The organism is Devosia equisanguinis (assembly GCF_900631955.1).
GTDB classification, from domain to species: Bacteria; Pseudomonadota; Alphaproteobacteria; order Rhizobiales; family Devosiaceae; genus Devosia; species Devosia equisanguinis.
Map to the genome: position 1 here is coordinate 1 of NZ_UZWD01000007.1, position 55023 is coordinate 55023.

A 55023-nucleotide genomic window follows, 5' to 3' on the forward strand; every position below is an offset into this window, starting at 1 on the left:
GGCGCGGGGCTGAGAGCCCGGTGCCAATGTGTCCATAGGCGATGGCCCCCAGAGACCCCCCTCACGAACGTGACCACGCCCCCAAACAAAAAGGCCCTCCCCTGGCGGAGAGAGCCTCTATCTGTCAGCGATGCGATCGCTTAGGCGGCGTGGCTTTCCAGCCATTTGGCCAGGCCCGCCTTGGGGGTGCCGGCGCCGATCTTCATGTCGGCGGCTTCGCCGCCCTTGAACAGGATCATGGTCGGAATCGAGCGCACGCCATACTGGGCGGCGATGCCCGGGTTTTCGTCGACATTGAGCTTGACGATCTTCACCTTGCCGGCGAGCTCGCTGGACAGCTCATCCAGCACCGGGGCGATCGCCCGGCAGGGCCCGCACCACTCGGCCCAGAAATCCACCAATACGGGTTCCTTGGCGTTGAGGACTTCCTCGCCGAACGTGGCGTCGGAAACGTGTGAGGTCATGGTTCGTGCCTTTTGGGTTTGAAAGCGGAGGGGTGTTTGCGCCTAAAGCTGGGAAGAGTCCAGTCAAAGAACAAGACCTATCACAGAAGGGTAAAGTCGGCGCGCGCCTCGGCCAACAGAGTGGCGGGCAGATTCATCAATGATTCCAACTCGGTCCACAAAATTGCCGCCGAAATGGGGCGCCCCGGGAAAAGCTGACCTGCAACCAATGCATATAGGCCCAGTTGCGTGAAATAGCGCGCCGGCACGTCCGCGACTCGATTTGGCGCATTGGCGTCGGACTTGTAGTCGACCACCAGCACCCCCTCTTCGTCAACCACCAGCCGGTCCATCCGACCCGATAGCCGCACCGCTTCGCCGCGGCGCCGCGCTTCGACCAGGAACGGCACCTCGGCGCGACTGCCGGGGCCGAAGAGCCGGCCCAGTTCCGGCCGCCGTAAAATGGTTAAGGCTTTGTTCAGAATGCGGTCATGTTCATGACCGTGGTCGGGCAAAAGCGTCTCCAGCGCCCGCGGCACCACCCGCTCCCAGTCGGCGGGATCGATACGGCCCAGATGCTGCAGCAGCGCATGCAGGGCCAGCCCGCTCTTGCGTGCCGCCTCGGCATCGCGCACCTGTTCGGCAAGGCTTTCAAGCACTTGCGGCCGCGCAATCCCCGCCCGTGACGGCGAGATCACCGGCTTTTCCTTTGGCGCCGGTACCGCTTCGGGTAAGGCGACAGGCGCATAAGCTATTGTTTTAACTTCATTTTTCTCGATAGCAAGCGGTTCCGGCCGCGCCTGCGGATAGACCAGCGTGCCATCATCAAGACGCTCGCCCGAAGGCGCAAGCGCCATGTCGATGGCCTCGTACCAGCTGCCGACCAGCTGGGTTTCCGGCTTGCCGCGCTCGCTAAAGGCGCCGGTGACATAGAGTTCGTCCTCGGCCCGGGTCATGGCCACATAGAGCCGGCGCCAGTATTCCTCGGCCTGATTACCGTCGATTTCGTTTTTGATGTCAGCGGTTTGCGGCACATGCTGTTCAGCGCGCTGGGCATGGATCAGCAAGGGGCCGGGATGGTCGGGCACCACATAGACCGGCTTTCCGGTCTGCTGCGTCGAAGGCTTTGCCACCGCATCGGCAAGAATGACGATCGGCGCCTCAAGCCCCTTGGCGCCATGCACCGTCATCACCCGCACGCCATTGCCCGCTTCTGTCAGCTCGCGCTTGATGGTCACCGAGCGGCGGCGCAGTTCGGCCGCAAACCCTTGCAGCGACGGCTGTTCCGTCTGCTCATGGGCCAGGGCCAGCGCCAGGATTTCCGAGAGCACCTCGTCCACCTCGGTGCCCAGCCGGGCATGAAAGCGCCTGAGCCCGCCCCCGGCATAGAGCACCGAAGCGAGGAATTCGAAGGGCCGTTCAAAATCGAGCTCCGCCCGCCAGGCGCGCAACCGTCCGGCCGCCTCCTGCGCCGATGAGAGGTCCGAGGCCATCAGCCGCTGCCACAGGGTCTCGCCGGGTGCGCGCCCTTCGGACAAGCGATAGAGATCGTCCTCGGACACATCGAACAGCGGCGAGCGCAGCAGCGCCGCCAATTGCAGGTTTTCTGCCGGATTGAGCAGCACATCCATCAGAGCCAAGAGGTCGAGCACCGCGATATGGCCGGTCACCGCCAGCCGGTCGGCGCCCGGCGTGGGCAGGTTTTCGAGCCGCAGCGCGCGGATGATTTCCTGGAAGAAGGGCCCGCGCTTCTGCACGAGAATGAGCACGTCATCGGCCCTGACCGCCCGTCCGCGCTGCGCCAGCGGGCGTTGCGTGTCCACCCAGGAGCGGATCTCCCTGGCAATGCGCTGGGCCACGAGGCGCTGGGCGCTGGGCTCGGCGTCGAGGGGTTTTCGCGGCCATTCGCCATCGCTTGCCGCCGCGTCGAGTGGCGCGATAGGCGGCCAGAGCGACACCAGCCCACCGGGCTGGATGCGGGCCGCCTCATGGCCAACCTTGTCCTCGGCCAGCAGTGCCTTCTGGATATCGGGGCGGGCGCAGACCAGGTCGACCGCCGCCAGAATGCCGCTCAGCGTCCGAAAACTGGTATGGAGCTTGACCTGTTCGAACAGCTGCATGGCCTGCCTGGCCCGCTGCGCGAAGTCGCGGCCGGCGGTGCCGAACAGGATCGGCTGCGCGCCCTGGAAGGAATAGATCGACTGCTTCTGGTCGCCCACGGCAAAGATCGATCGGGGCCGCGTGACCGCTCCGGCCCCGGTGAAGAATTCCTCGGCCAGCGCCTTAACCACGCGCCATTGCTGGGCATTGGTGTCCTGGCTTTCATCGACCAGGATATGGTCGATGCCGGCATCGAGCTTGTATTGTACCCAGGGCGCGATCGCGCGGTTGTCGAAGAGATCGCCCAGCTTTTCGATGAGATCGTCGAAATCGAGCAGCGCATGGCCGCGCTTTTCGGCTTCATAGCGGGCATGGACCGCCGCCACCACGTCGAGCACGGCAAAGCTGCGGTCGAGCAGATAGGCGCCGGCCAGTTCGGTCTGCAGCGCCAGAAGCCGTTCCTGTTCGGCCACCAGCAGCTCGTAGAGTTCCGGAAAAGCCTCGATTTCCTTCTTGGTCATCAGGCCGGCGCGCGGCTTGTCCTCGGCGGTGAAGAAGGCGGCGCGCAGGCCGGCTTGGGTAAGCGCCTGCGGATCGAGCCGGGCCAGGAGATCGACGCAACGGCGGCTGCCCTCCGGACTGCCCTTGAGACACTCGACCAGCCGCGCCAAAACACCTGGGCCGAGCAGGGTTTCGCTGGTAAAACGCGCCGTGATGGCCTCGAGCGTGCCGACAGGCCCCACCAAAGCCTGAAGGCGGCGCCTGGCGGCGGCGACATCGACCAGCACCGGCTTCAGCCTGGCGCCTTCGACCAACGCCGCATCGATGGCGTCCTTGATGGCCGTATCGGTCATGAGGGCGAAAAGGGTTTCCACCGCGACGGCATTGGCGCCACCGCGCAGCCCCTCGGCCAGCACCGTTTCCCGCGCTGCCAAGACCATGGCGTTGCGCTGGTCGTCCTCGATCACCTTGAAGTCGAACGGCACGCCCGCCTCGATGGGGAAGCGATGCAGCACCGCTTCGCAAAAGGCGTGGATGGTGAGAATGCGCAACCCGCCTGGCGTTTCCAGCGCCCGCGCAAACAGGGTCCGGGCTTTTTCCAGCACGACTTCATCGGGGGCAGCGCCCGTCAGTCCGGCGATTTCGCTGGCAAGCTCGTGGCGCTCGACCACTGCCCAGCGCGCCAGTTCACGCCCGACGCGCCCGCGCATTTCGGCGGCGGCCGCCTTGGTATAGGTGAGGCACAAAATCGATTGCGGCCTTACCCCGGCCAGCAGCAGGCGCAGCACCCGCCGCGTCAGCACATAGGTCTTGCCCGAGCCGGCATTGGCCTCCACCCAGATGGAACGTAGGGGATCGCTGGCCCGGGCCTGGCTGTCGCTGGTGTTATAGGGGACGGTCAGCTTGCCACGATCGCTCATGCCTCGTCCTCCCCATCCACGGCGGTCCATTCGGCAAGGCGCGACAGGTGATCATAGGCGCCGGCAAAGCTCTGCGTCTTGAGCGGCAGCAGCCGCGCCGGCATCGGCGTCTGGCGCAGCAGGAAGTGATCGATATGGCGTTGCATGCGCCGGCTGATCTCGTCGGCCACCGCCATAACGTCCATCTCAGGCGCGGTGGCGAAGGCGCTGGGCTTGAAGGCCTCCGGCCCCAGGCCGATCTTGACATAGGTGAGCGCGCTGGTGTCGGCGGCCGCGATCTTGTCCATGCCCCCCGCCCGCGCTATCGCCGCTTCGAGCGGCAATTGCGGCGCCTCGAAACCAGTCATGGCCCTCTTGGTCGGGGGCGAGCCGGTCTTGAAATCGAGGATTTCAAGGCTGCCATCGACCAGTTCATCGACCCGGTCAGCGCGGCCGATCACCTTGATCTCTTTGTCCAGTTTGAGCGTCAGCGCGCCATCGATCTCGGCATGGCGGCGGCGTACCTGGGGCGCGCGGTCCCGCTCGAAATCGAGGAACTGCCCCGCAGCCACTCCAAAGCGTTTGAGCCAGATGTCGCGGCGTTCCCCGATATGTTCGAGCCCGGAAAATTCCTCGCCGGCAATCGTCATCAGCCGCTCCAGCGCATCTGCAGCCAGCGGGTCATGTCCTTCATTGACGAAGCGGGCGAAGATGGTGTGGATGATGGTGCCGCGCTCGCGCATGTCCGGGTCTTCACCCAGGGGATCGAGCGGGCGCAGGCCCAAGACGTGGCGCGCATAGAGGTCATAAGGCGAGCGGATCAGCGTCTCGATCTCGGTCACCGACAATTGCCGTGGCCGTTTGTTCACCGGCGGATTGGGCTCGGGGCGCGAGGCGGGTTTGACAGAGTCCACCGCATCGAGCCGCCGCGCCGCCAGCAGCCAGTGCCGCCCGCGCCGACGCAGGATTTCGGCCACGGCGCTGCCGGCAAAGGCGTCGACGCGCTGTACGAGGCGAGACGGCAGTGCCGGACTGGTGCCGATGCGGCTGGAAAAGGCGATAATGGCTTCTGGCGCGCCCAGCGCCTCGACAAAATCGTGGGCAGCAAGACCCTGCTGGCGCTCCGGCGGTTCGAGCCCGGCGACAATGCGCATGCCGCGGCTGAGCCAGGGACCGGGATCGGCAGCGGCGGGCCACACATCCTCGTTGAGCCCGGCCAGGATCATCAACTCGGGGCGCATCAGTCGCGCCTCCAGCTGCCCCCAGATGGCAATGTCCTGGCGGCGCTGCTCGCGATTGCGCACCTCATAGCCGCTCATCAGCGTCGCGAGCACGCCGTCGAGCCCAATGGGTGCAAAATGGTGCCCCTGTCCCGGCAGGCGCGCCATTTCCTCGGCCCAGGCGGCCATCTCGTCGCGGCCGCGGAGCGCCAAGGACCCCGAAATCTGTTCAACCGCCGACCACAATGCCACAGCCAGCGCCGATGCATCGATGCGCGGTGTCGCCAAAAGCGTGGTGAGGGATGCGAGCGCCTGTGCAAGCTCGGCGAACAAGGCGGCGATATCGGCACGCTCGGTATCATTGAGCCGCCGGGCCCGGCGCGAAGACGTCTGCTCGGTGTGCGCGGCCAGCGCCATGAGCAGGCCGTCGACGCCCTGCCCCGGCCTTTGCCCGCGCAGCAGCGCCAGCTCGATGGCATCGGCCAGCTCGGCAATGGTCCTGCGCTCACGCCCCAGGCCAAAGGCCTGGTTGCGCAACAGCGCCATCAGATCGACCGGCGCCCAGCGATTGGCCACCAGCCGCAGCACCTGCCGCGCCAGCCGTCCGGCTGGGGCATGGAACAATGGCGCGCCTGCGGCATCGTCGATGATGATGTCGAAACGCGCCAGTTCGGCCGCGATCCGCCGGGCGAGGTTCCGGTCCGGGGTCACGATCCCCACGCTCTTGCCCTCGGCCAGCGCCGCCCGTGCCGCAAGGGCAATGGCGCGGCCTTCCTCGTCCTCGGTGCGGGCCTCGATCACGGCGAGCCCGGTAATGGCCTGCTGCAATGCCGCTTCATCAAGACGGTGCGCTGCCCAGAAGGCGGTCTGGTCGGTCGGCGCCAGCGCCAGATTGATCAGCCTGGTACGCGGATGCTCTCCCCCTGCCAGTTCAGTGACGCCATCGGGGGTGACGCCCAGAATGGGCAGGAGATGCACCAGCCCATAGTGCGGATGGCCATGGGGATTGCGGGTCGGGTCGCGCAGATCGGCAAGGGCCTCGGGCGTCAGCGCCATGTCGAGCCCCGGCAGCACCACGGCGCCGCGTGGCAGCCGGGCAATGGCGGCCAGAAGCCGCGCCGTGGCGGGAATGGAGCCGGTGGACCCCGCCGCGATCACCGGGCGCTCGCCGAAAAGATGCGGCGCTGCCGCCGCCTGGCGATCGAGCCTGATGCCCCGCAGCGCCGCCGGATCGGCAAGCCCGGCCTCGGCCAGATAGGCCGGCCAGGCCGTGAGCGCGATATCGAGAAAGGTCAGGGTCTGCTGCCAATAGGCGCCCAGCTCCTGCGAGAGCGCCTCGCCAATGGCGGCAATATTGGCGGGCGTGCGCTCTTCGATGCTGAGATCGTCGAGCACGGTGCCCAGCGAATCTGCCATGGAGAAGATTTCGGCAGCGCTGGGCGGGGTGGAAAAGGCCTGCCGCCCGGCATCGCTATGGGCCCAGGCGGCCACCAGCCGCGACAACACCAGGCGCCGCCGCAATGGGCTTGCCGCCTTGGGTAGGGCCGGCACGTCGAAGGGCGGCAGGAACGGTTCCTCCTCGCCTTCGTCGCCGCCAAAGGTGCGGATATCGGGCAGAAGGCCCCTATGCTGGGGATGGCGGGCAAAGGCCTCCGCAAGGCTCTGCCGGGCGCGCTGGGTGGGCACGATGATGGTGATGTCGCTGAGCCAGAACGGGTCGCTGCGCGGCCAGTCCCCGGTGAGCCGCCCATCCATGATCGCCGCGACCAGCGTCGGCAGGAATGGCGCATGCGGGGCGATGGAAAAAACGCTCATGCCGAAAGGATCCGCTCGGTTTCGGCCAATGCCCCCACATCTCCCACATGGAACCAGGGCGTATCGAGCACCATGCCCACAAGGTTTTCATCCTCGAGTGCCTTGTCGAGCAGCAGGTTCAGTGAAAACGGCCCGTCCGGCGTCTCTGCGAAGTGATCTTTGCCCAAAAGCGCCACCCCGGCATAGATCACCGGGGCGCCCCAGTCGCGGGTAACGCGGCCATGGGGATCGAGGCAGAAATCATGGCTGCGGGCAAAGCCGGTGGCGCGACCCGGCTGCACGCAGAGCAGCACGATCTGATCCTCGGTCTCGCGCCGCGCCAGCATGCGCGACAGTGGCCGATCCGCTCCCGGCAGCCAGAAGGCGTCGGTATTCATGACGAAAAACGGGTCCGACACCAGCATGGGCAGCGCCGCCTTGACGCCGCCGCCGGTCTCGAGCAGTTCGGGCTCGCGATTGACCTTGAGCAGGCCGCCGAAATGGGCGAGCAGCTGGTCGGCGCGATAATGGGCATTGGCCACGAAGCGCGTCGCGCCCTCATGGCGCGCCGCGGCCATGACGCGCTCGATCAGCGGCACGCCGAGGACGGGCACCAGCGGCTTGGGGATGGTCTCGGTCAGGGGCCGCAGCCGCATGCCGTGGCCGGCAGCGAGCAACATGACATCGGGGAATCGAACCGGCTTTTCCATGGGGCGATAGAACCGGTCCGGGCTGGACCTGTCCAGCCCGATCGCAGACCGCGGTGTCGCGCCCAGCCTATTCGGCGTGCGCGGCTCCGGCCGGCGGGGTCATGTCGTCATCGCCTTCGGCGGCAACAGCAGCTTCGCGCATGCTGGCCTGGGCGGTGATGGCCCTTGTCGTGCCGGCGGTCAGCGCGTCATTGGCCGGCGCCTTGGTCAGGATGCCCGCCAGCGAGCCGATCGTGGGGCGCAGGTTATGGCGGTGCACCACCATATCCACCATGCCGTGCTGGTAGAGATATTCGGAGCGTTGAAAGCCCTTGGGCAGCTTTTCACGAATGGTCTGCTCGATGACGCGCTGGCCGGCAAAGCCGATCAGGGCGCCGGGCTCGGCCAGATGCACATCGCCCAGCATGGCATAGGAGGCGGTGACGCCGCCGGTTGTGGGATTGGTCAGCACCACGAAGAAGGGCAGGCCCGCTTCGCGCAGGCGCGACACGGCGACGGTCGTGCGCGGCATCTGCATGAGGCCGAGAACGCCTTCCTGCATGCGCGCGCCGCCCGAGGCGACGAAGAGAATGAACGGGGTCTTGAGCCGCACCGCGGTTTCGAGCCCGGTAATGATGCCCTGGCCCGCAGCCATGCCGAGCGAGCCGGCGAGGAAGTCGAAATCCTGCACCGCCACGGTCACGGCGCGCTCATAAAGCTTGCCGGTCGCCACCAGCACGGCATCGTCATAGCCGGTCTTGGCGCGGTTTTCCTTGAGCTGGTCGACATAGCGCTTCTGGGCGCGGAATTTCAGCGGGTCCTGCGGCGCCGACGGCACCAGCACGACATCATACTTGCCATCATCGAGGAAGGTCGCCAGCCGATCGACCGGCTTGATCTTCATGTGATAGCCCGAATTGGGCACCACCCACTGATTGGCCTCGAGATCGCGATAGAACACCATCTCGCCGGACTCGGGGTCCTTGACCCAGAGATTTTCCGGGGTTTCCCGCTTGGGATTGAGGATCGAGCGGATTTTGGGGCGGACGAAATTGTCGATCCAGTTCATGGCGCGGCCTTTCGCGGTGATCTCGAGAGCATTTTCCTGAAACGCTTGGCGATCACGTAGTCGTCAATTGTGGCAATTCTTATCAGGGCAAGCCTATAGGGCAAAGACCCTTCGCGACAAAGCTGTTTGGTATGACCTGCACAGCCAACTTGCATGTTTGTAAACCATGGTTTACAGTTTGCCATGCTGACAATCCGTGAGACGGAGATATTCTCGGACTGGTTGCTCAATCTGCGTGACAATGTGGCCCGGGCCCGCATTGCGCGCCGGATAACCCGTTTGGCATCCGGAAATCCGGGCGATGTGAAACCGGTTGGCGGTGGTATCAGCGAGTTGCGGATCGATTACGGACCCGGATACCGGGTCTATTTCGTCCGCCACGGCGACATTGTGATTGTACTGCTATGCGGCGGTGACAAGAGCACGCAGAGCCGCGACATCGATCAGGCAAAGCGCCTTGCCAAAGCCCTTGGGGATTAGCACCGTGAGTATACGCACCCGTGAATTCGATCCTGCCCGTTACCTCGACAACGAGGATGCCATCGCTGCCTATGTGAGTGACGCGACTGAAAGCGGCAATGCGCAGGAATTGGCACATGCCTTGGGCGTGGTGGCTCGGGCCCGTGGCATTTCCGATCTCTCGCGACGGACGGGCTTTACGCGGCAAACGCTCTACAAGGCTCTGAGCGGCGAAGGAAATCCGGAGCTGGAGACTATCGCGAAGGTGGCCGATGCCCTCGGCTTTCGGCTCACCCTCGTTGCCAAATCTGGCGAGTCGGCTGCGTAGCCGCAGCCTATCCCCGCGCCCGTTTCACACCGCCCGCCAGGTCGGCGACGATGTCGCGAACGGCGGCGACGGTTTTGTCGGTGGCCTTGCCATTGTCCAGCGATTTTGCCACCGCATCGACCAGCACCGAGCCGACCACGATGCCGTCGGCATGCTTACCGATATCGGCGGCGTCCTCGGCGGTCTTGATGCCGAAGCCAACGGCCACGGGCAGGCTGGTATGGGCCTTGATGCGATCCACCGCCTCACCTACTGCGCCGCGTGACTTGATCACCGAGCCGGTGACCCCGTTCATCGAGACGTAATAGACAAAACCCGACGTATTTGCGAGCACCACCGGCAGGCGCTTGTCGTCGGTGGTGGGCGTGGTCAGGCGAATGAAATTGAGTCCGGCCTTGAGGGCTGGAATGCAGAGCTCGTCATCTTCCTCGGCCGGCAGGTCGACGACGATGAGGCCATCGACACCGGCTTCTTTCGCTGCAGCGATGAAGCGGTCGACACCGAAGGAATAGATGGGGTTGTAATAGCCCATGAGCACGATGGGCGTGGTCTCGTCCTTGCGACGGAACTCTTCCACCATGCCGAGCACACCCAGCATGGTCTGGCCGGCGGCCAGCGCCCGCTGAGCAGCAAGCTGGATGGCGACACCATCCGCCATAGGGTCGGAAAAGGGCATGCCCAGTTCAATCACATCGGCACCCGCCTGCGGCAGGGCGTTGAAAATGGCCTGGCCGGTGCCGAGATCGGGATCGCCGGCCATTACATAGGTGACGAGTGCGGGGCGGTTTTCGGCCTTGCAGGCGGCAAAGCGCGCGTCGATACGGGTGGTCATGCAAAGGCCCCTGATTGATTGCCCCGAAACTGGAAAGAGGCAGCAGGCCCCCTCACCCGGCGCGCTGCGCCGACCTCTCCTCCAGAGGGCGAGGTAAAGACGATACGGGTGGTCATGCCTTGAGAAGCCCCAGATATTTGCCGACGCTTTCCACGTCCTTGTCGCCGCGGCCGGAAAGGCAGAGGACGATGGACTGGTCCTTGCCCATGGTCGGCGCGATCTTCATCAGCTGCGCCAGGCCATGTGCCGATTCCAGCGCCGGGATGATGCCTTCGAGCTTGGTCAGCAGTTGGAAAGCCTCGAGCGCTTCAGTGTCGGTAATGGGCGCATAGGTGACGCGCTTGGTATCGTGCAGATAGGAGTGCTCGGGGCCGACACCGGGATAGTCGAGCCCGGCCGAGATCGAATGACCCTCCAAAATCTGCCCGTCGTCATCCTGGAGCAGATAGGTGCGGTTGCCGTGCAAGACGCCGGGGCGGCCGCCGGTCATCGAGGCGGCATGGCCGTTCTCGACCGCGATGCCAAGGCCACCGGCTTCGGCGCCATAGAGGGCGACATCGGCGTCATCGAGAAAAGCATGGAAGGTGCCGATGGCATTGGAGCCGCCGCCGACACAGGCAACGACAGCATCGGGCAGCTTGCCCTTGAGCGCGAGGAACTGTTCCTTGATTTCGGTGCCGATCACCGACTGGAAATCGCGGACCATTTCCGGATAGGGGTGCGGGCCTGCGGCGGTGCCGATGAGATAATAGGTGCTCTCAACATTGGTCACCCAGTCGCGCAGCGCCTCGTTCATGGCGTCCTTGAGCGTGCCGGCCCCGGCGGTGACCGGACGGACTTCGGCGCCCAGCATGCGCATGCGCAAGACATTGGGCATCTGCCGCTCGACATCGGTGGCGCCCATGAAAATGGTGCAGGGCAGGTCGAACTTGGCGCAGACCGTGGCGGTGGCGACACCATGCTGGCCGGCGCCGGTTTCGGCGATGACCCTTGTCTTGCCCATGCGCTTGGCGAGCAGGATCTGGCCCAGGCAATTATTGATCTTGTGGCTGCCGGTGTGGTTGAGCTCTTCGCGCTTGAGATAGACCTTGGCGCCGCCCAGATGCTCGGTGACGCGCTGGGCGAAATAGAGCGGGCTGGGCCGACCGACATAATGGGTGGCCAGGTCCTTGATCTGGGCCAGATAGGCCTCGTCGACCTTGGCGGCGCGATATTCCTTCTCGAGGTCGAGAATGAGCGGCATCAGCGTCTCGGCGACGAAGCGCCCGCCATAGATGCCGAAACGGCCATGTTCGTCCGGGCCATTGCGCAGGGAGTTGGTGCCGTCCATGTCGTCCTCTCGGCTTGGCCGAGATGATCCCGGCAAAAGCCCTCTATACGGCTGAGCGCGCGTTGCGGATGAACGCCTCGATCAACATCTTGTTCTTGACGCCCGGCGCGGTTTCCACCCCCGAGGAGACATCGATCCCCAAAGGTCGAACCTCCCGCACGGCCTGGGCCACATTATCCGGCGTCAGGCCTCCGGAAAGCATGAAGGGCACGGAGGGGTCAAGCGCTTTGAGCAATTGCCAGTCAAAGCTTTCCCCCAGCCCCCCCGGCCGGTCGGCGCCCTTGGGCGGCTTGGCGTCGAGCAGAATGCGATCGGCGACATCGAGGAAGCCGGCGACATGGGCTACGTCGTCGGCCGAGCCGATGGGCAGGGCCTTGATGATTTCTACCCCGGCCTCGGCGCGGATGGCCTCGACGCGGTGCGGACTTTCCGGCCCATGCAGTTGAATCCAGTCCGGCCCCAGCGCCGCCACTTCCGCGACGCAACTATTGTCGGGATTGACCAGAACCACGCAGCTTTCGATGCGGCCGCGCGCGGCTGAGATCAGCCCGGCAAGGTCTTCGATGGAAACGTGGCGTGGCGACCGCTGGAAATGCATGAAGCCAACCATGTCGGCGCCGGCCGCAATGGTGGTTTCGAGCAGGTCGAGGGTCTTGATGCCGCAGATCTTGACGATCAAGGGATCGCTCATGTGGGCGCCGGACTCGAGGGATCGGTGTGGGAGGTGGTGAAAGTTGCGGCGCCGTCCATCACCGCAACTCCAGAAGGTCGTCGAGATCGTTTGCCGGGCTGGCCGGGCGCTCGCCACTGCGGCGGCGCAGGGTCTCGACCTCGGTGGTCAGGATCTGGGTTTCCTTGCGCCAGTGCCGTTCGCGGCGGCGATGCTCGGACTGGGCGAACCAGGTGGCAATGCCGCCCATCAGCACGCCAATGAGCAGCACGATATAGAGCACGACGAAGAGCGGGATACCGTAGCCGGTGGCCGGGTCGAGCTGTGCCGGCGCGGCGAAGGGGTTGAGATTGACGGCAACGAGGTGTCGATTGGCCAAGGCAAAGGCGATCAGTGCCAGACAAAGCGGCACCAAGACCAACCAGCCGATGATTTTCTTGACCATTGGGTATTCCACTCGTGCCCGGGGACGTTTTCTGCCCCCAAGGGTATCAGGACTTGTTCAGCCGCTCGCGGATTTCCTTGCCCGCCTTGAACTGCGGCACATATTTTTCGCCCACATCGACCTGTTCGCCGGTGCGGGGATTGCGGCCGACACGGGCGGGGCGGTTCTTGACCGAAAACGCGCCGAAGCCGCGCAACTCCACCCGATCGCCGCGCGCCATGGCATCGCCGATCTCATCGAGGATGGCATTGACGATGTTTTCGATGTCGCGCTGAAACAGGTGCGGGTTCTCCGCGGCGAGCTTCTCGACAAGTTCCGACTTGATCATGAAAGGCTCCGGTCCTCACGCCGATCCCCTGTTCAGGGGTTAGGTCAACCTGCCAAAGCCGGGGCGACCCGTCAAGCGCGTGCGCTCATGCGAAGCGCTCAGTCCAGCGGCCGGATCATGTAGCGGGCCGTGTCCTCATATCCGGCGAGCTTGTCGGCCAGTTCCGGCCGGTCTTCGACCTCAAAGCCCTGCCGCTGCCAGAAGGGAATGGAATTGTTGACCGCCACGAGACTCATGGTCGCAAAGCCCTGGGCCTGGGCGTGCTTGGCCAGCGCCGCGACAATCTGACCCGCCGCCCCGACGCCGCGCGCCATCGGCAGCAGTGCCAGGTCGTGAATGTAGAAACTGTCGGCATGCTCGGGCAACTGCCCTATCAGCGTGTTGAGCGCCGGCAGCGACCCACGCCTCCACGGATGGCTCAGCACATAGCCCGCCGGCCGCTCGGAGATTTCAAAGAGATAACAGCCGTTGCGGTAGAGGGCGAATTTTTCGGCCAGCACCGCGTCGGCTTCAAAAAAGCCCGGATGCACCTTGCCCGCAATCTCGGAGACGCTGGCCAGATCATAGCCGGTCATGGAGCGCCAGGCGACGTCTCGATGCTGCATCGAACATGTCCTTCTCAACAAAACGACCCGCGCCAGAGCTGGCGCGGGTCGCAAAGGTAATCAGCGAAAACGCTTACTTGTCGTCGCGACCCTTGAGGGCAGCGCCCAGGATGTCGCCGAGCGAAGCGCCCGAATCGGACGAACCATAGGCAGCCACGGCTTCCTTCTCTTCGGCGATTTCGAGCGCCTTGATCGAGAGCTGGATGCGGCCGGTCTTGCGGTCGTACTGGGTGACGCGTGCGTCGACCTTCTCGCCCTTGGAGAAACGCTCCGGACGCTGGTCGTTGCGATCGCGGCTGAGGTCGGCGCGACGGATAAAGGCGGTGACTTCAGAGTCGGCGATACGGACTTCAATGCCCCCATCGTTGACTTCGATGACTTCGGTGGTCACCACGGCATTCTTGCGCAGACCGCCCTGCTCGTTGCTGGCGGAGTTGTCGGCCAGATCATCGGCAGCGAGCTGCTTGATCCCGAGGCTGATGCGTTCCTTGTCGACGTCGACATCGAGAACCTTGGCCTTGACCATGTCGCCACGGTTATAGTCGTCGAGAGCGACTTCACCGGACTTCTGCCAGTCGAGGTCGGACAGGTGAACCATGCCGTCCACATCGCCTTCGAGGCCGATGAACAGGCCGAATTCGGTCTTGTTCTTGACTTCGCCTTCGATGGTGGAGCCAACCGGATGCTTGTCGGCAAAGGCTTCCCACGGGTTCTGCAGGGTCTGCTTGAGGCCCAGCGAGATGCGGCGCTTGTCCGGATCGACTTCGAGCACGACCACGTCGACTTCCTGGGAGGTCGAGACGATCTTGCCCGGATGAACGTTCTTCTTGGTCCAGCTCATCTCCGAAACGTGGATCAGGCCTTCGATGCCCGGCTCCAGTTCGACGAAGGCACCATAGTCGGTGATGTTGGTCACGCGGCCGGTGAACTTGGCTTCGATCGGGTACTTGGCTTCGATGCCTTCCCACGGATCGGCCTGCAGCTGCTTCATGCCGAGGCTGATGCGGTGCGATTCGTGGTTGATGCGAACGATCTGGACCTTGATGGTCTCGCCGATCGTGAGCACTTCGGACGGGTGGTTGACGCGACGCCATGCGATGTCGGTGACGTGCAGCAAGCCGTCAATGCCGCCGAGGTCAACGAACGCACCGTAATCGGTAATGTTCTTGACCACGCCGTCGACAACCTGGCCCTCTTCGAGCTGCTGGACGATTTCCGAACGCTGTTCGGCGCGCGATTCCTCGAGAATGGCACGACGCGATACGACGATATTGCCGCGACGCTTGTCCATCTTCAGAATCTGGAACGGCTGCGGCACGTTCATGAGCGGCGCGATATCGCGGATCGGACGGATGTCGACCTGCGAACGCGGCAGGAAGGCCACGGCGCCTTCCAGATCGACGGTGAAACCACCCTTGACCTGGTTGAAGATGGTGCCTTCAACGCGCTCATTGGCGTTGTACTTCTCTTCGAGCTTGACCCAGCTCTCTTCACGGCGGGCCTTTTCGCGGGAGAGGACGGCCTCGCCAGCAGCGTTCTCGACGCGGTCGACATAGACTTCCACTTCCGAACCGACGGCGATGGTGCCGTCGCGGCCGGCCTGGCCGAATTCCTTCAGCGGCACGCGGCCTTCAGTCTTGAGACCGACGTCGATGATCGCCAGGTCCTTCTCGATCGCGACGACGCGGCCCTTGACGACAGTGCCCTCAGCGGCATCGTTGTCGACAAAGCTGTCGAGCAGCATCGATTCAAAATCGTCTTTCGTCACAGTTTGCTGTGCCAAATTTTTTCTCCGGTGCGCCGGTGGTTGGGGTGTTGGATCCTGCCGGAAGCCGGGTCCGCTTCAGCGAAATGCCAAAGCCGGCGCACGGAGCACCGGTTCACGAACAGGACGATCTGTGTGTTCTGATATCCGGGCCATCGGTTTGGCTGAGCGGCGTGGCACTGGCCCCAAGGAGGAAATTAGGAGGGGCTTTGCCCCCCTGCCTTGAGCGCCATGGTGCGATCGACGATCTCGATGGCAGCGCGGAGTGCGGCCTCTATACCCATAAGCGTGGTGTCGAGCAAGTGCGCGTCATCAGCTTTGTAAAAGCCGCCATGGGGATTGAGCATGTCGCGGGCATCCCGCTCTTCGATCTGGTGATAGAGCGCATAGCGATCCACCACCACGCCGCGCTTCTCCAATTGGCGCGCCCGGCGCTCCATGCGCGCCTTGCTGTCGGCCTGGATGAACAGTTTTACATCGGCATCGGGGCAGATCTTGGTGCCGATATCGCGCCCATCGAGCACTGCGCCGCCCTTCTGGGTGGCAAAGGCCCGCTGAAAATCGAACAGCGCCGCCCGAACCCCGGCAAAGACGGCGACCTTGGAGGCCAGCACCCCGGCTTCGGCCGAGGTCAGGGCCTCGCGGTCCACGAGGTGCGATGTATCAAGCGCCTTGGCGGCCGCGATGGCGGCCTGTTCGAACTCCGGACGATCGGCCGTGTCGGCCACGGCCAGTCCCACCGCACGATAGAGCAGGCCGGTATCGAGATGGGGCAGGCCATAGTGCCCGGCCAGCCCGCTGGCCAGGGTTCCCTTGCCCGATGCGGCCGGTCCGTCTACCGCAATGATCATTGCACCTGTTCTCCGCAGTCACTATTCGACGCCCAAGGCGATAGCTGCAGCAGCAGGGCGGGGCAAGGCCCAGGCGCATCGGCACGCATTTTGCGTTTGACAGGGCCCGGCTTTACTCCTAACCGGACTGACCGAAATAGGCGCACGCGGCACTTATGCGCGCCTCACCTTCTTACATTCCACGAGGCATGAGAAATGGCCAATAGCGAGCGCGGGACCAAGCGGACCGATCCCGATACCGGCAAGAAGTTCTATGACCTGAACATGGACCCGATCGTCTCGCCCTATACGGGCAAGAGCTATCCGCGGTCCTTCTTCGAACAGCTGACCGGCAAGGCCAGCCCCGTCACCGCCCGCAAGGTGGATGATGAGGACGAGCTGGAAGAAGAAGACGAGGTCGAGGAAACCGCAGGCCCCGAAATCGTCAGCCTCGAAGAGGCCGACGCTGAAGAAGGCGGCGAGGAAGACATCCCCGAAGTCGAGGACGTCGAGGTCGACGAAGACCTGGGCGACGACGAGGAAGACGTGTTCCTCGAAGACGAAGACGATGAAGACGACGATATCGGCTTCGACGTCGGCGACGACGAAGACCGCTGATTTCATTGCGCTTTTTCCGCCGGACGTGGAAAATGTCCGGCGGAGGAAAAAAGTGTCATTTAGGCACTTGCATCAGGCGAAATCATCCAATAGGTTCCGCCTCGCTTCGGACGGGAATGACCCGGACGAACCCAAACAAACTACCGCAAGGTGTTGTGCGCACGGTTGATTTCAACCCCGCCGGCCTTGTCCGGATGGGGCCATAGCTCAGCTGGGAGAGCGCTTGCATGGCATGCAAGAGGTCAGCGGTTCGATCCCGCTTGGCTCCACCAAATCTTTCCTCCTTCGATACTCTCTTGCGGCGAAACTCCGCAGCCTTTGGGCGTGACGCGCCGGACTTTCGGTTGTCCCCTTGGCACCGCTGGCTATAGTGGCCGGGTTCTTCCTCAGCGAGAGGCATTCCTCTCCCCGTGTTGCCGCGTCCAGTTCCCCTGCCGATCGTCATGCGCCGCTGGCTTGGCCGGCGGCTCGATAGTATTTCGACCGGTGGCTGGCTGGTGGGGCTGCTGTTTTTCGCGCTGTCGCTGACCCCCTCGCTGATTCCCCGCCATTTTGCCGTGCAGGGCGTGCTCTGCGGCTGCACCTTTGCGGCCGGCTATGGCATCGGCGTGTTTCTCGAATGGCTGTGGAATTTTCTTGAACTGCGCTGGCCCAATCGGCGGGTAGCGCGCTGGGTCGGGCGTGCCTGTGCCTGTGGCTGCCTGATTCTGGCGCTGGCCTTTCTGTGGTTTTCCCCGGGCTGGCAGAATTCCATTCGCGCCGGCATGGGGATAGCGCCGGTCGAAGCGCGCCAGCCCTGGTTCGTGGCGGCCATCGCCGTGGTCCCGGCGGCGTTGCTGATCGGGCTGGGCACCATCATCGTCAGCGGCGTCCGCTCCATCAGCGCCTGGTTTGCGCGCGCCATTCCCCCGCGTGTGGCGCTGTTGGGCGCCATGATCCTGGTTGGCATTGTGACCGCCAGCATCGGCAATGGAGTCGTCGCGCGCGGCCTGCTTTACGCCGCCGACCGATTCTACGGCAATTTCGATCGCCTGGTCGGCATTTCCGACCCGCCCCCATCAGAGTCCTGGAAATCGGGCAGTGCCGTCTCGCTGGTCGATTGGCAGACGATCGGCATCGATGCGCGGGTCTATGTCGAAGCCGGGCCCAGCAGCGACGAGATCGCGGACCTGACCGGCGCCCCGGCGGAGACACCATTGCGCGTCTATGTCGGATTGCGCTCCGCAGAAACGCCCGAAGAACGCGCCGCCCTGGCGCTGGCGGAAATGGACCGGGTCGGGGCCTTTGATCGCTCGATCCTGGTGCTGATCATGCCGGTCGGGACTGGCTGGGTGGAGCCGGCCGCCATCGACACGCTGGAAATGCTGCATCATGGCGATGTGGCGAGCGTCGCCGTGCAATATTCCTACCTCACCAGCTGGCTGTCGCTGGTGTCCGAGCCCGATGTCGGGGTGGAGACCGGGCGGGCGCTGTTCAACGCCGTCTACAAGCGCTGGCACGCCATGCCGGCAGCGACGCGTCCCAAACTCTATCTTCATGGGCTGAGTCTGGGCGCCTATAGCTCGGCGGCCTCGACGGCGCTTTACGACATTTTGGATGATCCTTTCGACGGCGCTTTGTGGGTGGGGCCGCCCTTCGCCTCGCAGACCTGGCAGTCGGCGACGCGCAGCCGCAACCAGAACACGCCGGTCTGGCGGCCGCATCTGGGCGACGGCTCGACCCTGCGCTTTGCCAATCGCGGCGCAGACCTCGATACCGGCGAAAGCTGGGGCCGGATGCGCATCGTCTTTTTGCAATATCCGTCCGACCCGATCGTCTTCTTCGAACCGGCCATGCTCTATCGTGAGCCGGAATGGCTGAGCGGGGTGCGCGCACCCTCGGTGTCACCGCTGCTCAACTGGTATCCCGTGGTTACCTTCCTGCAGGTGGCGCTCGACATGGCTTTGGCCCAGACGGCGCCGATCGGCTTTGGCCATGTCTATGCGCCGCAGGACTATTTCGATGGCTGGGTGGCCGTCACCGCGCCTCAGGGATGGACGGAGGAAAGCCTTGCCACCCTGCGGGCAAAAATCACCCGCCATGGCGATCGGCACGTCATCGAAGGCGGCTGGTTCCGCGAGAACCAGCCGTAAGAATCTCAGGCGCCAGCGATGGCGTCGACATCGGCCTTCATCGGAATGGCCGGCTGCGCGCCGGATTTGAGACAGGCGAGGCTCCCCGCCACGGCGGCACGGCGCAGCGCAGTTTCGAGGTCGTGCCCGGCTTCGAGCGCTGCCCCCAGATAGCCGCAAAAGGTGTCGCCGGCGCCAACCGTGTCGACCGGCGTCACCTTGTAGGCAGGCACGGCAATGGCCCCATCGGGCGTGCGGGCACGTGCGCCTTCAGGGCCCAGGGTCACCACGATGGTGGTGCCGGTGCGCTCCACCCACTCGCTCATCGCCGCATCGAGTTCTTCGATAGGGCGGCCCGAGAGCAAGGCAAACTCGGTTTCATTGGCGACGACGATATCAGCGAGCGCTGCCAGCTCCGGCGTGTCATCCAGGAACGGCGCAGTGTTGAAAAGGCTGGTCGCGCCTTTCTGGCGGGCGATTTCGAGCGCCCGGCGGGAGGCGGCTTGCGGCACTTCCTGCTGTACCAGCACCACGTCGCCGGCCTTGAGATCGCTCAGGCCGCGCTCGGCATCCGCGGCGCTGACCGTGCCATTGGCGCCCGGCAGGATGGCAATGACGTTTTCGCCTTCGGCATCGACGAAAATCATGGCAATGCCGGTGGCCGTATCGGCCTTGCGCAGATGGCTGAGATCGACACCGCCCTTTTCCAACAGGTCGAGTGCCAGCGGCGCGAAGGCATCCTCGCCCACTGCCGAGACATGGCGCACGTCGGCGCCGGCGCGGCGCGCGGCCAAAGCCTGGTTAGCGCCCTTTCCTCCGGCCGCCATGGAGAAAGTGCCGCCGGCAACGGTCTCGCCCGGCTTGGGCAGGCGCGGAACGGTGCCGATCTGATCGAGATTGGTGGAGCCGAATACGGTGATCATTTCAGCATCTTTTCCATGGTGTTCCAGTTGCGCATCGTGTCGAGCGCATTCTTGTCGAGCCGGTCATAGAGCGGCTTGAGGACGCCCTCAACCCCCTCGGTATAGCGCCCGTCGGGCTGACGGTAACCGGCGATATAGATCTCGCGCGCATCCATGCGCAGGATCTCGGTATGGCCCGGGCGGTCGGGCAGGGACAGCCCCTGCGGCAAGGGTCTGTCGAACATCAAAACATGCCGGGTGACATCGGCCGCGGAATCGAGCCGACCAAAGGGATGGCCAGCGAGCATGGCCTGCAGCTCTGCCTCCGAACGGAGGACAACGCCCACTGCAAAGCCGAACTGCTTCTCGATCAGGCTTTCGAGCTGGCTCCTGATAGCATCGGCGTCGCCTTCGGCCTCAAATCCCACATTGCCGCTGGCCAGCACCGTCTTGACGCTGCCAAGGCCCGCGCCCTCGAGGCAGGCCTTGAGCTCGTCCATCTTCATCTGCCGCTTGCCCAGATTGATGCCGCGCAGGAAGGCGAACCACAGCGCCATCAGCCCTTGTCCTTTTGCGGATAGATGGTTTCGCCCCGCGCCAGCATCTCGACGAAGCCGGCAATCTTCTTCTTGCGCCCCGCCTCGGTCTTGAGGCTGTTGGTGCGGAAAATCAGCGCGAAACGGTTTTGCGCCGACAGGCCCTCATAGGTCTTCTGCGCCATGGGATTTTCGGCGATGGCCGCGAGCAGGTCGGGCGGGGCGTCCTGGGTGGTCTTGTAGGCCGCATCCCAGCGGCCATCGGCCTTGGCCGTCTCGACATGGACCAGGCCATGTTCGGTCATCAGCCCCTGTTCGCCCAGCCGCGCGACATTGTCGCGATTGACCTGGCTCCACACCGATTTCGGCCGACGCGGACAATAGCGCTGCACATAGGACACCTCGTCCCAGCTCTTCTTGATGGCGTCGATCCAGCCCCAGCAGAGCACGGCGTCGATCGCCTCGACCGGGGTGATGGTCGCTCGCCCGGCGCTCTTCTTGAAAATGCGGATCCAGACCTCGTCGGCGCTGTCATGGTTGGCGGCCAGCCAGGCATAAAAGGCATCGAAATCGACGAATTCATGCAGCTTGTCTGTCGCGACGATGACGGGCGCCATGGATCAGGCCGGCAGCTCGTCGGGGAGGTCCGGCGGCAGCGGAAAAAGCCGCGCCAGAGCCGGCTCGAGGCGCTCATCGGCCGGCAGGACCAGCCCGAACGCCTCGGTCAAAACCGAGCGCAGGCTCTCCATGCTGGTGATCTCGCGCTGTTCCTTTTCCCCCTCGACCGGCTGGATGGTGAAGCTGGTATTGAGCAGCTTGACCCTGCGGCCGGACGGCGACAGCGCCACCCTGAGCCCGTTGACCATGGGCGAAGTCTCGGATGTCGCCATGGTCTGGTTGAGCGCTGAAATGGCAGCGTCATCGACGGCATCGAGCGTAAAGGCATAGACCGGAAGCCAATTCTCGCCGATCCGCACCTCGAGCGTCCATTCGGGCGCGCCACCCACCAGGCGGAAGGTTTCGTGCGGAGTGGTCTGCTCGACATCGGCGCGCAGCCGCAGCGGAGTGGTCAGCGTCAGCCCGCCATGGCCGACATCAGCCAGGTAATTCTGCCCATTGATTTCGACCAGGAGCACCAGATGGCTCAATTCCTGGTTATCGGGATTGGTCCACAGACCACGTGCCAAGAGCGGGCGCACGGTATAGTCGAGATCGCGCAGAATGCGCATGAACAATAGGTTATGCTCGAAACAATAGCCGCCGCGCTTGTCCGCCAAAAGCTTGCGCTCGAGGCTCGGCTGGTCGAGCAGCACCGGCTCGCCGATCAGCGGATTGATGTTTTCGAAGGGGATGACGGCGGGATGCAGCGCGTGCAGCAATTCCAACGTCGCCAGAGTGGGGGCAATGGAACCGGCAAAGCCGATTCGCTCGAAATAGGCGTTCAGATTGACCTTTTCGGACATCCACCACCTTTTTTGCTGTTTGAACCGGCGGCCACTATGGCCAAGCCCGGCACCTTTGTCACCACGCCCGCAAGCTCAGAAACCGGTCGGGGACGCTTGACAGCGCCGGCTCAGACCGGCGCCTTGCGCACCCGGATCACCACGTCGACATGGGCAACTTCCATGCCGGCCGGGGCTTTGGGCAGGGATTTGAACTCCACCGCATCGGCGGGAATATCGATCATCCGCTGTTCGTCTTCCACGTAGAAATGGTGGTGATCGGACGTATCGGTGTCGAAATAGGACCGCGAGGCGTCGATGGCGACTTCGCGCAACAGCCCAGCTTCGTGGAACTGGTGCAGCGTATTGTAGATGGTGGCCAGGGACACATTGACATTGGCCGTACCGGCTTCGCCGTGCAGCTGCTCGGCGCTGACATGGCGATGCGGCCCGCCGAACAAGAGTTCGGCCAGCGCCACGCGCTGACGGGTCGGGCGTAGGCCGGCCATGCGCAAGACGGCCGTCAGGCAGGGTTTGCGGGACGGATGGGGCCGGGCAGCGGCAAGGCGTTCAGTCATTGGGCCTGAGATACTCGTCATAAAGGTCCAGATTTCCAGCCTTTGTTATAGGGGCGATGGGCCCATGAAACAAGTCGGCACCGCCCTCCGGGCCCCGGCTCAGCCTTTCGCCCGGCTTGACCCTCCCCATAGGGGTCTATACGAGACGAGGCTTGAGGTGAAACGGGGTTTGTCCATGGCCGAGCGGCAGAACGCATTTGGATATGAAGAGCTGTTGGCGCATGGCCGCGGCGAGTTGCCGGGCCAGGGCGATGCCCGCCTGCCAGCCCCCCCGATGCTGATGTTCGACCGCATCACCGATATCCAGGAAACCGGCGGTGCCTTCGACAAGGGCTATGTGCGTGCCGAACTCGACGTCAATCCGGACCTGTGGTTCTTCAAATGCCACTTCATCGGCGACCCGGTCATGCCCGGCTGCCTGGGGCTGGACGCCATCTGGCAGATGACCGGCTTCTTCCTCTCCTGGATCGGCCAGCCCGGCAAGGGCCGCGCCTTGGGCGGGGAGATCAAGTTCACCGGCCAGGTGACCGACGACGTCAAGCTCGTGGAATATGGCATCGACCTCAAGCGCGTCATGCGCTCGCGTCTGACCTTGGGTCTGGCCGATGGCTGGGTAAAGGCCGATGGCAAGACTATATATGAGGCCAAGGACCTGCGGGTCGGGCTGTTCACCTAAAGCCCAATGAGGGTGAAGGCGCCCAAGCGCCCGGCCGTAACGGCCACCAGAAGAAAGGTAAGCGTCGGCCCCATGACGCCAAAGCACATCGATCAGGCGAGGACGAAATGAGACGAGTTGTCGTAACCGGCATGGGCATCATTTCATCGATCGGCAATTCGCTGGATGCGGTCACCGAAAGCCTGCGGCTGGCCAAGCCCGGCATCATCGCCGCGCCGGACTATGCCGAGCTGGGCTTCCGCAGCCAGGTCAAGGGCGATCCGCAGCTGGACCCTTTCGAAGTGCTGGATCGCCGCGTGACCCGCTTCATGGGCAAGGGCGCCGCCTGGAATTACCTGGCCATGCAGCAGGCGATTTCAGATGCCGGGCTCGACGAAAGCCTCATTTCCCATCCCATGACCGGCATCGTCATGGGCTCGGGCGGCGCTTCGACCCGCACCATTGTGGAAGCCGCCGACACCACCCGCAAGAATACCAGCCCCAAGCGTATCGGGCCGTTGGCCGTGCCCAAGGCGATGGGCTCGACCGCCTCGGCGACGCTGGCGACCTCGTTCGGCATCAAGGGCATCAACTATTCGATCACCGCTGCCTGTGCCACCTCCAAGCATTGCATCGGCAATGCCTATGAGCAGATCATGCTGGGCAAGCAGAACATCGTCTTTGCCGGTGGTCACGAGGACCTCGACTGGACGCTGTCGGACCTGTTCGACGCCATGGGCGCCATGAGCTCGGATTTCAACGCCACTCCTGAAAAGGCCAGCCGCTGCTACGACGCCAATCGCGACGGCTTCGTCATCGCCGGCGGCGCGGGCGTCCTGGTGCTCGAAGAGCTCGAGCATGCCAAGGCGCGCGGTGCCAAGATCTGGGCCGAGGTTGTGGGCTATGGCGCCACCTCCGACGGCGTCGACATGGTGGCTCCCTCGGGCGAAGGCGCGGAACGCTGCATGCGCATGGCGCTGGCCAATGTGAAGGGCCCGGTCGACTACATCAACCCGCACGCCACCTCGACCCCGGTCGGCGATCTCAAGGAGATCGAGGCCCTGCGCGCCGTCTTCGGCAATGAGGACAAGTGCCCGCCCATTTCGGCCACCAAGTCACTGACCGGCCACAGCCAGGGCGCCACCGGCGTGCATGAATCGATCTTCTCGATCCTGATGATGAAGCACCGCTTCATCGCCGAGAGCGCCAATATCGAGGTGCTCGATCCGGCCTTCGAGGACATGCCGATCCTCAGGCAGCGCCGCGACGACGTGGATTTGGCCTATGTGCTGTCCAACTCCTTCGGCTTCGGCGGCACAAATGCGGCCCTGGTGTTCAAGCACCCGGACGCGTGAGGCCGATCAGTATGCCAGTTCGGTGAAACTTGCGTCGCGGGCGTCATAGACCAGCAGCCGCCCAAGCAGCGGCCGGCCAATGCCGGTGATGAGCTTGATGGCCTCCATGGCCATCAAGGTGCCGATAATGCCGGTGACTGGCCCCAATATGCCATTGGCTTCGCAGGAGGGCAGGTTGTCATCGCTTGCCGCCTCGGCAAAGAGCGCGGCATGGTCCGGCCCGCCCAGATGGGGCGCGATCACTGTCACCTGACCTGAAAACATCGACACGGCTCCCGAAACCAGCGGTATCCGGCGCGCAGCGGCTTCGGTTGCCACCAGCCGCCGGGTCACGAGATTATCGGTGCCGTCGAGCACGACGTCGTAGTCGACGAGCACAGCTGCGGCGTTGTCTGATGTCAGAGCCGCATCGATGCGCACCAGGTCCACATGCGGATTAAGGGCCGCGACGAAGGTCTCGGCGCTTTCGGTCTTGAGCCGGCCGATGCTGTGCGTGGTGTGGACGATCTGGCGCTGCAGATTGGTCACCGATACCGTGTCGTGATCGACCACCCCCAGCCTGCCGACCCCGGCCCCCGCCAGATAGGCGATGGCGGGGCTGCCCAGGCCCCCGGCACCCACCACCAGCACGCGCGCCGCCTTGAGCTTTTGCTGGCCGGCCCCGCCCATGCCCTTGAGCACGAGATGGCGGGCATAGCGGCGGGTTTCCTCGGGTGAAAGCGTCGGTTCAATGGGCAAGAGGCACCGCCAGGAAGCGCCGGTCCGGCCCTTCGAATCCGTGGGGATAGTACGAAAGAATGGCGACGCCGCTCGAGATGTCCTGGCTCATGAATGGCAGCACGACGGCATAGAGGCGATAGTCGGTGGGGCAGGCGCGCGAGCGGGGCAGGGTGCCGTCGCGATAGATGACCGTGTCGGTCTCGGCGTCGGACAGCACCAGCTCGAAGCCGAGCGGGGCGCTGTCGAACCATTCGCTGCAGGGATTGGCGGCGCCGGTTTCAAAGCTGCGCAATTGCAGGTGATGCTTGTCCATCACCTGGCCAGGCGCATATCCCGGCACGCCGAAGCGCAGCGTCTTGCCATCGATTTCGGGCGTCCCATCGCCGAGCATGGTGGCGACATCGACCGGCACGGAAATGTCGAAATCGCGCAAATGCGCGGCGGCATTCCGACCAGCCTCGGCGCGGGTATCGGCGAGGCCCCGCTCCTCATCGGCCGCCTGGGCCCGAATCGGTGTACCGACCACCCAGCTGTCATTGGTGAGGTCGAGAAGGTAGATGCTCGAATAGGCAAAGCCCGAGCCATCCTGGACGCCGAATTCCTCGAAGGCAAAATAGCGCGCATCCGGAGAAAAGCCGATCAGGTCGATCAGCGCCCGGTCGCCGGCCAGGGCTGGCGCCGTCAGAGCCGCCAGCAGCGCCAGCGCCGCAAGCGCTGTTTCAGGCCTTTCCCGTCGAGCCGAAGCCACCTTCGCCTCTTTGCGTCTCTTCCAGTTCATCGCTCACCTCGAAAACCGGCCGCACCACCGGCGCCACCACCATTTGCGCAATGCGCTCGCCGCGTCTGATGACGAAGGGCTCTTCCCCCAGATTGACGAGGATCACCTTTACCTCGCCGCGATAGTCCGCATCGATGGTGCCGGGGGAATTGAGCACCGTGATGCCATGCTTGGCGGCAAGGCCCGAGCGCGGCCGCACCTGTGCCTCGAACCCCTCCGGCAGCGCCATGGCGAAGCCGCAGGGCACCAGCGCCCGCTTGCCGGGCAAGAGTTCGAGCGGTGCATCCGCCGCCAGGGCGGCGCAGAGATCGGCTCCCGCCGCCAGCGCCGACTGCAGTGCCGGAAGAGGCAGGCCCACGCCATGGGCCTGCCATTGCAGCTTTATGGAGACGCCAATGCTCACGGCGCGCGCACCACCGCGAACAGCTCGTCGGGCAGGTCGACCGTGCCATTGATCAGGTCGAGCATGGGAATGACCTGGCTGGCGCTCTTGCCGTCGGCGGCGCGGGTCATATTGGTATCGGTGACTTCGGCGCCCGAAATCGTCAGGGTGATCGAATGGCCCTCGAAGAAGGCCAGCACCATCTGCTTGGTCTCTTCGTCCATTTCCTCGTCGGCGCCCAATTCCTTCTTCATTGCAACGGTCGGCAGGGCAACGCGCACGAGGCCATTGCCGATATCGGTAAAGCTCATCCCGCCTTCGCCCGAGCCCATATCGAGGCTGGCAAAGGGGCCTTCCTCGACCATGGTGCAGGTGGCGGTGCCATCGGCATTCTCGGTCAGCGTGCCCTCGTCACAGAAGCCGGCCTCGCTGCTCTCGCCGCTCTCTTCGCCCATCTTGACCATGGCGTAGAGGTCGGCGGTCATCACCTGGGTCATGGTGGCGCGGGCCGTGGTGGTGCTGGTCACCGCCACGTCGATATTGACGTCGACGCAGGCGCTGACTCCAAGCGCAATGGCCGCCACAGAGGCGAGCTTACCGAAGAGATTGAGGCTCATGAACTGACTTTCTCGAAACGATTGCGGGCCGGCATCCGCGGCACTCTATGAAGCCGGGCGCCCCTTGGGCAAGCCGGGATTATGGGTCAGGCCTGGCCGGCGAAGCGCAGCGCCATGAATGCGACGGCGGCAAAGGCGACAAAGCCCATGCCCAGCGTGGCAAGGATGGCAAAGCGCATGAGCCTGTCCCGCGGCCGGCGCAAGGCCGCGCGGTGTTCAGCCAGGGCCAGCTCGGCCTGGGCGATCAGATTGGGAATGCGACCCGCTGCCTCGCCGGCGCGGCGCAGATGCTGCCCCAAATCCTCGATGCGACCAAGCGGGCCCTCTTCGCGCCGCAGCCAATCGCCCACCACCGGCTCCGCCACGGTCCAGATATCGAGCTCTGGATCGAGCGTGCGCGCCACCCCTTCCACCAGCACCATGGATTTCTGCAACAGCACCAGTTCGGGCCGCGTCTGCATGTCGAAAAGGTCGGTAATGGTGAAGAGCTGGCCCAGCACCTTGGCCATGGAGATATTGTCGGCGGTGCGGCCATGCAGCGGTTCGCCGATGGAGCGGATGGCCAGCGCAAAATCTTCGACCGACTGATGGGCGGGCACATAGCCGATATCGAAATGGCGCTGCGCCACCAGGCGATAGTCGCGGGTGATGAAGCCATAAAGAATATCGGCGAGGAAACGCCGTTCCGGCTTGGCGATACGGCCCATAATGCCGAAATCGACGGCCACCACGTGGCCGGTGCGAGGATCGGCGAAGAGATTGCCCGGATGCATGTCGGCATGGAAGAAGCCGTCGCGGATGGCATGGCGCAAAAAGCCCTGCAGCACCTTGGCGGCCAGCGCCTTGCGGTCGATCCCCGCCGCATCGATGGCGGCATGGTCGCGGATGGGAATGCCGTCCACCCAGGTGGTGGTGAGCACGTTCTGCGCCACCTGGTCCCACTGTACCGCCGGGATGACGAAGCCTTCATCATCCTTGATGTTTTCGGCCATTTCCGAGATCGCCGCCGCCTCAAGGCGCAGATCGAGCTCGAGCCGCATGGAATGATCCAGCGTCTTGACCACTTCGGTGGGGCGCAGCCGCCGGCTGGCCGAGGAGAACGTTTCGGCCAGCCGCGCCCCAGCATAAAGCGCCTGGGTATCGGCGTGGAAGCGCTCGGACACGCCGGGGCGCAGAATCTTGACGGCAACCACCTTGGGCGCCTCGCCGGGCTGGCGCAGCTTGGCCTTGTGCACCTGGGCGATGGAGGCGGCGGCGACGGGCGGGCTGATTTCGGTCAGCGCCGCGGCCTTCTCGCCCAGCGCTTCGCTCAGAATGGCTGGCACCAGTGCCGCGTCGAAGGGCGGCATGCGGTCCTGCAGGCCCGAAAGGTCCGCCGCCGCCTGGGCGCCGACAATATCGGGGCGGGTGGCCAGCGTCTGGCCGAACTTGACGAAACTCGGGCCCAGCCGGTGCAGGGCAGTATTGAGCCGCTCGACGCTACCGGTCTTGCGCACGGCGGGCCGTTCGACCAGCCGCGCCATGCGAACGCCCAGCTTCATCATCGGCGGCAGCGAGGCGACGGGAAGGATCGAAAAGGCGCCTTCGCGCGCCAGTACCCAACCAGCATGGATCAGGCGGAAAGTGGAACCCAGACCCATGGGCTAAATCTTCCAACCCGAAAACAGCGTGGCGATATTGCCGGTATAGCTGGTGTGCTTGACCCGCTTTAACCCGGCCTTGGCCAGCATGGAGCCGAACAGCGCCGGATCGGGGAACTTGCGGATGGATTCGATGAAATATTGATAGGGCTGGGCATCGCCCGTCACCACCCGCCCCAGAGGCGGAATGACCCGGTCGGAATAGAGCTTGTAGAAGGCCTCGAGGCCCGGCACGTCCACCTGCGAGAATTCAAGCACCAGGATGCGCCCCCCGCGCTTGAGCACGCGATGCGCCTCGTCCAGCGCCTTCTGGATGCGCGGCACATTGCGGATGCCGAAGGCGATCGTATAGGCGTCGAAGCTATTGCTCTCCAAGGGCAGCTCCTCGGCATTGGCCTCGAGAAAGCTGACCTGGCCGGGATAGCGCCAGCTCCGGGCGCGCTCGGCGCCGACGCGCAGCATGTCGGCATTGATGTCGGCAACAACCACTTCCGCATAGCCCATCGAGGCATTGACGATGCGCTCGCCGATATCGCCGGTGCCACCGGCCATGTCGAGCACCCGATAGGGCCGTGTGCCGGCGCGCGGCGGGGCCAGCTCGGACACCATGGCGTCCTTCCACAGCCGGTGCACGCCCCCGCTCATCAGGTCGTTCATCAGGTCGTAGCGGTCGGCCACGTCGTGGAACACCTTGTTGACCAGGCCCTGCTTGTCTTCGAGAGCGACGGTCTGCTCGCCGAAATGGGTGGTGTCTTGGGACTGGGTCATGGCAAGGACCTCGATGCGGTCTGTATGGAATGGTGTCGATACGGTGTATTGACCAATACATAAGCCCTCGCCCATTGCCTATGCGCAAAGGCGCGCAGGGTGAAGGAGTTTTGTCATGCCAGAATTGCCCGAGGTCGAAACTGTCCGGCGCGGCTTGGAACCCTGGCTGACCGGCGCCACCATTCAAAGCGTCACCCTCAACCGCAAGGATTTGCGCTTTCCCTTTCCGGACGGGCTCAAGACTGCGCTGGAAGGCCAGCGCGTCGAAAAGGTGGGGCGACGCGCCAAATATCTCCTGCTCGGCCTGTCGAATGGCAAGACCCTGCTCAGCCATCTGGGCATGACCGGCTCCTGGCGTTTTGCCGAGCACGGCATCGACAAGCCCCCGCGCTATTACGAGCCCGGCACCGAGCCCAAGCACGACCATATGATCTGGGCTCTGTCCCATCCCAGCCATGGGGCGAGCCACCTGATCTATGCCGATCCCCGCCGCTTCGGCTTCATCGACCTTTACGAGGATGTGAACGACAGTCCCTATCTCAAGGGGCTGGGGCCCGAGCCGCTGGGCAATGACTTCAGCGCCGAAGGCATGGCCGAGGCGTTCCGGGGCAAGAAGGCGCCGATCAAGGCAGCGCTGCTCGACCAGCGCGTGGTCGCCGGGCTGGGCAATATCTATGTGGCCGAGGCGCTGCACCGGGCCCATATCCGTCCCGATATCGAGGCGCGCACCCTGGTGCGGGCCGATGGCAAGCCCAAGGCGGCCCTCGAAGACCTGGCCTTTGCGGTGCGCGAAGTGCTTGTCGCCGCCATCGAGGTGGGCGGCTCGACCATTCGCGACTTCCGCAGCGTCGAGGGCGCCGGCTACTTCCAGCACAATTTCGCCGTCTATGACCGTGAGGGCGATCCCTGCCCCACCCCGCTCTGCACCGGCACCGTCAAGCGCATCGTGCAATCGGGCCGTTCCACCTTTTACTGCCCGGTCTGCCAGAAGGCACCCTGAGCCATCCTCCGCTTCGATCGTCACCCTCGGGCTTGACCCGAGGGCGTTACACTTGCGGCAACGGCGCTGAACAAAGGCCCCTCGGGTCAAGCCCGAGGGTGGCGCGCGATGGGGACGGCGGGTCGGAGCGCTAACCACAAGGCCGATCCCGAATCCAGTTGACGCCTCCCCGCCTATCCCCTATAGACCCCGCAACTTGGCGGCTGTCGTTTGCCGCCGATTTCATTTCATCCCGGACGCCTGTCTCCCAGATGGGGCAATCGTTCGGCTGGACGCTAAGAGGACCGAAATGGCCAATACGCCGTCAGCAAAGAAGGCGACCCGCAAGATCGCTGCCCGCACCGCGATCAACAAGTCGCGCCGTAGCCGCGTGCGCACCTTTATCCGCAAGGTCGAGGAAGCGATCACCTCCGGCGATCACGCCGCTGCTTTCGCTGCGCTCAAGGCTGCCGAGCCGGAGATCCACCGCGCAGCCGGCAAGGGCATTGTCCATACCAACCTTGCTTCCCGCAAGGTCAGCCGTCTCAATAGCCGCGTCAAGGCGCTGGCCTGATCGGCAGGGGTCGCGGCGCCCACAAGAGGCTGACGCGACGACACTAAAATGGGCTCCGAAAGGGGCCCATTTTTATTGCCCGTCTTCGGGCAAGGTTTTTCGCCATCATAACGTCACATGTCGGTTCGATGACGTAGGGTCCGGGCCTGATACATGGCGTCGCGCCAAGATTTTTTCTTTTTTAATCAAAGGATTAACCATTGGTGGGCCAGTTGTGCCCCCGCCATGTGGCGATAGAGAATCTGCGGGATCGAAATATTTTTTTCACCATGCCCGCAGCCGCTAAGTGTTGGAATCTGCGTTGAGTCACAGGCTCTTGTGGAAGGTGGGTTTAAAGGGGGTTGCACCTCAGAATTGGTGGTCCGGGAGTCAAGCCCCTATTTCATCGATTCACGTGTTGCGGGTCCAAAATCCACCCTCTAATGTACTTCTGCCGGCACGGAAAACGGCCCCGAAAAATGGGGTGGAACCGGGCGGTGAGTTTCTTAGGACGCTCATGGTTTGGGGCAAATTTTCGGCATTCAGTCGGATGGAGTTCTGCCAGTTATGATTGTTTTGGCTGCATTTTTTGCTGCCAGTCCAGTCGGGGCTGGCCACGTGCGGTAGACCGCCGACCAGGTCTGGTCGGGTTCATCGAACAGGTCATTTCTGAAAACGGCGGCCAACCGCCGAATGAATAGTCACGCCCGTTTTTTGCGGGCGCAATGGCGAAGCTATGCCTGGGGTCCAGTCCTGGGCGGACAACGATAATAGACAGCCGGCGGTTATGCGGACCGCGCGGCGCGATGCAGACAATGGGGCATGACATAATGACGCGACAGGCGATTGCGGGACGGGACGACTGGGCTTCGGCCGATCCTTCCTCCCTCCAACTCACCAGCAAAGGTGGCACTCCTGTCATGGCAAGTCCCGATAGTTCTCTCGAAGCGCAGCGCGAACTGTGGAAGCGTGTTCGTGCCCGCCTCAAGACCGCTGTCGGCGAGGACGTATTTGCCTCCTGGTTTGCGCGGCTGGAGCTTGAAGAGCTGGTCGATGACATGGTGCATCTGTCCGCCCCCACGCGCTTCCTCTGTTCCTGGGTCCAGTCCAATTATGCCGACCGCATCGTCGAGGCCTTCCGCCACGATGTGCCCGAGGCCGCCCGTCTGCAGGTGACCCTGCGCGTCAACGGCCAGGCCCGCCCGCGCCTTGCCCCCGCCGCGGAAGCGGCGAGCGAGACGTCCGCGCCCACCGAAATCGCTGCCACACCCGCTGCAGCCTCCCCCGCCAGCAGCGCGATGGTTCAGGCCGCGCCGCGCCTCGTGCGGGACAGCGCCAAGGCCGGCGATGCACTCTCGGGCAGCGCCATCGACCCGCGCATGACCTTTGACAGCTTCGTTGCCGGCTCCGCCAATGAAATGGCCTTCGGCGTCGCCAAGCAGATTGCCAGCGCCGCCATCAACAATGCGGTGACCTTCAATCCGGTCTACATGCATTCCACCGTCGGCCTGGGCAAATCGCACCTGCTCAACGCCATCGCCCATGCCGTCGCCGAAGCCGATCCGACCAAGAACATCGTCTATCTGACGGCCGACCACTTCATGTACCATTTCATCACCGCCGTGCAGCGCCAGTCCGCGCTCGGCTTCAAGGAATGGCTCCGTCGCGTCGACCTTTTGCTGATCGACGACATGCAATTCCTCCAGGGCAAGTCCGCCACCGAATTCGGCCATACGCTGGGCACCCTGCTGACCGGCGCCAAGCAGGTGGTGGTTGCCGCCGATGCGCCGCCCCGCGATCTCGAAATGCTCGATGAACGCGTGCGGTCGCGTCTTTCGGGTGGTCTGGTCGTGCCGATCTCGACCTTCGACATCGATCTGCGCCGCGCCATCGTGCAGCGCCGCTCCGAACAGGCCACTGCCCGCTTCGGCATGCATTTCCCGCCGGCTGTGCTCGACTATGTCGCCCGTGCGGTGGTCAGCCATGGCCGCGACCTCGATGGCGCCGTCAATCGGCTGGTGGCCGCCAATCAGCTGACCGGTGAACTCATCACCGTGCCGCTGGCCGAAAAGACCCTTGCCGACCTGATCCGGGCCCGCGACGCCAAGCGCGTGCGCATCGAGGACATCCTCAAGATCGTTTCGCGCCACTACAAGGTGCCGCGCAACGAGCTGCTCTCGGCCCGCCGCAGCCGCGACGTGGTGCGTCCCCGCCAGATCGCCATGTATCTGGCCAAGGCGCTGACCAGCCGCTCCCTGCCCGAAATCGGCCGGCGCTTCGGCGGCCGCGACCACACCACCGTGCTGCACTCGGTGCGCAAGGTCGAACAGATGATCAAGGACGATCTCGAACTCGGCCAGGAAATCGAACTCTTCACGCGCATGCGGTAAAAATCGGCCGCGGCGGCCCTAAAAGCGGCCCGCGGGACCTTTTTGCGCTGACTGCGCCCGGAGAGCTGCGCTCGAAGGGCTGACTGGCAGTGTCAGCTCCCTCCCATCCCCAAGCGCGACACAACTCCTCCCCCCTCCTTCAGGGGGAGGCCGGGTGGGGGTGTCGCCACGCCCGCCCCCGATGCGATAGCCCCAGCACCACCATGGGATAGTTTGGTGCAAAGCCTGGCGCCCCGGTTGGCATAGCCGGGGGAATTGCCTAAGGTCTGGGCTTTGGATGAGCCCCTGACCGACCCGACCATGGACCAGACCCCATTCGAGGCCGAGACTGGCCCGGCTGCTGCCGCCCTCACGCCGATGATGGCGCAATATTTCGAGATCAAGGCGGTCAATCCGGGCTATCTGCTGTTCTACCGCATGGGCGATTTCTACGAGCTGTTCTTCGAGGACGCCGAAATCGCCTCGGCGGCTTTGGGCATCGTGCTGACCAAGCGCGGCAAGCATCTGGGCGAAGATATCGGCATGTGCGGCGTGCCCATCCATGCCGCCAATGACTATCTCAACAAGCTGATCCGGCTGGGCCATCGCGTCGCCATCTGCGAGCAGATGGAAGACCCGGCCGAAGCCAAGAAGCGCGGGTCCAAGTCGGTGGTGCGGCGCGATGTGGTGCGGCTGGTCACCCCCGGCACGCTGACCGAGGACGACCATCTCGACGCCCGCTCGGCCAATTATCTCGCCGCCCTCGCCATGGTGCGCCATGGCGACACCGATTATGCCCTGGCCTGGGCCGATATCTCGACCGGCGAAACCTTTGTCGCGGACCTCGCGGCCGAGGCGCTGGCCGACGAAATGGCCCGCATCGCGCCGGCCGAATTGATCCTCACCGATGCGACCCGGCAGGCCCTAAGCGAGCGGCACCTGTTTGCCCCCGCCTGGGCCGGAATTGCCTCCACCATCGGCGCGGAACTGGCCGATAGCGAGCTGGCGCTGCCGCTGTTGCGGCGCAGTTTTCCGGCCGAGCGTTTCGATCCCACCATTTTGTCGCGTGCTGCTCGCGCCGCCCTTGGGGCCCTGGTGGGATATGTGGGGGAAAGCCAGAAGGGGCGCCACGCGCCGCTGCGACCGCCAGTTCTGGATGCCTCGGACAAGGTGATGGCCATCGACGCGGCCACCCGGCAGAGCCTTGAAATTCTCCAGACCCAGCGCGGCCAGGCCAAGGGCTCGCTGCGCCAGTCCATCGACCTCACCGTCACCGCGCCCGGCGCGCGACTCCTGGCCACGCGGCTCGCCGCGCCGCTGCGCGATGCCGATGCCATCAATAATAGGCTCGATGCAGTGAGCCGGCTGGTCGAGGATACGCTGTTGCGGGCGCGGCTGCGCCAGGACCTCAAAGCTGCCCCCGATCTCTCCCGCGCCCTGTCGCGCCTCGCGCTCGAACGCGGCGGCCCGCGTGACCTCGCCGCCATCGGGAAGGCCATCGGTGCGGCGCTCAATCTCGCCCAGCACCTTGCCGCGCAACCCGATCTCTCGCCCATCCTGTCGCGCCTTGCCACCACGCTGGGCGCCGCTCCGCGCGATCTTTCCGCAGAACTGGCCGCCGCCCTCGATGACGAGCTGCCCTTGTTGAGCCGCGACGGCGGTTTCGTGCGCGGGGGTTTCGACCACAAGCTCGATGAAGAGAGGGCGCTGGGCAGCCAGACACGGGCCGTCGTCGCCGCCCTCCAGGCCCGGCTAATGGACGAAACCGATGTCCGCTCGCTCAAGATCAAGCATAATGGGGTGCTGGGCTATTTCGTCGAGGTGCCGGCCAATCATGGCACCCGCCTGCTCGAGGCACCGCACCGGGAAACCTTCATCCACCGCCAGACCCTTGCCAATGTCATGCGGTTCACCACCACCGAACTGGCCGAGCTCGAAGGCCGCATCGCCAAGGCGCAGGGCGCCGCACTCGAGATCGAGCTCGCCATTTTCGCGCGGCTGCGCGAGGCGGTGCTGGCCGATACCGCGCACTTGCAGGGCCTGGCCGACGCCCTTGCCGAGCTCGACGTCACCGCTGCTCTCGCCGAAGTGTCCGCCCTGCGCGGCTATTGCCGGCCACAGGTCGATGCCAGCCTTGCTTTCGCCATTTCGGGCGGGCGTCATCCGGTGGTGGAATTGATGGTCAAGGCCGAAGGCCAGAGCTTTGTCGCCAATGACGCCGATCTTTCGGGCAGCGAGGAGATCGGCGGCGGCGGGCTGTGGCTGGTCACCGGTCCGAATATGGGTGGTAAATCCACCTTCCTGCGCCAGAACGCGCTGATCGCCATCCTGGCGCAGATGGGCTGCTATGTGCCCGCCGACAGCGCCCATATCGGCGTCGTTGATCGCCTGTTTTCGCGCGTCGGGGCCAGCGACGACATCGCCCATGGCCGCTCCACCTTCATGGTCGAAATGGTCGAGACCGCGGCCATCCTCAATCGCGCCACTCGGCAGTCGCTGGTAGTGCTGGACGAAATCGGCCGCGGCACCGCCACTTTTGACGGCCTCTCCATCGCCTGGGCCACCGTCGAGGCGCTGCATGAAAGCACCGGCTGCCGGGCGCTGTTCGCCACCCATTTCCATGAGCTGACCAGTCTGGCCAAGACGCTGGGCCGGGTCGCCAATGTCACCATGAAGGTGCGCGAATGGGAGGGCGAGGTGGTGTTCCTGCATGAAGTGGGGCCCGGCGCCGCCGACCGCTCCTATGGCATCCAGGTGGCGCGGCTCGCCGGCCTGCCCGATCCGGTGCTGGCCCGGGCCCGACAGGTGCTCGACATTCTCGAACAGCGCTCGGCCGGCACGGCGTCTTCCAAGCAGAAGGCCAGCGTGCTAGACGATTTGCCGCTCTTTGCACATCAGCCAGCCCCGGCTCCAAAGGGCAAGGATCCTGTTCACGAAGCGCTCGATACCGTCCGCCCCGACGAATTGACGCCGCGGCAAGCCATTGAAGCGCTCTACGAGTTGAAGAAAATCCGCGATGACGCTCGCCGAAACTGAGGCCCGGCCCAAAAAGCCGCAGTTCGCGCTCAAGACCGCAGAGACCATCCTGGTCGAGCTCGATGCGCTTGTCGGCGCCGAGCCGGCCAAGTCTCCTGTCGCCCGCGCCGCCGTGCTCGCCCATATTCGCCAGACCCTGGCCGATGCGCGCAAGAGCGCCGAGGCCGAACTCCTGGCCACCAATAAGGGCACGCGCTGCGCGCAGAACCTGTCCAATGCGCAGGACGAGATCATCACCGCGGTGCATCGCTTTGCCACCACCCGCGTCTATCCGGTCGACAATCCCTCCGGCGCCGAAGCCATCGCGCTCTCGGCGGTCGGCGGCTATGGCCGCGGCACGCTGGCGCCGGGCAGCGACATCGACCTCCTCTTCATCCTGCCCTACAAGCAGACCCCCTGGGGTGAGCAGGTCACCGAATATATCCTCTATATGCTCTGGGATCTGGGCCAGAAGGTCGGCCATGCCGTGCGCTCGGTGGACGAATGCATCCGCATGGCCCGCGCCGATATGACGGTCCGCACCGCCACGCTCGAGGCGCGATTTCTCACCGGCGACAAGGCGCTGTTCGACAATCTCGTTCATCGCTTCGAGACCGAAATCGTACCCAGGACCGGGCCCGAATTCATCGCCGCCAAAATGGCCGAGCGCGACGAGCGCCACAAGCAGATGGGCAATACACGCTATGTCGTGGAGCCCAATATCAAGGACGGCAAGGGCGGGCTGCGCGACCTCAACACGCTGTTCTGGATCGGCAAATACTTTTACCAGGTCAAGACCAGCCATGAGCTGGTCGGCAAGGGCGTGCTGACCTCGGCCGAATATAGGCTGTTCTCGCGCGCCGAGGACTTTCTCTGGGCGGTGCGCTGTCACCTGCATTACATTACCGGCCGTGCCGACGAAAAGCTGACCTTCGACGTGCAGCCCGATCTGGCGCGCCGCATGGGCTATGCCGAGCGCCTGGGCATGCTGGGGGTGGAGCGCTTCATGAAGCGCTATTTCCTCGTTGCCAAGGATGTGGGGGACCTGACCCGCATCATCTGCGCCAGCCTCGAATTCCACCACGCCAAGGATATGGATCTGGTGGGCCGCGTGCTCGCGCCCTTCCGCTCCGGCAAATCCAAGATCAAGGGCGAGCCCGATTTCATCGTCGACACCGGCCGGCTCAATATCGCCGCTCCCGATGTTTTCGAAAAAGAGCCGGTCAATCTCATCAAGATGTTCATGGTGGCGGGCCGCGAGGAGCTTTTGTTCCACCCCGACGCCATCAAGGTCATCCGCGACAGCCTGCGCCTCATCGACAATCGCCTGCGCACCGACCCCAAGGCCAATGCGCATTTCCTCACCATCCTGACCAGCCCGCTCTATGTCGAGCGCATCCTTCGGCAGATGAACGAGAGCGGCGTGCTGGGCAAGTTCGTGCCCGATTTCGGCAAGATCGTCGCCCTGATGCAGTTCAACATGTACCACCACTACACGGTGGACGAGCATCTGATCCGCGCCGTCGGCGTCATGGCCGAGATCGCCAATGGCGGGCTGCGCACCGAACTGCCCCTGACCCACGAGCTGCTGCCGCAGCTCAACGATACGCGCCTGCTCTATGTGGCGCTGTTCCTCCACGATATCGCCAAGGGCCGGCCCGAGGACCACTCCATTGCCGGCGCCCGCATCGCCAAGAAACTCTGCCCCCGCTTCGGCCTCAACCCCGCCGAAACCGACACCGTGGCCTGGCTGATCGAATATCACCTGTTGATGAGCGAGATCGCCCAGGCGCGCGATATCCAGGACCCCGAGACGGCCAAGGCCTTTGCCGATGTGGTGCAGTCGCCGCAGCGCCTGGCCCTGCTGATGATCCTCACCGCCTGCGATATCCGCGCCGTGGGCCCCGGCACCTGGACCGGCTGGAAGGGCTCGCTCCTGCGCGCGCTCTACTATGCCACCGAACCGCTGCTATCGGGCGGCCACAGCCAGGTCAGCCATACCGACCGCGTCAACCAGGCCCGGCACGCTTTGGCCAATGCGCTCTCGAGCTGGCCGCCCGAGGAAATCGAAGCCTATTCGACCCGCCATTACGACCATTACTGGCTGCGCGCCGAGCCCGAGCTGCAGATCGAGCACGCCCGCATGATCCGCCAGGCCGACATGGCCCAGCAGCCCTTTGCCGGCTCGATCCGCATCAAGGCCTTCGAGGGCATTACCGAGGTCAGCTTCTATGTCCCCGACCACCCTCGCCTGCTGTCGCTGATTGCCGGCGCCTGCACCATGCAGGACGCCTCCATCATCGGGGCGCAGATTTTTTCCACCCGCGATGGCCGCGCCATCGACACCTTCCGCCTGCGCCGCGCCTTCACCAGCGACGAAGACGAAAAGGTCCGCGCCACCCGCATCATCGACACGGTCAAGCAATTGCTGCAGGGCAAGCGTACCGTGTTGATCGATCTGGGCAAGGAAAGCCGCCACAACAAGCGTCTCAAACCCTTTGCCCTGCCGGCACAGGTCTCGGTCAGCAATGCCATCTCGGAGAAATTCACCGTCATCGAGGTCTCCGGCCTCGACCGCATCGGCCTGCTCTACGCCCTGACCCGCGAGATCGCCGATCTCAACCTCACCATCGGTTCCGCCCATATCGGCACCTATGGCGAAAAGGCCGTCGACGTCTTCTACGTCACCGACCTCACCGGTCAGAAAATTCACGTCAAGGCGCGGCAAAAGAAAATCCATGACGCCTTGATGGGCGTCTTCGAGCGCCCCGAGGTCAAGCGTGTGGCCAATGGGTAGCGGGCATATACACCCCCACCCCACCTCCCCCTGGAAGGGGGAGGGGCTCTGTCCCGGTCTGGTCAGCGATTTGTGCTTTTCACCGTCTCTTCTCCTCCCCCTGAAAGGGGGAGGGCGGGTGGGGGTTCTGCCATGAGCCTCTTCCGTAATTTCGTGTCCGTGGGCGCGCTGACCCTTGTCTCGCGCCTCGCCGGGTTCGTGCGCGATGCACTTATGGCGGCGGTTCTGGGCACTGGCCCGGCCGCCGACGCCTTCTTTGCTGCCTTCCGCTTTCCCAATCTCTTCCGCCGGCTCTTCGCCGAAGGCGCCTTCAACACCGCCTTCGTGCCGATGTTCTCGGGCGCGCTCGAGCGGGATGGTGAGGAGGGCGCAAAGCTGTTGGCCGCGCGGACCATGAGCTGGCTCGTCGCCATGCTGGTGGTCGTGACCATTCTGGTCGAAATCTTCATGCCGCAGATCATGGTCGCCTTCGTGCCGGGCTTTGTCGACGATCCGGAAAAGTTCGAACTGACCGTGCTGCTGACGCGGATCATGTTCCCCTATCTCGCCTGCATGTCGCTGATGGCCGCCTATGGCGCCATCCTCAACACGCTGGGCCGGTTCTTTGCGGCGGCCTTCGCGCCGGTGCTGCTCAACATCGTCAACATCGCCATGCTGATCCCGCTGGCCACCTTCTGGCTGCAGGCGCCCGAAGAGGCGACGATCTGGGTCGCCATCGCCACCATGGGCGGCGGCATCGCCCAATTGGTGCTGGTCTGGGCGGCGATCGAGCGCGCCGGCTTCCGGCCGCGCCTGGCTTTGCCCCGGCTCGATGCCGAGGTGCGGCGCTTCTGGGTGCTGGCCATTCCGGCAATCCTGGCCGGCGGCATTACCCAGATCAATATCTTCGTCGGCACCATCATCGCCTCGGGCGCCGACAATGCCATTTCCGTCCTCTCCTATGCCGACCGGCTCTATCAATTGCCGCTCGGGATCATCGGCATCGCCATCGGCACGGTGCTGCTGCCCGAACTCAGCCGCCATCTCAAGGGCGGTCGCGAGGCCGAGGCGCGCCAGAGCCAGGATCAGGCGCTGTTCGTCGCCATGCTGCTGACCATGCCGGCCGCCTTCGCGCTTTCGGCATTGGCCGAGCCCATCGTGCGGGTGCTGTTCGAGCGCGGCGCCTTTAACGCCCTGGCCACGTTGCAGACGGCGCAGGCGCTGATCGCCTTTGCCGCCGGCCTGCCGGCTTTCGTGCTCATCCGCGTGCTGCAGCCGGGCTTTTTCGCCCGCGAAGATACCATCACCCCGACCATCTTTGCCGGGGTCAGCGTTGTCGCCAATATCGCCATTTCGCTCTGGCTGTTCCCCAGCCTCGTCCATGTCGGCATCGCTATCGCCACCTCGGCCTCGGCCTGGCTCAATGTCGTCATGCTGGCGGCGATGCTGGCGCTGCGCGGCCATTTCCGGCTGACCCCGGCGCAGTGGCGCGGCCAGTTGGCTATCCTCGTCATCAGCCTCGTCATGGGCGCGGCGCTGTGGCTCCTCGCCGCGCGGGGACAACACCTGCTCGCCAGTGGCACCCCGTTCTGGCTGCAGGCCAGCGTCCTGGGCGTGCTCATCCTTTTCGGCGTGGTCACCTATTTCACCCTCGTGCATGTTTCGGGCACGCAAAGGCTGGGCCTGTTGCTGCGGCGCCTGCGCCGGCGCGGCTAAACGCATTGTTCCCGACCAGCCCGGCGTGGTAACAGCCAACGGCGATTTTTGAACTGCTAGGCTCGATCATGACTTTCACCCAGCGCGTTTTCTCCGGCATCAAACCCTCGGGCGATCTGCATTTGGGGAACTATCTCGGTGCCATTCGCCGCTTCGTGCCGCTACAGGACACGCATGAGACGCTCTATTGTGTCGTCGACATGCATGCCATCACCGTCTGGCAGGACCCGGTTGACCTCAAGCGCTGGACCTATGAAATCGCCGCCGCCTATATCGCGGCTGGTCTCGATCCCAGAAAGTCGATCATCTTCAACCAGAGCCAGGTGGTGGAACACGCCGAGCTCGGCTGGATTTTTAATTGCGTGGCGCGTGTGGGCTGGATGAGCCGCATGACCCAGTTCAAGGACAAGGCCGGCGGCGAAGGTGGCGAGAATTCCGAGCAGGTGTCGCTCGGGCTCTATGCCTATCCCTCGTTGATGGCGGCCGACATCCTGCTCTACAAGGCGACGGCCGTGCCGGTCGGCGACGACCAGAAGCAACACCTGGAACTGACGCGCGACATCGCCAAGAAATTCAATCACGACTACAAAAAGCAGATCAAGGCGCTAGGCGGCAAGGGCGACTTCTTCCCCGTCCCCGAGACCTTGGCGACCGGTCCGGCCATGCGCGTCAAATCGCTCAAGGACGGCTCCAAGAAGATGAGCAAGTCCGACGCCTCGGACATGTCCACCATCTACATGATGGACGATGCTGATCTCATCGCCAAAAAGATCAAGCGCGCCACCACCGATGCCGATGCGCTGCCCTCTGAGGCGGCGGGCCTGGCCGGTCGTGCCGAGGCAGAAAACCTCGTGGGCATCTACGCCTCGCTCTCCAATCGTTCGGTCGATGATGTGCTGGGCGAGTTCGGCGGGCAGGGCTGGGGTGTCTTCAAGCCGGCGCTGGCCGATCTCTCCGTTGCCGTCCTGGCCCCCATCGCCGACGAAATGAAGCGCTTGGTGTCCGATCGCGGTGAAATGGATAATATCCTGCGCGACGGTGCCGCCCGCGCCCGCACCATTGCCGAGCCGGTCATGGCCGGCGTGCGCGATATTGTCGGTTTCGTCCGCTAACAGACAGGGAGACGCCCTTGGTTTCGCAGGTTGAATACAAGCGCAAGTTTCTTGTCGTCATCGACGAGACCGAAGAGTGCGACCGGGCCCTGACCTTTGCCGCCTGGCGGGTCAAGCGCACCGGCGGAACCGTGGTGCTGATGAGCGTCGTCTCCCCGCCCGAATTCATCGGATTGGGGGTCGAAGACGTGCTGCGCGCCGAAGCGGTCGAAGAGGCCGAACGCAATCTCGACATGCGGCTGGCGCGCATCAAGGAGATCGGCGAGGTTCGCTCCGAATCCGTCATCCGCGAAGGCAATGGCGCCGAGCAGATCGAGGAAGTGATCGGCAAGGACCACGACATCGCCATCCTGGTGCTTGCCGCTTCCAAATCCTCCGAAGGGCCGGGCCCCCTGGTCAATCACTTCGCCAACCGAGCTCATGCCCTGCCGATCCCGCTGACCATCGTGCCCGGCCATATGAGCGACGAAGAAATCATCGCGATCTGCTGACCGGCCCGCTTTGGCGGGCAAAATCTCCCCGGTGGGGAGATTTTAGGTCAGCAGGCCACGACACCTGCGGTGGCGTGGCAAAAAGCGTTCCGCTCAAAATCTCCCCGGTGGGGAGATTTTAGGTCAGCAGGCCACGACACCTACGGTGGCGTGGCAAAAAGCGTTCCGCTCAAAATCTCCCCGGTGGGGAGATTTCAACTCCGCAGGCCATGAGAGCTATGCTCGACTGGCGGTGCGCAGATTTGTGCAGCGCGCCATCGCGCTTTCGGCACGCCCGGAAACAACCTTCCAAAACAAGGGCGCGGCAGAGGACGACTTGCCTCGTCTACGCCTTGTCATTTTCGGGTTGAGCGGAGAATGTGGCGCCCAGCGAGTACCTAGGGAGCGTCTCATGAAGCTTGAATCCATCGCCCTGCATCACGGCTATGAATCGGAGGCCACCACCAAGGCGGCGGCCGTGCCGATCTACCAGACCACGTCCTATACCTTCGACAACACCCAGCACGGCGCTGATCTGTTCGACCTCAAGGTCGCGGGCAATATCTATACCCGCATCATGAACCCCACCACGGCCGTGCTCGAAGCGCGCGTCGCCGAAATGGAAGGCGGCATTGCCGGCCTGGCTTTGGCCTCGGGCATGGCGGCGATCACCTATGCCATCCAGACCATTGCCGGCGTCGGCGACAATATCGTCTCGGTCTCCCAGCTCTATGGCGGCACCTACAATCTGTTCGTCCACACCTTCCCGCGCCAAGGCATCGAAACCCGCCTCGTGAGCCACGACGATTATGAAGGCTTCGAAAAGGCCATCGACGAGCGGACCAAGGCCATTTTCCTTGAATCCATCGGCAATCCTGCCGGCAATGTCGTCGATATCGAGCGCATCGCCGAAATCGCCCATCGCCATGGCGTGCCTGTCATCGTCGACAACACCGTCGCCACCCCCTATCTCACCCGCCCCTTCGATTTCGGCGCCGATATCGTGGTGCATTCGCTGACCAAATATATCGGCGGCCACGGCACCTCCATCGGCGGCATCATCGTGGATTCAGGCAAATTCGACTGGAAGGCCAATGCCAAGCGCTTCCCGGTGCTGAACGAGCCCGATCCGTCCTATCATGGCGTGGTCTATACCGAGGCGCTGGGCCCGGCGGCCTATATCGGTCGTGCCCGTGTCGTGCCGCTGCGCAATACCGGCGCCGCCATCTCCCCGCTCAATGCCTTCCTCATCCTGCAGGGTCTTGAAACCCTCGGCCTGCGCATCGAGCGCCATGCCGAGAACGCGCTCAAGGTGGCAAAGCACCTCAAGGGCCATCCCAAGGTGGAATGGGTCAATTATGCCGGCCTCGAGGACAGCCCCTATAATGCGGTGGCCAGGAAGATCTCCAAGGGCAGCGGCTCGGGCATTCTTTCCTTCGGTATCAAGGGCGGCAAGGACGCCGGTGGCCGCTTCATCGACGGCCTGCAGATGATCCTGCGGCTGGTCAATATCGGCGATGCCAAGTCGTTGGCCTGCCATCCGGCCTCCACCACCCACCGCCAGCTTTCGCCCGAAGAACTGAAGAAAGCCGGCGTATCCGAGGATCTGGTGCGCATCTCGGTGGGCATTGAGAATGTCGACGATATCATCGCCGACATCGACCAGGCGCTCGACAAGGCCTGATAAGGCGAGCGGGGCAGGGCTGTCTTTTCCGTGACAAAAGACTGCCCGCCCTTGCCTTTTGCCCGCCGACTTGCAAATGTATCGCACGATTACAAAACCCCGGTTCGCCGGGGTTTGCCGTCTCTAGTCAGACGGAAATTGAGTGCCAGGGGTAGGTTGAGACATGAAAGTCACGCTCGAACGCAATCATCTGCTCAAGTCGCTGAGCCATGTGCACCGGGTGGTCGAGCGCCGCAACACCTACCCGATCCTGGCCAATGTGCTGTTCAAGGCCAGCGACGATCATGTGGAGCTGCGCGCCACCGACCTCGATATCGAGGTGACCGAAAGCGTGCCCGCCATGGTCTCGACCCCGGGCGCCACCACGGTGCCGGCGCATACGCTTTATGAAATCGTGCGCAAGCTCTCCGACGGCGCCGAAGTGCGGCTCGAAACCGATGGCGGCGAGAACATGGTTCTCACCTCCGGCCGCTCGCGCTTCAACCTCGCCTGCCTCAATCCCGACAGCTTCCCCGATCTCAAGTCGGGTGCTTTCGCGCATGAATTCGACATTGCCGCCGCCTCGCTGCGCGAACTGATCGAGCGCACCCAGTTCGCCATTTCCAACGAGGAAACGCGCTACTATCTCAACGGCATCTATTTCCATGCCGTTCAGAACAGTGCCAGCGGCAGCCTGTTCCGCGCCGTCGCCACCGACGGTCACCGCATGGCGCGCGCCGAAATCGCCGCGCCGGCCGGCGCCGAGGGCATGGGCGGCATCATCGTGCCCAAAAAGACCGTGGGCGAAGTGCAAAAGCTCCTCGATGGTGTCGATGGCGATGTGCATGTGGAAGTCTCCGACACCAAGATCCGCGTCACCGTGGGTCCGGTCGTGCTGCTCTCCAAACTCATCGAAGGCACCTTCCCCGACTATGACCGGGTGACGCCCAAGAACAACGACAAGCAGATGCTGGTCGACAAGGCCGGCTTCGCCATCGCCGTGGATCGCGTCTCCACCATCGCTTCGGATCGCGGCGGCAAGGCGGTCAAGCTGTCGGCCTCCAATGGCCTGCTGGAATTGTCGGTGACCAATCCAGATCACGGCACGGCCAGCGAGGAAGTGGCGGTGGATTTCGAGACCGACGGCTTCGAGATCGGTTTCAACGCCCGCTATCTGCTCGACATCATCACCCAGATCCGCACCGAAAGCGCGGTCTTCCTGTTCAACGACGCCAATTCGCCGACCCTGGTGAAGGAAGAAGGCAGCGAGGCCAACGCCCTCTACGTCCTGATGCCGATGCGTGTCTAGTCGGCGTCCACCAGGGCAAATCGCTCCGGTGGAGCGATTTGAGCGGACTAGGCCCGCAGAGCTATGCGCGCAGGGCGGGATGCCTGCGCCAAACGCGATCGTCACCCTCGGGCTTGACCCCAGGGCTCTTCACCTGCTGATGTCGACAAAGTGCAGTCCCCTCCGGTCGAGCCCGAGGGTGACGAGCAGTGAGTTGAACGAGGTTGCGGACTAATGCCCATGATCCGCCACATCTCTCGCCTGCGCCTCACCGCCTTTCGCAATTACGCTTCGGCCGCGCTCGATCTCGATTCTCGCCATGTCGTACTGACCGGGCCCAATGGCTCGGGCAAGACCAATCTGCTTGAGGCCATTTCGGTCCTGTCGCCAGGGCGCGGGCTGCGCGGAGCCAGTTTCGAGACCCTGCAGGGGCTGGGCACGGACCTGCCCTGGGCGGTGGCGGCGACGATCGAGACCGATGCCGGGCCGGCCGATATCGGCACCGGCGCTCTGCCCGATGGCGGGCGGCGGGTGCGCATCAATGGCGCCAATGCCCGCTCTATCGAGGCGATGAGCGATTATCTGCGCGTGCTCTGGCTGACCCCATCCATGGATGGACTCTTTACCGGCCCTGCCGGCGATCGCCGGCGGTTTCTTGATCGGTTGGTGACGACGCTCATCCCCGCCCATTCGGCCGCGGTGGGCGACTTCGACAAGGCCATGCGCCAGCGCAACAAGCTGCTCGACGAAGATGCCGATCCGCGCTGGCTCACCGCCATCGAGGCGCAGATGGCCGAACTGGGGGCTGCCATCCATCTCAATCGCACCGATAGTCTGCACCACCTGCAGGGCCTGATCGCCGAAAGCCTCGAGGATGGCAGCTTCCCCGCTGCCCGGCTGTCGCTGAGCCCGCTTCTGCCCGAAGGCGAGGAGCCGGCCACTTCGGCGGCGCTCGAGGCCCTGCTGATGACCCGCTGGCAGGGGCTGCGCGGGCTTGATCGGGCGGCCGGACGCACCACATTAGGACCACACCGCGTCGATCTCGATGTCGTCTATGCCCAAAAGGGCGTGCCGGCAGGGTTGGGTTCGACCGGCGAGCAGAAGGCGCTGCTGATCGGGCTGATCCTGGCGCATGCCCGCCTCGTGCGGCTGCGCACCGGCATCGTGCCGTTCCTGCTGCTCGACGAAATCGCCGCCCACCTCGACGCCGACCGCAGAAGGGCCTTGTTCCAGGCGCTCGATGGACTCGAAACCCAGTGTTTCCTCACCGGCACCGACCCGGTACTGTTCGAAGCTTTGGGCGAGCGGGCGCAAAGCATCGGTGTCCGCGACGGGCGCTTGGCGGCGGCGTGAGCCTTATGCCTCCCCCCTCGGGGAGAGGGCGGATCGGCCGAAGGACGAGACGGGTGAGGGCTTTTCTACCAACGTGGGCCCCCTCATCCGGCGCTACGCGTCACCTTTTCTCCGAGAGGGAGAAGAATGGCCGCTTGTACCTTCCTTATGCCCAGCAAATGCCCTTCAAACGGCCAATTTTCTTGGGGTTTCAGCCCCATTCCGATAGAACGAAACTTACGTCTCAACCACTGATTCGGACCTCATGAGCGACAGCGAAAACCCGACCCCGAACGAGTATGGCGCCGACAGCATCAAGGTGCTCAAGGGCCTCGATGCGGTGCGCAAGCGCCCGGGCATGTATATCGGGGATACGGATGACGGCTCGGGCCTGCATCACATGGTCTATGAGGTGGTCGACAACGCCATTGACGAGGCGCTTGCCGGCCATGCCGACCTTGTCACCGTGACGCTCAATGCCGACGGGTCCTGTTCGGTCAACGACAATGGTCGCGGCATTCCCACCGACATTCACAAGGAAGAGGGCGTCTCGGCAGCCGAGGTCATCATGACCCAGCTGCATGCCGGCGGTAAGTTCGACCAGAATTCCTACAAGGTTTCCGGCGGTCTCCACGGCGTGGGCGTTTCGGTGGTGAACGCGCTTTCCGTGTTCCTGAAGCTCAATATCCGCCGCAATGGGCAGGTTCACGAGATGAGCTTTACCCATGGCGTCGCCGATGCGCCGCTCAAGGTCGTCGGCTCCTATGTCGAGAACAAGCAGCCCGGCACCTATGAAGGCCGTTCGGGTTCAGAAATCACCTTCCTGCCCTCGACCGATACCTTCACCATGGTGGAGTTCGACTTCAAGACGCTCGAGCACCGCCTGCGCGAACTGGCCTTCCTCAATTCCGGCGTGCGCATCCTCCTGCGTGACCATCGCCATCCCGAGCCGGTCGAGGTCGAGCTGTTCTACGAAGGCGGGCTCGAAGCCTTTGTGCGCTATCTCGACAAGTCCAAGGCGCCGGTGATTGATACCCCGATCGTCATGCGCTCGGAAAAGGACGGCATCACCGTCGAAGTGGCGCTGCAGTGGAACGACAGCTACCACGAAAACGTGCTGTGCTTCACCAACAACATCCCCCAGCGCGATGGCGGCACCCACCTTGCCGGCCTGCGCGGGGCGTTGACGCGGCAGGTCACCGGCTATGCGACTTCTTCGGGCATTGCCAAGAAGGAGAAGGTCGAGCTCTCCGGTGACGATACCCGCGAGGGTCTCACCTGCGTGCTCTCGGTCAAGGTTCCGGATCCGAAGTTTTCGAGCCAGACCAAGGACAAGCTGGTTTCCTCCGAAGTGCGTCCCGTTGTCGAAAACATCGTCAACGAAAAGCTCGGCCAGTGGTTCGAAGAGCACCCCAACGAGGCCAAGACCATCGTCGGCAAGGTGGTCGAGGCCGCTGCCGCCCGCGAAGCCGCGCGCAAGGCGCGCGAGCTGACCCGCCGCAAGGGGGCGCTGGAAATCTCCTCGCTCCCCGGCAAGCTCGCCGACTGCCAGGAACGCGACCCGGCCAAGAGCGAAATCTTCATCGTCGAGGGTGACTCGGCTGGTGGCTCCGCCAAGCAGGGCCGCGACCGCTCCAACCAGGCCGTGCTGCCGCTGCGCGGCAAGATCCTGAACGTCGAGCGCGCCCGTTTCGACCGCATGATCAGCTCCGACCAGGTCGGCACGCTGATCACCGCGCTGGGGACCGGCATCGGCCGCGAAGAGTTCAATGCCGACAAACTGCGCTACCACAAGATCATCATCATGACCGACGCCGATGTGGACGGCGCTCATATTCGCACCCTGCTCCTGACCTTCTTTTACCGGCAGACGCGCGAGCTGATCGAGCGGGGCCATATCTACATCGCCCAGCCGCCGCTCTACAAAGCCACGCGCGGCCGGTCCGAGCTCTACCTCAAGGACGAGGTGGCGCTGGAAGATTATCTGCTGCAGGGTGGGCTCGAGGACGCCGTATTCAAGACGCGGGATGGCGCCGAGCATGCCGGTCACGACCTGCTGGGCATTCTCCAGCAGTCTCGAGACATCGTCAAAGCCATCAACAATCTCAACACCCGCTACAATCGCAACCTGGTCGAACAGGCCGCGATCGTCGGTGGGCTCGATCCCGATGGCATGTCCGATTCCCAAAAGAGCGGGGAAACGCTGCAGCGCGTTGCCCAGCGTCTGGATCGCATATCCGACGAGCTTGAACGCGGCTGGACCGGCGAGATCACCGACGAGGAGGCTTTGGCCTTTTCCCGCACGGTGCGCGGCGTGACCGAGACCCACCAGATCGACCGGGCCCTGCTGCAGAGCGCCGACGCCCGCAAGCTGCGCCAGCTGGCCGAGCGGCTCGACGAACTGTTTGGCGGCGTCCCGACGCTGACCCGCAAGGGCGAGACGATTCCCATCTACGGCCCCGCCTCGCTGTTCAAGGCGGTGACCGATGCCGGCCGCAAGGGCGTCAGCCTGCAGCGCTATAAAGGCCTTGGCGAGATGAATGCCGAGCAGCTCTGGGAAACCACGCTCGACCCCAATGCCCGCACCCTGCTGCGCGTCGAAATCGACCAGACCGACGAAGCCGACCAGATATTTACCGCCCTCATGGGCGACCTTGTGGAGCCGCGCCGCGACTTCATCCAGGATAACGCGCTGAACGTTTCCAACCTGGACGTCTGAGTTCGTCGCGCCAGCGGCGTGCGACCTCTCTAGGCGCGCTTCAAGAGCGATCGCGGCTCAAGGCAGCGATCCGATAGTGCTTTGCGCCACGGCGAGGCTCCGTCCTAGATACACGCACTCACAAACGTCACCGGCAGGAACACCAATATGCCGGAGGCGAGGGCGGCGCGGTTGGCCCAGAGGGCGGCGCGTTGCAGGCTGGGGTCGGTGTTGACGCGCGGCTGCGGGGGACGAAAGGCAAGCCAGGCCAGCGGCAGATTGCTGAGGATGAAGCCAGCGACGAGGACCGGTCGGTGGGCGCTCCAGCCATAGGCGCAGCCCAGCGCCTGCAGCGCATAGAGCACAACGAAGGCCAGCGACCAGACGGTAAAGCCCGCCACCAGCAGCACCAGCGGATTGTCGAGCGCTTGTCTCATGCCGCGCTCCCCACGCCGCTCAGCACCAATCCCATTCCAAGCGCCGCTGTGGTCACGGCAGCCCCATAGCCGCCCCACAGCCAGGCAAGGATCAATTCCGTCTGCCGGCTCGCCGACACAAAACCCTGGCTGGTGCGCCAGAGCGCGTGCAGCGAGAGAATGGCGGCAAGGCCCATGTGAAGCGCCGCATAGACCAGCAGCACGAAGATAACCGCGTCCCGCGCATGGCCCGTCGGGTCCGGGATTTGCGTCATGGCGTAAACCAGAGCCAGCCCGGACAGGACTTGCGCCAGCCCTGCTGCCAGCGTGATCGGTGCGGCCGACGCTCCACCGGCAGTGGCCCGGCGGGCGAGCCCGGTCAGGACCGCACCCGTCACAGCCGCGACGAGCGCCAGGCCCATGGCAACGAGCGGAGCGGCGAAGGGCGCAACCCCCTGCCAGTTGGGCGCGACGACGAGCAGAAATAGCCCCCCGAACACCAGCGATGAGAAGAGCGTCGCATTCATCACCAGGGCAGTGCGATTGGCGAGCACGCTGACATTATGCGGGCTTTCGGCGTCGAGCGGGGCGGTTTCGCCCATGCCGATCTCGATCGGGCCGATATCGCGCTTTTGCCCGAGCGTGGCGGGCCAGAGCAGGAACAGTCCGAGTGTCACCAGCGCCGCAAACGGCGCCAGCCAATATTGACCGAAAAGGAAGGCGAGAAAGAAGCTGCCGGTGGCCAAGGCGGTCCATAGCGGCAGGAAGGTGCGTTGCGGCAGGATGATCACCTGCTCGGCTGCCCCCGTCAGCATGTCGACGCCCAGCGTCTCCTGCCGGTTCTCGCGGGCAAAGCCGAGATAGCCGAAGCCGCCGGCCAGCACCGGCCCGATCTTGGCCGGCTCCAGCCCATCGGCGCGCTCGTCGATGCGGGGAATGGCGGCAAAGTTGTAGCTTGGCGGCGGGGTGGGCGTGGCCCATTCCAGCGTCTGCGCCCGCCAGGGATCGCGGCGGAAGCGCTGGCCGAAGCGGAATTGCAGCACGAGATCGGCCAGCACCAGCGCAAAGCCCATGGTCAGCACGAACCCACCCACAGATGAGACCAGGTTGAGCCAGTCCCAGCCCCAGTTCGACGGATAGGTCGAAATGCGGCGCGGCATGCCCATGAGCCCGGTCAGGTGCATGAGGAAGAAGGTCATGTTGAAGCCGACAAAGATCAGCCAGAAGGCCGGGACCGACAGCCGGTAAAGGCTCTGCCGACCAGAAATGTGCGGCATCCAGTGATAGATGCCGGCCAGCATGGGAAAGACGAAGCCGCCCACCAGCACATAATGCAGATGTGCCACGACGAAATAGCTGTCATGGGCCTGGGTGTTGAACGGCACCATGGCCAGCATCACCCCGGTCAGCCCGCCAATGACGAAGACAAAGAAGAAGCCGAAGACATAAAGCATCGGCACGTCCCAGCGTGGTTTTCCCGAGGCCAGCGTGCCCAGCCAGACAAAGATCTGCACGGCCGTGGGCACAGCCACCAATGCGCTGGCGGCCGAGAAAAACGCCAGAGCCAGATGCGGAATGCCCACCGTAAACATGTGGTGCACCCAAAGCCCGAAGGACAGAAACCCCATGGCGACTATGGCAGCGATAACGGCGCGATAGCCCAGGATCTGCCGCTGCGCAAAGACTGGGATGATGGTCGAGAGCGCCCCGGCGGCGGGCAGGAAGATGATATAGACCTCCGGGTGCCCGAACAGCCAGAACAGGTGCTGCCAGAGCAGCGGATCGCCGCCGCGCGTCGGATCGAAAAAGGGCAGGTCGAAGGCGCGTTCGAGCTCGAGCAGGATGGAGCCCAGGATCAGCGGCGGAAAGCCGATGATCATCATCCCGGCGGTGACCAGCATATACCAGCCGAACAGCGGCATGCGGTTGAGCGCCATGCCCGGGGCCCGCATCTTGAGGATGGAGACGAAAATCTCGATGGCGGCGGTGACGGCCGAGATTTCGACAAAGGTAATGCCCAGGAGCCACACATCGGCATTGATCCCCGGCGTATAGGGCTTTGAGGACAGCGGGGAATACATGAACCAGCCGCCATTGGGCGCCACCCCGGCCAGCATGGCCACGATCAGGATCGAGCCGCCGAACAGATAGCACCAGAAGCCGTAGGCGGTGAGGCGCGGAAAGGCCATGTCGCGCGCGCCCAGCATCTTGGGCAGCATGTAGATGGCAAAGCCCTCGAACATGGGAATGGCGAACAGGAACATCATCACCGTGCCATGCATGGTGAAGATCTGATTGTAGAGCTCGGGCCCGATAAAGGCGCTGTTGGGCGTCGCCAGCTGCGCCCGGATCAGCATGGAGAGCAGGCCCCCGATGGTGAAGAACACCAGGGCCACCACCATGAAGCGCTTGCCCAGCACGGTGTGATTGACGCTGGAGAGCCGGCCAATCCCCGGCGGCGTCATCCAGATGCGCTCGAGCTGCTTGTGCAGTCGGATGGGGGAAGGGGTGGTCATGTCAGATGCCCCGTGACGCATGAAATCGCCAAAAACACAGCGCCGCCCTCGGGCTTGACCCGAGGGACTGCAGAAGCGCCCGAATGGTAAAAATGTGCCCAGTGCAGAGTGGCCCTCGGGTCAGGCCCGAGGGCGGCACTGTGTAGGGGATGGCGAGGGGACAAGAACTCAAGGTGCATTTCCCTCCATCAATGCCGCAAAGTCCTCGGGCGCATGCGCTTCGACGCGGAAAATCATGCTGTCATGTCCGATGCCGTTATATTCGGCGTTCTGTCCCCAATAGGTGCCGGCCGTGTCGACCTGCAGGCGGATGACATTGGTATGGCCGGGAATGGCGTCGATCTTGCCGCCGAGTCGGGGCACCCAGAAGGAATGGATGACATCGGCCGAGGTCACCGCGATATCCACGGGCACGCCCACCGGCAGATGCAGAACGGTGCTTGCACCCATGGCCGGCGCGTCGGGATAGGAAAACCGCCAATGCCATTGCCTGCCTTCGGCCTCGACCCGGTATTGCGCCGTGCCATGGGGCAGCAATTGCTCGCCCAGCACCAGGGCCGTGCCGGTCAGCAGCACGAGAACCGGGATGGGCAATACCAGGCCGCCGCCGATGATCCACTGTGCCGGAGTGATGCGCTTGAGCGGGCCGCTGCGGCGCCAGACCAAAGCGAACAGCACCATGACCAGGGTGAAGAGCGCCGTCGCGCCGGCCAGCATGATCCACCACAGCGTCGCAAGATTGGCCGCGCGTGGACCCGCGGGATCGAGCGTCGAGAGCTCGCCGGTGCAACCGGCCAGCGCCAGCGGCGTTGCACACAGTGCAACGAATTTAAAACAGGGGGTGAAACGATGAGCGAAGCGTCGCGCGAAGCCGAACAGGTTGAGATTGCGCTGGAAGAGGGCCAGGAAGCCAGCACCACCCATCCCAATCCCCATATTCGCGAAGTGGCCGAACAGGATATCGGCTCGGCCATCGCCGTTGCCGGCCACCCCATCCATGCCATGCTGGTGCATTTCCCGATCGCCTTCGTCATTTCGACGCTGGGGATCGACATGTTCTACTGGTTTACCGGTGATGCATTTTGGCTTGCGGTCGGCACCTGGTCGGCCGGCGCCGCCTTTGTCTTCGGCGTGCTGGCGGCGGTAGTCGGCACGGCCGAGCTGCTCGCAGTACCCGGCATACGCGTCCGCGTCGCCAGCTGGAACCACGCTATCGCGGCCATGGTCATGCTGGCTATTGTCGGCGCCAATGCCGGGCTGCGCCTGTTCTGGCCCGAAACGGTTCTGCCCAGCGGATTGATGCTGTCGGTGCTGTCCAGCATGGCGGCGGGTTTTGCGGGATGGCATGGCGGCAAGCTGATTTTCGATCATGGCGTCGGCCTCCTCATTTCATCCAAGGGATGAAGGGGCCGGCAATCTCCCCCAGCCGGCCCGGCACGAAGAGGTTGGCGAACAGCGCCGGCCATTCGAGCCTTGGCTTGCCCAGCACCAGCGCCAGGATGATGGTGACCACGGCGACCGTCAGTGTCACCACGCCGATCAGCCGCCACAGCGGATAGGCCCGGCCCGGCTCGAAGAGTTTCAAAATCATCAGCCCGGAGAAGATGTGGATGCCGGTCAGCACGGCGACCGCCAGCAGCTTGGCCGAGAACCAGTTCTCATAAGTGCCCATCAGAAAGATCAGCGCCGTGCCTGTGCCTATGGCGATAAAGGCGGCGGGCGAGACGATGTTGACATAGAGAAAGCGCGCAAAGGCGTGTAGGCGATGCAGCGCCTCGTCCTCGAGCCCCCTGCGCTGCACATAAAGGAACGGCAGGGCGATGAGCCCGGCGGCCCAGAAGGCGATGGTGCCCACATGGATGAATTTGAGCCAGGTGACGATCATGAAGCCGCCGTCTGCCGGGAATCCAGGGCCGCAACCAGCCGCCAAAGGGCCAGCACCATAAGCGGCAGGTTCGCCGGCACCCACATGATCAGCCCGGCCAATTGCTGGTCATCCAGCGGCGAGAACCCATAGGCCAGCGTGCCGGAAAAATGCGGCACATAGAGCGGTGTGGGTGCAAAGACCAGCAGCGCCCCGAGCAGCCCCATCTGGATCGCGCTCGACAGAGCCGTCACCCCCGCCGGCAGCACCGATCCATTGCGGATGAGCCCGAGCCAGAGCCAGGTGAAGGTGCCCAAAAGGCTCAATTGCATGGCCCAGTAGATGCCGGGATGACTGAAAGCGGCGGTATAGAAATCCGGTGCATGCCAGAGCCAGAGCGCGATGGTCGAGAGGGCGAGGGGCGGCAGCAGCGGCAGCACCCGCCCCCAGCGCGGCGGCAGTGCCAGTGCCAGGAGCGGCGCCACCACCATGGCGAGCAGCACATGGTGCCCCACTCGCGCCGAGAACAGCGCCACGGTCAGCGCACAGAGCGGAGAGACGAACAGCACCGCCGCCAGTCCCCAGGCTCCGGCAAAAGCCGCCTTGCGGCCGATATCCGCAGAGCGCAGCAGCACCGCGCCAACCAGCGCCGTGAGCACCAGACCGGTGATCAGACCCGGCTCGAAATTCCACCGCCCCAGCAGTTCGGCGGGGCTTGGCGGGGAGCCGCAATAACTCATATCGAAGGAAAAGGCTGACGCTTGATCCATTTTCCGTTCCGTTTTTCCAAGACGCACAAGGCCTGCGGTTCCTGCTCTCCCTCCCCCTTGAGGGGAGGGCCGGGGAG

48 protein-coding genes and 1 tRNA gene are annotated in these 55023 nt (G+C 64.1%); 20 read left to right on the forward strand and 29 right to left on the reverse strand.

Features of this window, described 5'->3' with window-relative positions:
• Window positions 1-140 precede the first annotated feature (140 nt).
• The 5 genes from trxA to DEVEQU_RS02410 form a co-directional block, all read right to left on the reverse strand.
• The gene (gene trxA / locus DEVEQU_RS02390) at window positions 141-464 is read right to left on the reverse strand and encodes a thioredoxin (RefSeq protein WP_126148977.1); all 324 of its coding nucleotides are present in this window, start codon (window positions 462-464) and stop codon (window positions 141-143) included.
• A gap of 80 nt (window positions 465-544) precedes the next feature.
• A complete protein-coding gene (addA, locus tag DEVEQU_RS02395; protein ID WP_164550206.1) occupies window positions 545-3964 on the reverse strand; it encodes a double-strand break repair helicase AddA in 3420 nt (1139 codons plus the stop codon).
• Window positions 3961-6978 carry a double-strand break repair protein AddB gene (addB, locus tag DEVEQU_RS02400; RefSeq protein ID WP_126148979.1) on the reverse strand — a complete coding sequence of 1006 codons (3018 nt, stop codon included), beginning with the start codon at window positions 6976-6978 and terminating at the stop codon, window positions 3961-3963. Before addB ends, addA begins: the two co-directional genes overlap by 4 nt.
• Window positions 6975-7667, reverse strand: a complete 693-nt coding sequence (locus tag DEVEQU_RS02405; RefSeq protein ID WP_126148980.1) for a nucleotidyltransferase family protein — start codon at window positions 7665-7667, stop codon at window positions 6975-6977. The genes addB and DEVEQU_RS02405 overlap by 4 nt, the downstream gene beginning before the upstream one ends.
• A 67-nt stretch (window positions 7668-7734) precedes the next feature.
• Window positions 7735-8715, reverse strand: a complete 981-nt coding sequence (locus tag DEVEQU_RS02410; RefSeq protein ID WP_126148981.1) for an acetyl-CoA carboxylase carboxyltransferase subunit beta — start codon at window positions 8713-8715, stop codon at window positions 7735-7737.
• A 183-nt stretch (window positions 8716-8898) separates the two neighbouring features.
• On the opposite strand from DEVEQU_RS02410, the gene DEVEQU_RS02415 reads away from it, so the two are divergent.
• Together DEVEQU_RS02415 and DEVEQU_RS02420 are read left to right on the forward strand one after the other, a co-directional pair.
• The gene (locus tag DEVEQU_RS02415; protein ID WP_126149021.1) at window positions 8899-9195 is read left to right on the forward strand and encodes a type II toxin-antitoxin system RelE/ParE family toxin; all 297 of its coding nucleotides are present in this window, start codon (window positions 8899-8901) and stop codon (window positions 9193-9195) included.
• A 4-nt stretch (window positions 9196-9199) separates the two neighbouring features.
• Complete coding sequence (locus DEVEQU_RS02420; RefSeq protein WP_126148982.1) at window positions 9200-9502, forward strand: addiction module antidote protein; 303 nt, start codon at window positions 9200-9202, stop codon at window positions 9500-9502.
• A 7-nt stretch (window positions 9503-9509) separates the two neighbouring features.
• On the opposite strand, the gene trpA is transcribed toward DEVEQU_RS02420, so the two are convergent.
• From trpA to DEVEQU_RS02460, 8 genes are all read right to left on the reverse strand, one after another.
• On the reverse strand, window positions 9510-10334 hold the full coding sequence (gene trpA / locus DEVEQU_RS02425) for a tryptophan synthase subunit alpha (RefSeq protein ID WP_126148983.1): 825 nt from the start codon (window positions 10332-10334) through the stop codon (window positions 9510-9512).
• Between the two features lie 112 nt (window positions 10335-10446).
• A complete protein-coding gene (gene trpB / locus DEVEQU_RS02430) occupies window positions 10447-11664 on the reverse strand; it encodes a tryptophan synthase subunit beta (RefSeq protein WP_126148984.1) in 1218 nt (405 codons plus the stop codon).
• Between the two features lie 43 nt (window positions 11665-11707).
• Entirely contained in the window at window positions 11708-12355 is a 648-nt protein-coding gene (locus DEVEQU_RS02435) for a phosphoribosylanthranilate isomerase (protein ID WP_126148985.1), read from the reverse strand.
• A gap of 58 nt (window positions 12356-12413) precedes the next feature.
• Window positions 12414-12779, reverse strand: a complete 366-nt coding sequence (locus tag DEVEQU_RS02440; RefSeq protein WP_126148986.1) for a lipopolysaccharide assembly protein LapA domain-containing protein — start codon at window positions 12777-12779, stop codon at window positions 12414-12416.
• Between the two features lie 46 nt (window positions 12780-12825).
• Window positions 12826-13107, reverse strand: coding sequence for an integration host factor subunit beta (locus tag DEVEQU_RS02445; protein WP_126148987.1), 282 nt, complete (start codon window positions 13105-13107; stop codon window positions 12826-12828).
• Between the two features lie 98 nt (window positions 13108-13205).
• Window positions 13206-13712: a GNAT family N-acetyltransferase gene (locus tag DEVEQU_RS02450; RefSeq protein ID WP_126148988.1), complete on the reverse strand. Its 507-nt coding sequence runs from the start codon at window positions 13710-13712 to the stop codon at window positions 13206-13208.
• 73 nt (window positions 13713-13785) lie between these two features.
• Window positions 13786-15495 carry a 30S ribosomal protein S1 gene (gene rpsA, locus DEVEQU_RS02455; RefSeq protein WP_126148989.1) on the reverse strand — a complete coding sequence of 570 codons (1710 nt, stop codon included), beginning with the start codon at window positions 15493-15495 and terminating at the stop codon, window positions 13786-13788.
• 179 nt (window positions 15496-15674) lie between these two features.
• Window positions 15675-16328 (reverse strand): (d)CMP kinase, encoded by a 654-nt coding sequence (locus tag DEVEQU_RS02460; RefSeq protein ID WP_126148990.1) that lies wholly within the window; start codon window positions 16326-16328, stop codon window positions 15675-15677.
• 195 nt (window positions 16329-16523) lie between these two features.
• Between DEVEQU_RS02460 and DEVEQU_RS02465 the strand changes: the two genes are divergently transcribed.
• The 3 genes from DEVEQU_RS02465 to DEVEQU_RS02475 all read left to right on the forward strand — a co-directional run bounded on the left by DEVEQU_RS02465 (window position 16524) and on the right by DEVEQU_RS02475 (window position 19057).
• Window positions 16524-16925 carry a TIGR02300 family protein gene (locus DEVEQU_RS02465; RefSeq protein WP_126148991.1) on the forward strand — a complete coding sequence of 134 codons (402 nt, stop codon included), beginning with the start codon at window positions 16524-16526 and terminating at the stop codon, window positions 16923-16925.
• A 196-nt stretch (window positions 16926-17121) separates the two neighbouring features.
• Window positions 17122-17197: transfer RNA gene (locus tag DEVEQU_RS02470), tRNA-Ala, on the forward strand.
• A 171-nt stretch (window positions 17198-17368) separates the two neighbouring features.
• Entirely contained in the window at window positions 17369-19057 is a 1689-nt protein-coding gene (locus DEVEQU_RS02475; RefSeq protein ID WP_126148992.1) for an alpha/beta hydrolase, read from the forward strand.
• Between the two features lie 5 nt (window positions 19058-19062).
• Here DEVEQU_RS02475 and DEVEQU_RS02480 read toward each other — a convergent pair whose 3' ends face one another.
• The 5 genes from DEVEQU_RS02480 to irrA all read right to left on the reverse strand — a co-directional run bounded on the left by DEVEQU_RS02480 (window position 19063) and on the right by irrA (window position 22494).
• Entirely contained in the window at window positions 19063-19959 is an 897-nt protein-coding gene (locus tag DEVEQU_RS02480) for a ribokinase (RefSeq protein ID WP_126148993.1), read from the reverse strand.
• Window positions 19956-20495, reverse strand: coding sequence for a DUF1697 domain-containing protein (locus tag DEVEQU_RS02485; RefSeq protein WP_126148994.1), 540 nt, complete (start codon window positions 20493-20495; stop codon window positions 19956-19958). Before DEVEQU_RS02485 ends, DEVEQU_RS02480 begins: the two co-directional genes overlap by 4 nt.
• Window positions 20495-21091 carry a YdeI/OmpD-associated family protein gene (locus DEVEQU_RS02490; protein ID WP_126148995.1) on the reverse strand — a complete coding sequence of 199 codons (597 nt, stop codon included), beginning with the start codon at window positions 21089-21091 and terminating at the stop codon, window positions 20495-20497. The genes DEVEQU_RS02485 and DEVEQU_RS02490 overlap by 1 nt, the downstream gene beginning before the upstream one ends.
• Window positions 21092-21094: 3 nt before the next feature.
• On the reverse strand, window positions 21095-21937 hold the full coding sequence (locus tag DEVEQU_RS02495; RefSeq protein WP_126148996.1) for an arylamine N-acetyltransferase family protein: 843 nt from the start codon (window positions 21935-21937) through the stop codon (window positions 21095-21097).
• 110 nt (window positions 21938-22047) lie between these two features.
• The gene (gene irrA / locus DEVEQU_RS02500; RefSeq protein ID WP_126148997.1) at window positions 22048-22494 is read right to left on the reverse strand and encodes an iron response transcriptional regulator IrrA; all 447 of its coding nucleotides are present in this window, start codon (window positions 22492-22494) and stop codon (window positions 22048-22050) included.
• A 175-nt stretch (window positions 22495-22669) separates the two neighbouring features.
• On the opposite strand from irrA, the gene fabA reads away from it, so the two are divergent.
• Window positions 22670-23170 (forward strand): 3-hydroxyacyl-[acyl-carrier-protein] dehydratase FabA, encoded by a 501-nt coding sequence (fabA, locus tag DEVEQU_RS02505; protein WP_126149022.1) that lies wholly within the window; start codon window positions 22670-22672, stop codon window positions 23168-23170.
• 107 nt (window positions 23171-23277) lie between these two features.
• The gene (gene fabB / locus DEVEQU_RS02510) at window positions 23278-24504 is read left to right on the forward strand and encodes a beta-ketoacyl-ACP synthase I (RefSeq protein ID WP_126148998.1); all 1227 of its coding nucleotides are present in this window, start codon (window positions 23278-23280) and stop codon (window positions 24502-24504) included.
• Window positions 24505-24510: 6 nt separating this feature from the next.
• Here the strand turns inward: fabB and DEVEQU_RS02515 are convergent, their stop codons facing one another.
• From DEVEQU_RS02515 to ubiE, 6 genes are all read right to left on the reverse strand, one after another.
• Window positions 24511-25242, reverse strand: coding sequence for a HesA/MoeB/ThiF family protein (locus DEVEQU_RS02515; protein ID WP_126148999.1), 732 nt, complete (start codon window positions 25240-25242; stop codon window positions 24511-24513).
• Window positions 25232-25972 (reverse strand): DUF2259 domain-containing protein, encoded by a 741-nt coding sequence (locus DEVEQU_RS02520; RefSeq protein WP_164550207.1) that lies wholly within the window; start codon window positions 25970-25972, stop codon window positions 25232-25234. Before DEVEQU_RS02520 ends, DEVEQU_RS02515 begins: the two co-directional genes overlap by 11 nt.
• Complete coding sequence (gene dut, locus DEVEQU_RS02525) at window positions 25944-26405, reverse strand: dUTP diphosphatase (RefSeq protein ID WP_126149001.1); 462 nt, start codon at window positions 26403-26405, stop codon at window positions 25944-25946. Before dut ends, DEVEQU_RS02520 begins: the two co-directional genes overlap by 29 nt.
• Window positions 26402-27001, reverse strand: a complete 600-nt coding sequence (locus DEVEQU_RS02530) for a hypothetical protein (RefSeq protein WP_126149002.1) — start codon at window positions 26999-27001, stop codon at window positions 26402-26404. The genes dut and DEVEQU_RS02530 overlap by 4 nt, the downstream gene beginning before the upstream one ends.
• Window positions 27002-27087: 86 nt before the next feature.
• Window positions 27088-28641 carry a 2-polyprenylphenol 6-hydroxylase gene (ubiB, locus tag DEVEQU_RS02535; RefSeq protein ID WP_126149003.1) on the reverse strand — a complete coding sequence of 518 codons (1554 nt, stop codon included), beginning with the start codon at window positions 28639-28641 and terminating at the stop codon, window positions 27088-27090.
• A gap of 3 nt (window positions 28642-28644) precedes the next feature.
• Window positions 28645-29409, reverse strand: coding sequence for a bifunctional demethylmenaquinone methyltransferase/2-methoxy-6-polyprenyl-1,4-benzoquinol methylase UbiE (gene ubiE, locus DEVEQU_RS02540; protein WP_126149004.1), 765 nt, complete (start codon window positions 29407-29409; stop codon window positions 28645-28647).
• A 115-nt stretch (window positions 29410-29524) separates the two neighbouring features.
• On the opposite strand from ubiE, the gene mutM reads away from it, so the two are divergent.
• The 12 genes from mutM (at window position 29525) to gyrB (ending at window position 49401) form a co-directional block, all read left to right on the forward strand.
• Complete coding sequence (gene mutM / locus DEVEQU_RS02545) at window positions 29525-30409, forward strand: bifunctional DNA-formamidopyrimidine glycosylase/DNA-(apurinic or apyrimidinic site) lyase (protein ID WP_126149005.1); 885 nt, start codon at window positions 29525-29527, stop codon at window positions 30407-30409.
• 289 nt (window positions 30410-30698) lie between these two features.
• A complete protein-coding gene (gene rpsT / locus DEVEQU_RS02550) occupies window positions 30699-30962 on the forward strand; it encodes a 30S ribosomal protein S20 (RefSeq protein ID WP_126149006.1) in 264 nt (87 codons plus the stop codon).
• Between the two features lie 899 nt (window positions 30963-31861).
• Window positions 31862-33331 (forward strand): chromosomal replication initiator protein DnaA, encoded by a 1470-nt coding sequence (gene dnaA / locus DEVEQU_RS02555; protein WP_126149007.1) that lies wholly within the window; start codon window positions 31862-31864, stop codon window positions 33329-33331.
• Between the two features lie 273 nt (window positions 33332-33604).
• Window positions 33605-36346 (forward strand): DNA mismatch repair protein MutS, encoded by a 2742-nt coding sequence (mutS, locus tag DEVEQU_RS02560; RefSeq protein ID WP_329601437.1) that lies wholly within the window; start codon window positions 33605-33607, stop codon window positions 36344-36346.
• Window positions 36327-39122 (forward strand): [protein-PII] uridylyltransferase, encoded by a 2796-nt coding sequence (locus DEVEQU_RS02565; protein WP_126149008.1) that lies wholly within the window; start codon window positions 36327-36329, stop codon window positions 39120-39122. The genes mutS and DEVEQU_RS02565 overlap by 20 nt, the downstream gene beginning before the upstream one ends.
• A 132-nt stretch (window positions 39123-39254) precedes the next feature.
• Complete coding sequence (murJ, locus tag DEVEQU_RS02570) at window positions 39255-40817, forward strand: murein biosynthesis integral membrane protein MurJ (protein ID WP_126149009.1); 1563 nt, start codon at window positions 39255-39257, stop codon at window positions 40815-40817.
• Window positions 40818-40885: 68 nt separating this feature from the next.
• Window positions 40886-41929: a tryptophan--tRNA ligase gene (gene trpS, locus DEVEQU_RS02575; RefSeq protein ID WP_126149010.1), complete on the forward strand. Its 1044-nt coding sequence runs from the start codon at window positions 40886-40888 to the stop codon at window positions 41927-41929.
• A gap of 17 nt (window positions 41930-41946) precedes the next feature.
• On the forward strand, window positions 41947-42420 hold the full coding sequence (locus DEVEQU_RS02580) for a universal stress protein (RefSeq protein WP_126149011.1): 474 nt from the start codon (window positions 41947-41949) through the stop codon (window positions 42418-42420).
• A gap of 391 nt (window positions 42421-42811) precedes the next feature.
• A complete protein-coding gene (locus DEVEQU_RS02585) occupies window positions 42812-44083 on the forward strand; it encodes an O-acetylhomoserine aminocarboxypropyltransferase/cysteine synthase family protein (protein ID WP_126149012.1) in 1272 nt (423 codons plus the stop codon).
• Window positions 44084-44246: 163 nt separating this feature from the next.
• Window positions 44247-45371, forward strand: a complete 1125-nt coding sequence (gene dnaN, locus DEVEQU_RS02590; RefSeq protein ID WP_126149013.1) for a DNA polymerase III subunit beta — start codon at window positions 44247-44249, stop codon at window positions 45369-45371.
• Window positions 45372-45584: 213 nt separating this feature from the next.
• Window positions 45585-46703: a DNA replication/repair protein RecF gene (gene recF, locus DEVEQU_RS02595; RefSeq protein ID WP_126149014.1), complete on the forward strand. Its 1119-nt coding sequence runs from the start codon at window positions 45585-45587 to the stop codon at window positions 46701-46703.
• 244 nt (window positions 46704-46947) lie between these two features.
• Window positions 46948-49401, forward strand: a complete 2454-nt coding sequence (gene gyrB / locus DEVEQU_RS02600) for a DNA topoisomerase (ATP-hydrolyzing) subunit B (protein ID WP_126149015.1) — start codon at window positions 46948-46950, stop codon at window positions 49399-49401.
• A gap of 104 nt (window positions 49402-49505) precedes the next feature.
• Here gyrB and DEVEQU_RS02605 read toward each other — a convergent pair whose 3' ends face one another.
• From DEVEQU_RS02605 to DEVEQU_RS02615, 3 genes are all read right to left on the reverse strand, one after another.
• Window positions 49506-49817 (reverse strand): hypothetical protein, encoded by a 312-nt coding sequence (locus tag DEVEQU_RS02605; RefSeq protein ID WP_126149016.1) that lies wholly within the window; start codon window positions 49815-49817, stop codon window positions 49506-49508.
• The gene (gene ctaD, locus DEVEQU_RS02610) at window positions 49814-52312 is read right to left on the reverse strand and encodes a cytochrome c oxidase subunit I (protein WP_223214076.1); all 2499 of its coding nucleotides are present in this window, start codon (window positions 52310-52312) and stop codon (window positions 49814-49816) included. Before ctaD ends, DEVEQU_RS02605 begins: the two co-directional genes overlap by 4 nt.
• Window positions 52313-52480: 168 nt before the next feature.
• Entirely contained in the window at window positions 52481-53236 is a 756-nt protein-coding gene (locus tag DEVEQU_RS02615) for a cytochrome c oxidase subunit II (protein ID WP_126149018.1), read from the reverse strand.
• Between DEVEQU_RS02615 and DEVEQU_RS02620 the strand changes: the two genes are divergently transcribed.
• Window positions 53162-53716, forward strand: a complete 555-nt coding sequence (locus DEVEQU_RS02620; RefSeq protein ID WP_126149019.1) for a DUF2231 domain-containing protein — start codon at window positions 53162-53164, stop codon at window positions 53714-53716. The two genes, DEVEQU_RS02615 and DEVEQU_RS02620, sit on opposite strands and share 75 nt — an antisense overlap.
• Here DEVEQU_RS02620 and DEVEQU_RS02625 read toward each other — a convergent pair.
• The gene (locus DEVEQU_RS02625) at window positions 53697-54197 is read right to left on the reverse strand and encodes a CopD family protein (RefSeq protein ID WP_223214077.1); all 501 of its coding nucleotides are present in this window, start codon (window positions 54195-54197) and stop codon (window positions 53697-53699) included. The genes DEVEQU_RS02620 and DEVEQU_RS02625 overlap by 20 nt on opposite strands.
• Complete coding sequence (locus DEVEQU_RS02630) at window positions 54194-54946, reverse strand: cytochrome c oxidase assembly protein (protein ID WP_126149020.1); 753 nt, start codon at window positions 54944-54946, stop codon at window positions 54194-54196. The genes DEVEQU_RS02625 and DEVEQU_RS02630 overlap by 4 nt, the downstream gene beginning before the upstream one ends.
• Window positions 54947-55023 lie beyond the last annotated feature (77 nt).

Bases quoted from the DNA above. Each gene is read 5' to 3' on its own strand.
- trxA (WP_126148977.1), bottom strand. From the start codon at position 464: ATGACCTCACACGTTTCCGACGCCACGTTCGGCGAGGAAGTCCTCAAC.
- addA (WP_164550206.1), bottom strand. From the start codon at position 3,964: ATGAGCGATCGTGGCAAGCTGACCGTCCCCTATAACACCAGCGACAGC.
- addB (WP_126148979.1), bottom strand. From the start codon at position 6,978: ATGAGCGTTTTTTCCATCGCCCCGCATGCGCCATTCCTGCCGACGCTG.
- DEVEQU_RS02405 (WP_126148980.1), bottom strand. From the start codon at position 7,667: ATGGAAAAGCCGGTTCGATTCCCCGATGTCATGTTGCTCGCTGCCGGC.
- DEVEQU_RS02410 (WP_126148981.1), bottom strand. From the start codon at position 8,715: ATGAACTGGATCGACAATTTCGTCCGCCCCAAAATCCGCTCGATCCTC.
- DEVEQU_RS02415 (WP_126149021.1), top strand. From the start codon at position 8,899: ATGCTGACAATCCGTGAGACGGAGATATTCTCGGACTGGTTGCTCAAT.
- trpA (WP_126148983.1), bottom strand. From the start codon at position 10,334: ATGACCACCCGTATCGACGCGCGCTTTGCCGCCTGCAAGGCCGAAAAC.
- trpB (WP_126148984.1), bottom strand. From the start codon at position 11,664: ATGGACGGCACCAACTCCCTGCGCAATGGCCCGGACGAACATGGCCGT.
- DEVEQU_RS02435 (WP_126148985.1), bottom strand. From the start codon at position 12,355: ATGAGCGATCCCTTGATCGTCAAGATCTGCGGCATCAAGACCCTCGAC.
- DEVEQU_RS02440 (WP_126148986.1), bottom strand. From the start codon at position 12,779: ATGGTCAAGAAAATCATCGGCTGGTTGGTCTTGGTGCCGCTTTGTCTG.
- DEVEQU_RS02445 (WP_126148987.1), bottom strand. From the start codon at position 13,107: ATGATCAAGTCGGAACTTGTCGAGAAGCTCGCCGCGGAGAACCCGCAC.
- DEVEQU_RS02450 (WP_126148988.1), bottom strand. From the start codon at position 13,712: ATGCAGCATCGAGACGTCGCCTGGCGCTCCATGACCGGCTATGATCTG.
- DEVEQU_RS02460 (WP_126148990.1), bottom strand. From the start codon at position 16,328: ATGATCATTGCGGTAGACGGACCGGCCGCATCGGGCAAGGGAACCCTG.
- DEVEQU_RS02465 (WP_126148991.1), top strand. From the start codon at position 16,524: ATGGCCAATAGCGAGCGCGGGACCAAGCGGACCGATCCCGATACCGGC.
- DEVEQU_RS02475 (WP_126148992.1), top strand. From the start codon at position 17,369: ATGCGCCGCTGGCTTGGCCGGCGGCTCGATAGTATTTCGACCGGTGGC.
- DEVEQU_RS02480 (WP_126148993.1), bottom strand. From the start codon at position 19,959: ATGATCACCGTATTCGGCTCCACCAATCTCGATCAGATCGGCACCGTT.
- DEVEQU_RS02485 (WP_126148994.1), bottom strand. From the start codon at position 20,495: ATGGCGCTGTGGTTCGCCTTCCTGCGCGGCATCAATCTGGGCAAGCGG.
- DEVEQU_RS02490 (WP_126148995.1), bottom strand. From the start codon at position 21,091: ATGGCGCCCGTCATCGTCGCGACAGACAAGCTGCATGAATTCGTCGAT.
- DEVEQU_RS02495 (WP_126148996.1), bottom strand. From the start codon at position 21,937: ATGTCCGAAAAGGTCAATCTGAACGCCTATTTCGAGCGAATCGGCTTT.
- irrA (WP_126148997.1), bottom strand. From the start codon at position 22,494: ATGACTGAACGCCTTGCCGCTGCCCGGCCCCATCCGTCCCGCAAACCC.
- fabA (WP_126149022.1), top strand. From the start codon at position 22,670: ATGGCCGAGCGGCAGAACGCATTTGGATATGAAGAGCTGTTGGCGCAT.
- fabB (WP_126148998.1), top strand. From the start codon at position 23,278: ATGAGACGAGTTGTCGTAACCGGCATGGGCATCATTTCATCGATCGGC.
- DEVEQU_RS02530 (WP_126149002.1), bottom strand. From the start codon at position 27,001: ATGAGCCTCAATCTCTTCGGTAAGCTCGCCTCTGTGGCGGCCATTGCG.
- ubiB (WP_126149003.1), bottom strand. From the start codon at position 28,641: ATGGGTCTGGGTTCCACTTTCCGCCTGATCCATGCTGGTTGGGTACTG.
- ubiE (WP_126149004.1), bottom strand. From the start codon at position 29,409: ATGACCCAGTCCCAAGACACCACCCATTTCGGCGAGCAGACCGTCGCT.
- mutM (WP_126149005.1), top strand. From the start codon at position 29,525: ATGCCAGAATTGCCCGAGGTCGAAACTGTCCGGCGCGGCTTGGAACCC.
- rpsT (WP_126149006.1), top strand. From the start codon at position 30,699: ATGGCCAATACGCCGTCAGCAAAGAAGGCGACCCGCAAGATCGCTGCC.
- dnaA (WP_126149007.1), top strand. From the start codon at position 31,862: ATGGCAAGTCCCGATAGTTCTCTCGAAGCGCAGCGCGAACTGTGGAAG.
- DEVEQU_RS02565 (WP_126149008.1), top strand. From the start codon at position 36,327: ATGACGCTCGCCGAAACTGAGGCCCGGCCCAAAAAGCCGCAGTTCGCG.
- murJ (WP_126149009.1), top strand. From the start codon at position 39,255: ATGAGCCTCTTCCGTAATTTCGTGTCCGTGGGCGCGCTGACCCTTGTC.
- trpS (WP_126149010.1), top strand. From the start codon at position 40,886: ATGACTTTCACCCAGCGCGTTTTCTCCGGCATCAAACCCTCGGGCGAT.
- DEVEQU_RS02585 (WP_126149012.1), top strand. From the start codon at position 42,812: ATGAAGCTTGAATCCATCGCCCTGCATCACGGCTATGAATCGGAGGCC.
- dnaN (WP_126149013.1), top strand. From the start codon at position 44,247: ATGAAAGTCACGCTCGAACGCAATCATCTGCTCAAGTCGCTGAGCCAT.
- recF (WP_126149014.1), top strand. From the start codon at position 45,585: ATGCCCATGATCCGCCACATCTCTCGCCTGCGCCTCACCGCCTTTCGC.
- gyrB (WP_126149015.1), top strand. From the start codon at position 46,948: ATGAGCGACAGCGAAAACCCGACCCCGAACGAGTATGGCGCCGACAGC.
- DEVEQU_RS02605 (WP_126149016.1), bottom strand. From the start codon at position 49,817: ATGAGACAAGCGCTCGACAATCCGCTGGTGCTGCTGGTGGCGGGCTTT.
- ctaD (WP_223214076.1), bottom strand. From the start codon at position 52,312: ATGACCACCCCTTCCCCCATCCGACTGCACAAGCAGCTCGAGCGCATC.
- DEVEQU_RS02620 (WP_126149019.1), top strand. From the start codon at position 53,162: ATGAGCGAAGCGTCGCGCGAAGCCGAACAGGTTGAGATTGCGCTGGAA.
- DEVEQU_RS02615 (WP_126149018.1), bottom strand. From the start codon at position 53,236: ATGGGTGGTGCTGGCTTCCTGGCCCTCTTCCAGCGCAATCTCAACCTG.
- DEVEQU_RS02625 (WP_223214077.1), bottom strand. From the start codon at position 54,197: ATGATCGTCACCTGGCTCAAATTCATCCATGTGGGCACCATCGCCTTC.
- DEVEQU_RS02630 (WP_126149020.1), bottom strand. From the start codon at position 54,946: ATGGATCAAGCGTCAGCCTTTTCCTTCGATATGAGTTATTGCGGCTCC.